The organism is Burkholderia pyrrocinia (assembly GCF_022809715.1).
Classification (GTDB): Bacteria; Pseudomonadota; Gammaproteobacteria; order Burkholderiales; family Burkholderiaceae; genus Burkholderia; species Burkholderia pyrrocinia_C.
The window spans coordinates 856301-913971 of the sequence record NZ_CP094460.1 but is presented as its reverse complement, the minus strand read 5'-3'; the positions used below and the strand labels follow the sequence as shown (position 1 = coordinate 913971).

Below are 57671 nucleotides of genomic sequence, written 5' to 3'. Positions count from 1 at the left end.
GCTGCGGTGCTGTGCACTCTGCTGCGGCGCGGCATGCATCGTGTGCGGCCCGTTGGTGGACGGGCGATGCGGCAACGACGTCATGCGTTGCCCGGTCGGCGCGCTGCCCGGTCGTGTGGTGACATGACGGTCGCGGCGAGCGGCATGTGTCTGCATGCCGTGCCGCGACTCTTTATCCGATCGCGAAGTGGAATGGCTTGATTGTGTTGGCCCCGTCGCATGAGGACCATGATGACAAACTTTCGTCGGTCGGATTGTTAACCAACTTTAAACGCGGGAAGCAGCGGAATGCGATGCGGTGCGCGAGGCGCGCGCCGCATCGTGCAGCGAGGTGAGGCGAGGGCACGTTGCTCGCGCATGCGGGATGTGTCAGCCGGCCTTGCGCGTGCCGATGTCGCGCAGGTTGACCGGGACGATCGGACGGAAGCGCTCGCGCTTCTGTTCGTCATCGAAGTGCTGGAGCGCGGGCTTGATCAGGTCGCTGCGCGACACGATGCCCGTGATGCGCAGCGATTGCTCGTCGTCGACGACCGGCAGGCGTTCGAGGCCGAGCATCGCGAGACGCGATGCGACGACGCGGCACGTCTCGTGCGCAAGCGCGACGGCGGGCACGCGGTCTGCGAACGCGGCCGAGATCGGCGTGTCGGCCGCGGCGTGTGCGCGCTGCGCGTCGAGTGTTGCGCGATCGACGAGGCCGAGCAGGCGGCCGTTCTGCACGACCGGGTACGCACGGTGCGTCTGCTTCGCGCCGAAGTACTGCGTGTCGACGGCATCGAGCGTCGCCGCGCCGTCGATCGCGACGAGCCGGTCGGCGGACGTCATCACTTCGCCGACGTCATGCCGCTCGAGCGGATCGACGCCGTATTCGCGGTAGATATGATAGCCGCGGCGCGCGATCTTTTCCGTCATGATCGAGCGCTTCATCACGACGGTCGCGAAGCCGTGCGCGACGAGCGTCGCCGCGAGCAGCGGCAGCAGCGCGTTGGCGTCGTGCGTGAGGCCGAACGCGAACACGATCGCGGTCAGCGGCGCGCCGAGCGTTGCGCCGAGCGTCGCGGCCATGCACACGAGCGGCCACAGCGCCGGATCGCCGCCCGGCAGCACCGGCGACAGCACGGTGCCGAGGCCGGCGCCGAGCATCAGCAGCGGGGCGAGCACACCGCCCGACGTACCCGAGCCGAGTGCGATCACCCACATCACGGCCTTCACGATCAGCAGCGCGAGCGCGATCTTCAACGCGATGTGCTGGTGCAGCAGATCACCGATCACGTCGTAGCCGACGCCGAGCGCGCGCGGTTCGAGCCAGCCGCCGATGCCGATCACGATCGCGCCGAGCGCGGGCCACCACATCCAGTGCACGGGCAGCTTCGCGAAGGTGTCCTCGACGTGGTACAGCGCAGCCGACAGGCCGCAGGCGAGCATGCCCGACAACAGGCCCGCGACGATGCACGACAGCAGCGCGATGGGCGTCGGCGCGGCCGTGGCGAGCGGAAACAGCGGATCGACGCCGAACAACAGCGCGCGTGCGAAACCGGCCACCGCGCACGCGAGTGCAACCGGCAGGAAACTGCGCGGACGCCATTCGAACAGCAGCAGTTCGACCGCGAGCAGCACCGCGGCGACCGGCGTGCCGAACACGGCCGTCATCCCTGCGGCCGCACCGGCGACGAGCAGCGTCTTGCGCTCGGCCGCGGTCACGTGTACGCACTGCGCGATCAGCGAGCCGAGCGCGCCGCCCGTCATGATGATCGGGCCTTCGGCGCCGAACGGGCCGCCGCTGCCGATCACGACGCCGGACGACAGCGGCTTGAGAATCGCGACCTTAGGCGACATGCGGCTCTTGCCGAACAGGATCGCCTCGATCGCTTCCGGAATGCCGTGGCCGCGAATCTTTTCCGAACCGAAGCGCGCCATCATCCCGACGATCAACCCGCCGATCACCGGCACGACGATCACCCATGCGCCGAGCGTATGGTTCGCCGGAGAGCGGTCGGCGAACGAGAGCTGCTGGAAGAAGAACAGGTTCGTGAACAGGTGGATCAGGCTCAACAGCACGAACGCGGCGAGCGTGCTGAGCAGGCCGATCCCGGCGGCAAGCAACGCGATCCTGGGCAGGCGTTCGTTGGTCGAGAAATCGCGTTTGTGCGGTGCGTTCATCGGAGTGGTAAAAGCAAGGGGTCAGTAATCGATCTGGGGAACCTGGAACGTGCCCTTGAGCGACTTCAGCTCGGCGCGATGCATCGCCGCGAGGCGGGTGAGCAGCGTCTCGCCGGCTTGTTCGAGATGGACCTCGACCTGCCGGCGGTCGGCTTCGCTCGTCTTGCGCTTCACGAGCCCGAGCGCTTCGCAGCGCGTCACCAGCGCGACGACGCCGTGATGCTGCGCCTGCAGGCGTTCCGCGAGCTCGCCGATGGTTGCCCATTCGCGATGCGGATAACCCTTGATGTGCAGCAGCAGCAGGTATTGCAGCGGCGTCACGCCTTCGCTTTGCGCGGCGCGTTCGGAGAAGCGCTCGAAGCGGCGCATCTGGTAGCGGAACTCGGACAGTTGCTGGAAATCGCTTTTGTTCAGCGCGCGTCTGGTATCGTTCATCGAGGTCGGTCGGGCAGTCGGTTTCGGAAGCGATAAATATATCACAATATGATATAAATGGCCGAATTAATGCGGAATGACTGCATTCCGCGTTGCGTCGGCGCGTTGCGCTTGCGTTAAGCGGCCTCGAGCATCTGCGTCTGCTGGTAAAGGCCCGTGACGAGATCCGTCTGCGTAATGATCCCGACGAGCTGGCGTGACGCGTCGACGACCGGAATATGGTGATGGCCCGAATGCGTGAACAGCGGCACGAGCGCGGTGATCGGCATCGTTTCCTGCACGAACGCAACGTCGCGCGTCATCACCGCCGCGACGCTCGCGGGCTGGCCGCCGAACGATTGCGGCAGCCGTGCGGACAGGCGTTGCCACAGCGGGGTCGGGCGGCGCAGCTGGCGCGTGAGGTCGGCGCGCGTGACGATGCCGGCCAGGCGGCCTTCGCCGTCGACGACCGGCAGCGCCTTCACGCGGTGGCGGTCGAGCAGCGTGAGCGCGGCCGTCACCGACGTCGACGGCGCGACCTCGATCGCATTCTTCGTCATCAGGTCGGCGCACTTGAGCTGGCCGAACGTGCGTGTATAGGCCTGCATCTCGGTTTCGCGCAGCAGCGTTTCGAGATCATCCGGATCGACGTCGAGCCATTCGCCGCGACGCTTCAGCACCGCGTCGAGGTCGCCGCGCGTGAAGCCGCCGCGCGCCGGCGCGGCGCCTGCCCGTGGTTTCGCTTCGGCGCGCGCGCCGCCATGCGGGTAGCGGTGCCCGGTCAGCGCGTGATACGCGAGCGCGGCCGACAGCAGGATCGCCGATTGCAGTGCGATCGGCTCCAGCACGAAACTGAATCCGAGCGAATGGATCGCCGGGCCGCCGACCACGGCCGTGAGCGCGACGGCGCCCGACGGCGGGTGCACGCAGCGCAGCGCGAACATGCCGCCGATCGCGCATGCGATCGCGACCGCGGCGGCCGTAATCGGATCGGCGATCCATAACGCGCACGCGACCCCGACCGTCGCCGCGACGAGATTGCCGCCGATGATCGACCACGGCTGCGCGAGCGGACTCGCCGGCACCGCGAACAACAGCACGGCCGATGCCCCCATCGGCGCGACGAGCAGCGGCACGAGGCCCGGCACGCCGGGCAGCCACCGCATCGTGACGCCGACCGTCGCGATGCCGACGAGCGCGCCCGTGCATGAACGCAGTCGCTCGCGCCAGCCGAGCGACATCGGATGGGGAATGAAACTGTGCAGCCATTGACGCAACGTGCGGTGCGACGAAGAGGAGCCTGACGACATGGACGGGTAAGCGGTAAAAATGACAGCGCGGGTATGTGCGGCGACAAGGGCGGAATTATATCGTGTTGTGATACAAATTGTCGCGCTGCATCAAGCCGTTGCGCGCGCACGACGTACGCGCCTTGCATAAACCTTTCATCGGACGAAAGCTTGGGTGGTTGGCAATAGCGCAAATTTGTCTGCGGCGGCGTACAATTCCGCCCACTGAATCCCCGACATACCAGAACCACGTACGCGATGCCCGCTCTCCCGCCTTTCCCCCGGCACGGTGCTCATCGATTCGGCGTGGTTCGCGGCCGCGCTCCGTTCCCCACCTGACGCGAGCGCCACCGACGCCTCCCCACTGACTCTCCCCAAGCCAAATCAATGGACATGCTCGAAAACATGCGCCTGTTCGTGCGCGTTGTCGAAGCCGGCAGTTTTACGGCGGTCGCGAAGGAAATCGACGCGACTACCGCGCAGGTCTCCCGCGCGGTATCGAACCTCGAAGCGCACGTACAGACGCGCCTGCTGCATCGCACGACGCGCCATCTCGGCCTTACCGAAAGCGGCGAACGCTATTTCGAGCGCGCGAAATCGATCCTCGCGGAAATCGACTACGCGAACGCGGAGGCGCGCAACGCACTGCTGCGGCCGAGCGGCAAGATGCGCATTCATGCGATGACGGGGCTCGGGCAGAGTCATGTCGTGTCGTCGATCGTCCGCTACCAGGAGGACAACCCCGACGTGTCGGTCGAGCTGACGCTCGCGCAGCGGATGCCGAATCTCGTCGAGGAAGGCTACGACGTGTCGATCGTGACGGCGTCGCAGTTGCCCGATTCGGGTTACGTCGCGCAGACCTGCGGCACGAGCTGCAGCGTGCTCGTCGCGTCGCGCGAATACCTCGCGCGGCACGGCACGCCGCAGTCGCCCGACGATTTGCCGAACCACGTGTGCCTGCGCCTCGATACGCCTGCATCGCCGGCCGGCGAATGGCGGCTCGAGCGCAATGACGAAGAAGTGGCCGTCTACGAACTGCAGCCGGCACCGTTCCAGGTCAACGTGCCGGACGCGCTGTGCGTCGCGGTGCGCGCCGGGCGCGGGATCGCGTGCGTCGCACTGTATACGGTGCTCGACGACATCCGCGCCGGGCGGCTGATCCGCGTGCTGCCCGAGTACCGGCTGCAGACGGTGAGCGTGTACGCCGTCTACGCGACGCGCCGTTATCTCGATGCGAAGATCCGCACGTTCCTCGATCACCTGCGCACGACGCTCACGCCCGCGCTGGAGAACGACCTGCGCGAACTCGACCGTCTGACGGTCGAGCAGATGCCGGGCGGCCGCAAGCGCGCTTGACGGTGTGGGCGGGCGCGGCCGCGCATCAGGTGCAACCGAGCATGGAAATCGTATCGATATCGGTCTAACCTCGAAAGACCATCGATCGATACAAAATCTGGATGATTGAACTGCACCAGCTTCGCTGCTTCGTCGCGGTGGCCGAGGAGCTTCATTTCGGCCGCGCGGCCAGGCGGCTCTTCATGACGCAGCCGCCGCTCAGCCGGCAGATCCAGTTGCTCGAGCACGCGCTCGGCATCGCGCTGCTCGAACGCAGCAGCCGGCAGGTGAGCCTGACCGCGGCCGGCGAGCGTTTCCTGCGCGATGCGCGGCACATCCTCGAATTCTCCGCGCGGGCCGAGCAGGCCGCGCAGCGCGTCGCGCACGGCGGGGCCGGCCGCATCACGCTCGGCTTCACGGCCGTCAGCGCGTACCGGATGATCCCGATGCTGCTGGCGCACGCCGCGCACGCGCTGCCGGACGTCGACGTCGAATTGCGCGAGATGGTGTCGACCGTGCAGATCGACGCGCTCGCGTCGCGGATGCTCGACGCGGGTTTCGTGCGCCAGCGCGCCGCGCGCCAGCCGCTCGAATACCGGCTCGTGCGGCGCGAACCGATGCTGGTCGCGGTCGCGCAAGGCGCGCCGCTCGCCGCGTGCGAGCGCATCGGCCCCGACGATCTCGACCGGCAGCCGTTCATCGCGTATTCGCCGAACGAGGGGAAGTATTTCCACGACATGATCTCCGGCCTGTTCGCGAACGCCGGGCGGCTGCCGAACTACCTGCATTACGTCGGGCAGACGCATACGATCCTCGGCCTCGTGCGGGCTGGGCTCGGCGCGGCGCTCGTACCGGCGTCGGCGCGCGAGCTGCATGTGGACGGCGTGGTGTTCCGGCCGCTCGCTGACGTCGACGCCGCAGCGGAGCTGTATCTCGCGTGGCGGGCGGACAACGACAACCCGGCGCTGCCCGTGTTCAACGCGATGGTCGAGCGGTTTCTCGCGCAGGAGCAGGGCGGCGCGGCGGCGTAGCACGTTCGGGCCGTGTCACAGGTTTTCAATCCGGAAGCTTGCGGCGCCGCGATGGCAAGCAATCCAGCGCCGCAACAACCTCGCCAATCCGAACCTGATCCTGGCGGGCCAGCATCTCGTGATTCCGGTCCGGTAGCTGTGGCGTGACGTGGACGAAGGTCTGTGAAAGGAAGCAAAAACGCGCGGCCCGGCGGAGGCGATCCGCCGGGCCGCGCGCATATTGGCGTCAGTGAGTGATCGACAGGAACAGGTACGCGGCGAACAGCGACAGGTGCACGACGCCGTGCAGCACCGTCGTGCGCCCCTGGCTGAGCGTCAGCGTGCTGACCAGCAAGGTGAGCGCCAGCAGCACGGTTTCCATCGCGCCGATGCCGAGCGTGAGCGGCTGGCCGATCCAGATGAATACGGCCGCGACGGTCGGGATCGTCAACCCGATGCTCGCGAGCGCCGAGCCGAGCGCGAGGTTCATGCTGGTCTGCAGGCGGTTCGCGCGCGCGGCGGTGACGGCCGCGAGCCCTTCCGGCAGCAGCACGAGCGCGGCGATCACGATGCCGACCGCGGCTTCCGGCGCGCCGAGCTTCAGCACCGCGTGCTCGACGGCCGGCGACAGCAGCTTCGCGAGCAGCACGACCGCGACGAGGCTCGCGAACAGCAGCAGCATGCTGATCGCCGCGGTTCGGTTGCTCGGCGGCGCCGCGTGCACCGATTCGTTCGCGCTGTCGTGCTCGGTGAGGAAGTAGTCGCGGTGACGCACGGTCTGCACGAACACGAATGCGCCGTACAGCACGAGCGACGACACGCCGGCGAACGCGAGCTGCGATTTCGAAAAGAACGGGCCCGGTGCGGCGTTCAGGTAATTCGGCATCACGAGCGACAGCACCGACAGCGAAGCCAGCACCGCGAGCGCCTTGCTCGCGCCGCGCCCCTGGAAGTCCTGTTCGCCGTGCTTCCACGCGCCGACCAGCAGGCAGATGCCGACGATGCCGTTGCAGATGATCATCACGGCGGCGAACACGGTGTCGCGCGCGAGGCCCGATTTCTCCGGGCCCGCGCCGAGCATCACCGACACGATCAGCGCGACTTCGATGACGGTCACGGCGACCGCGAGCACGAGCGTGCCGAACGGTTCGCCGACGCGGTGCGCGACGACTTCCGCATGGTGGACGGCGGCGAACACGGCGCCGGCCAGTGCGGCGGCGAACAGCGCGATGACGAGGCCTTCGGCCGGCACGGCGCGCGACAGCGCGAGTACCAGCCATGCGGCAAGCGGGGCCCAGAGGGTCCAGCGCGGGAGCTGGTTGGACGAGAGCGGCATGGAGGGTTTCCTTATGCGAGTGGCGGCGCGCGACGCGCCGTCACGGGGTGACGAAGCCCGGCCGTACTATCCGCCGAACGAGGACGATGAAACCGAAGGGTGGCCGCGCGTAATGGCGCTGCCTTGAGTTCGCCGCCGTGAGGCGGCGAGGGGCGCGGGCGGGCTGGAGCCCGTCGCTGGGTGAAACGGTTCGATGAGGCTGGCCGCCGATGGCAGGGCGAACAATCGTGAAGACACGCCGGCCGGAGGCTCGGTTCCGGCCCCGGAAGGGTGGCGGACGATGGACATCGGTGGCGGCGTGACACGCGGTTTCCCCCTGAAATCCGTCGAGTTGTCGAATTTTATCAGGCGTTTGGGGGCCGCAATCTCATATTCGAATGCTTTCATTGACCTTTCGGTTTACAAAAAGTGCCCCAATTCTTCAATTTTTTGTCTTTGCAGTTTCCGTAACGGTCTCTTGCACGACAAATTCGGGCTCGCCCTGACATAAATCTACCGACCGGTCGGTTTATAATCGCTCGCACTTCCACTTCATGACGGATCGCAAGCGATGGCTGTTTCCTCTGCACATTCGGTGAACTCGGGCGCGCTGGCGCCGTCGGCCATCGTCGGCGTGATCGGCGCCGGCGCGATGGGCGCGGGCATTGCACAGGTCGCGGCGGCGGCCGGCCATTCGGTGCTGCTGTACGACCTGAACGAAGCGGCCTGCGACAACGCGCTGGCCGGCATCCGCGCGCAGTTCGCGCGGCTCGCGGAGAAGGGGCGGCTCGAACCGGCACAGGCCGACGCGGCCGGCAACCGGATCCGCGCGGTGCGCGCGCTGGCCGATCTGGCGGGCGCCGCGCTGATCGTCGAGGCGGCGGCCGAACGGCTCGACGTGAAGCGCGACATTTTCGCGACGCTCGAACGCCATGTCGACGACGCGTGCCTGCTGGCGACCAACACGTCGTCGATCTCGATCACGTCGATCGCGGCCGGGCTGCGCGTGCCGCAGCGCGTCGCCGGCCTGCATTTCTTCAACCCGGCGCCGCTGATGGCGCTCGTCGAGGTGGTCAGCGGGCTGGCGACCGCGCCCGACGTTGCGCAGGTCCTGTATGCGACCGCGGCCGCGTGGGGCAAACAACCCGTGATGGCGAAATCGACGCCGGGCTTCATCGTGAACCGCGTCGCGCGGCCGTATTACGCGGAGGCGCTGCGCGTGCTGAACGAGCAGGGCGGCGCGCCGGCGTCGATCGACGCGGTGATGCGCGAGGCCGGCGGCTTCCGGATGGGGCCGTTCGAGCTGATGGACCTGATCGGCCACGACGTGAACCTCGCGGTGACCGAGTCGGTGTTCCGCGCGTATTTCAACGACCCGCGCTACACGCCGTCGCTGATCCAGCAGGAGCTCGTGAACGCGGGTTTCCTCGGGCGCAAGTCGGGGCGCGGCTTCTATTCGTATACGGACGGCGCGACGCCGCCCGCGCCCGATCTCGAGCCGCCGCGCGATGCACCGTCGGATGTCATGCTGTACGCGCAGGATGGCCCGGCTGCCGCGCTGCACACACGCTTCGCCGAACGCGTCGCGCTCGCACGGCCAGCCGGCGCGCATCCGGACGACCTGCTCGCGATGGCCGGCCGCGCGTCGATCGCGCTGACCGACGGCCGCACGGCCACCGCGCGCGCCGCGCAAACGGGCGTGGCCGATCTCGTGCTCGTCGACCTCGCGCGCGATTACGCGCAGGCCGGGCTCGTTGCGCTGACACGTGCGCTCCAGTGCAGCGATGCCGCCTATGCGGACGCGGTCGGTCTGTTCCAGCAGGCGGGCTTTCGCGTCGTCGGCGTGGCCGACGTGCCGGGGATGATCGCGATGCGCACCGTCGCGATGCTCGCGAACGAGGCGGCCGACACGGTGAACCAGGGCGTGTGCTCGCCCGCCGATCTCGATCTCGCGATGGAGAAGGGCGTGAACTACCCATGCGGCCCGCTCGCGTGGGCCGATGCGATCGGCATCGGGCGTGTGTTTCGCGTGCTGTCGAACCTGGCGGCGAGCTACGGCGAGGACCGCTATCGCGTGTCGCCGCGCATCGCCGCGCTGCATGCGGCCGGCCGCACGTTCCGGTCGTAGCCGCCGGCCCCGGCCACTCCGATTACCCCGAACACGATAACGACATCACTCCATTGGAGGAGCACCCCGATGACCCACCCGACGCATCCCGCCGCCGCCCTCGAACCGATCGAGACCGCCAGCCGCGACGAACTGCAGGCGCTGCAGCTCGAGCGCCTCAAGTGGTCGCTGCGCCACGCGTACGACAACGTCCCGCACTATCGGCGCACGTTCGATGCGGCGGGCGTGCATCCGGACGACCTGAAGACGCTCGCCGATCTCGCGAAATTCCCGTTCTCGACGAAGAACGACTTGCGCGACAACTATCCGTTCGGGCTCTTCGCGGTGCCGCGCGAGCAGGTCGTGCGCGTGCATGCGTCGAGCGGCACGACGGGCAAGCCGACCGTGGTCGGCTACACCGCGCGCGACATCGACACATGGGCGAACGTGACCGCGCGTTCGATCCGCGCGGCCGGCGGCCGCCCGGGCGACACGCTGCACAACGCGTTCGGCTATGGCCTCTTCACGGGCGGCCTCGGGATTCATTACGGCGCGGAGCGGCTCGGCTGCATGGTCGTGCCGATGTCGGGCGGGCAGACCGAGAAGCAGGTGCAGCTGATCCGCGATTTCGAGCCGAAGATCATCCTCGTCACGCCGTCGTACATGCTGAACCTGATCGACGAGATGGTGCGGCAGGGGATGGACCCGGCCGAGTCGTCGCTGAAGATCGGCATCTTCGGCGCCGAGCCGTGGACGCAGGCGTTGCGCGAGGAAGTGGAGACGCGCGTGGGCATCGACGCGCTCGACATCTACGGGCTGTCGGAAGTGATGGGCCCGGGCGTCGCGTGCGAATGCGTCGAGTCGAAGGACGGCCCGGTGATCTGGGAAGACCATTTCTACCCGGAGATCATCGATCCCGTCACGGGCGAAGTGCTGCCCGACGGCAGTCAGGGCGAGCTCGTGTTCACGTCGCTGACGAAGGAAGCGATGCCGGTGATCCGCTACCGCACGCGCGACCTCACAGCGCTGCTGCCGCCGACCGCGCGCGCGATGCGCCGTCTCGCGAAAATCACCGGCCGTTCCGACGACATGCTGATCGTGCGCGGCGTGAACGTGTTCCCGAGCCAGATCGAGGAGATCGTCGTCGCGCTGCCGGCGCTGTCGGGCCAGTTCCAGATCACGCTGTCGCGCGACGGTCACATGGACCGGCTCGACATCGCGGTCGAACTGCGCTCCGAGGTTGCGGCGTCCGTTACCGAAAGCGATCGCGCCGTGCTCGCGCGCGAGTTGCAGCACCGGATCAAGACGATGGTCGGCGTGTCGTCCGGCGTGACGGTGCTCGCGGCGGGCGGCATTCCGGCGACCTCGACCGGCAAGGCCCGGCGCGTGATCGACCGCCGCCAGGCCGCCTGATTCCGATGTTTGCCGTTCTACCCGAGGAAACCTGTTCGATGGATGAATTGAAGACCCTGGCCGTCGCGGTCGATGCGCGCGGCATCGCGACCGTGGCGCTGCAGCGCGGCGACGTGCTCAACGCGTTCGACGAGACGATGATCGCCGAGCTGACCGACGCATTCACGGCGCTCGGCCGGCGCGACGACGTGCGCGCGATCGTGCTGCGCTCGGATGGCCGCGCATTCTGCGCGGGCGCCGACCTGCAGTGGATGCAGCGCGCGAGCGCGAACGATGCGGCAGCGAACCTGCGCGACGCGCAGCGGTTCGCCGCGATGATGCGCGCGATCCGGCAGTGCCCGAAGCCGACGGTGGCACGCGTGCAGGGCCACGCGTTCGGCGGCGGCGTGGGCCTGTGCGCGGCCTGCGACATCGTGATCGCGAGCGACCATGCGCGCTTTTCGGTGAGCGAGGCGCGTTTCGGAATCCTGCCGGCCGTGATCGGCCCGTATCTGGTCGAGGCGGTCGGCCAGCGCCAGGCGCGTCGGCTCGCGCTGACCGCGACGCAGCTCGCCGCCGGCGAAGCCGTCGCGATCGGCCTGATCCACCAGGCCGTGCCGCTCGACGCGCTCGACGAAGCGCTCGAACGGACGCTCGCGGAACTGGGCCGCAACGGCCCGAACGCGCTGATGGAAATCAAGCGCTTCTTCGACGCGATCGGCGAGTATCCGCCGTCGGACGAGCGCGCGGCGTTCACCGCGCAGACGATCTCCCGCGTGCGGGCGACGCCGGAGGCGAAGGAGGGTTTCGCCGCGTTCTTCGCGAAGCGGCCGCCGGCGTGGGAAGCGGGCGCCGAGTAAGGGCAAAGCACGACGATCGGCGGCTAAGCGCGCCCGGCCGCATTTTGCGTCTCGGGCGCGGGCGCTTGCTCTACAATGCGTGACCCCCGGCACGCTGCCGGCCCAGCCCCGACCGATTCTTCGCCCGATGATCGTCAACCGCCTTATCTCCGAGATCCTGTTCGGCTTCACCGGCCTGATCGGCATCATCAATCCGATCGGCATCGCGTTCCTGTTTCTCGAGCGGACCGAGGCGCTCACCGAGCACGAGCGCGACCTGCTCGCGAGGAAGGTGGCGTTCAACGCATTCATCGTGCTGATGGTCGCGTTCTTCGCCGGCACGCCCGTGCTGCATTTCTTCGGGATCTCGATGGAGGCGCTGCGGATCGGCGGCGGCCTGGCGGTCGCGGTGGCGGGCTGGCAGATGCTGAACGAGCCCGACGTGCCGGGCGGCGGCGACACGCCGGTCAAGCCGATCGATGCGAACGCGATCATGACGCGCGCGTTCTTCCCGCTGACCGTGCCGCTGACGGTCGGCCCCGGCTCGATCTCGACCGCGATCGCGCTGAATGCGAACCGCACGCACAAGCTGTCGGAGTTCATGCTGTCGAGCATCGTATCGATTGCCGTGTCCGTGCTCGTCGCCGTGGTGATCTGGCAAACCTACAGCCGCGCCGCGCTGCTGTCGCGCTACCTCGGCACCGAAGGCACCAAGGTCGCGATGCGCGTGTCGGCGTTCCTGCTGCTGTGCATCGGCGTGCAGATCATGTTGACCGGCTTCTCCGCGTTCCTGCAGCCGATCGCCGACCAGGTCAAGTAACCCGCCCGTCCTTTTCCGCGTTGCGACCGTGCACCCGATGCGCGCAGCGTGCCGGCGTGCGCGTCATACGCGTTTGCGCGGCGCGGGATAACATGCGACGTCTGGCGGATGCGCGGCGCACCGTTCGCGCCCTGCGCGCCGAACGGTGGCGCGCATCCGGCCGCAAGCTCAACTTCAATGACGAGGCGTGCGATGGAATACGTGAAATTCGGATCGACCGGGCTGGAAGTATCGAAACTGGTGCTGGGCTGCATGACGTTCGGCGAGCCGTCGCGCGGCACGCATCCGTGGACGCTGCCGGAAGCGGAAAGCCGCCCGATCATCCAGCGGGCGGTCGAAGCCGGCATCAACTTCTTCGATACCGCGAACATGTATTCGGACGGCACGTCGGAGGAGATCGTCGGCCGCGCGCTGCGCGATTTCACGAAGCGTGACGACATCGTGATCGCGACCAAGGTGTTCTACCGGATGCGGCCGGGGCCGAACGGCGCGGGCCTGTCGCGCAAGGCGATCATGACCGACATCGACCAGAGCCTGAAGCGGCTCGGCACCGATTACGTCGACCTCTACCAGATTCATCGCTGGGATTACGGCACGCCGATCGAGGAGACGCTCGAGGCGCTGCACGACGTCGTGAAGGCCGGCAAGGCGCGCTATATCGGTGCGTCGTCGATGTTCGCGTGGCAGTTCGCGAAGGCGCTGTACACGTCGAAGCAGAACGGCTGGACCCGCTTCGTCAGCATGCAGAACCACCTGAACCTGCTGTATCGCGAGGAAGAGCGGGAAATGCTGCCGCTGTGCGAAGCCGAGGGCATCGCGGTGATTCCGTGGAGCCCGCTCGCGCGTGGCCGCCTGACGCGCAACTGGGACGAATCGTCGGAACGGCAGCAGAAGGACGACGTCGGCCAGCGGCTGTACGACGCGACGGCCGATGCGGACAAGGCGGTCGTCGACGCTGTCGCCGCGATTGCCGCCGCGCGCAACGTGCCGCGCGCGCAGGTCGCGCTCGCATGGGTCGCGCAAAAGCGCGGCGTCACCGCGCCGATCGTCGGCATCTCGAAGCCGCAGCAGCTGGACGATGCGCTCGGCGCGCTCGAGTTGAAACTGACCGACGACGAGATCGCCAAGCTCGAAGGCCCGTACGTGCCGCACGCGATCGCCGGGTTCAACTGAGCGCGGTATCTCGACGGGCGGCGCCGCGCGCCGGGATCAGCGCGCGGCGTCGAGCATCGGGTAGGTGAACAGGCCGAAGTGGACGACGTTCAGCCCCGCATGCGCGAGCGCGGAGGCGAGCAGTCCGCCGCGCCGCCACGCGAGGCCGTAGCCGACGCCGGCCGCCGTGCCGAGCACGATCCATTGCCAGCCGCCGGCCGCGTGCGCGGCGCCGAACAGTACTGCGCCGATCGCGAGCGCGGCCCACGGGCCCCATGCGAACGCGCGGAGCGCGCGCGTCAGCCCGCCTTGCACGTAGCCGCGGAACAGCGCTTCCTCGGCGAGCGTCACGAGCAGCAGGTTGTTCACGAGCCACAGCCAGCCCGACGCCGGCCATTTGGGCGCCCAGCCGACCATCCCGAACGCGAGCGCGCCGGCCAGACATGCGGCGGCCGTCGCGACGGCCGCCACTGCGCCCGTGCGCAGCGCGCGCGACAGCGCGACATCGGGTGCGACCCACGGCAGCACCCACAGCAGCCACAGGCCGACCAGCGGCTTGTCGAGATTCAGGTACATCGTGAACGGCACGGCGTCCGGCGTGAAGCGCGTCGGGGCGATCACGAGCGGATTGTGGAAACCGGGGATCAGGTGCAGGCTCAGCGCGATCGCGAGCGCGGCAAATACCGCGTGCGCGGCGATCCGCACCGCGAGCGGGCGCGCGGGTGACACGCCCCACGCGGCCGCGGCCAGCAGCGCTAGCGGCGCCAGCGCGACCGGTTCGAGCTTGCCGAACGCCAGCGCGCCGGCATAGCCGAGCACGGCCAGAATGAGGCTCAGGCCGTGCTGCGGGCGATGCCACACGAGTGCGGCGGCCGCGAACAGGGCGAGCCAGATCGTGGCGCACGGAAGGAGCGAAAGGGACATGACAGGAAACGCATAGGTCGGACAAGACGCCGCGCATCATACAGCAGGCGCGGCGACATGCCGCCGGGCCGGCGCCGGCCGGTCGGCCGTCAGCGACCGGCGACCTCGGTGACGCCGTCGCGGGTCGGGATGTCGACGCTGTTGCGCACGCGCATCCGCCGCCGGTACCAGAATGTCCACATCAGCAGACAGCCGAACACGGTGTAGCCCATGATCGGCGACACGACCAGCACGCGCTCGACGGGCCAGGTCACGACCATCCAGCAGCGCAGCAGCATCTCCAGCGTCATGAAGGTGCCCCATACGAGGGTCATCCGGCGGAGCATCTGCCGCAGCCCCGGCTGTGCTGCCCAGACCGATTCGAAGTGCGCGGCGCCGCCGGCCATTTCCCGCGCCACGGTGGCGCGGGCCAGATAGAAGATCAGCGGACGTTCGCGGAACAGGGACAGCAGGAACACGATGCCGATCGTGCCCGACGCGAGCGACTCGCGCATCAGCAGCGTGCGCGGGCTGCCGCCGAACGCCATTCCGGCGATCGACAGCGCGATGCCGAGCAGCACGACGGCCGCCACCGCGTCGACGCGGCGCGAGCGGACGAATTCGACGATCGACCAGATGATCGGCGGAACCGCCGACGCGTAAAGCGCGCCGGTTTCGCCGAAATACGGATGCGCGACCCGGTACGCGACCCAGGGCAGCAGCAGGTTGACGAAGAGTTCGAGAATCAGGCCGGCTCGCGGTTTCACGGTACGCAATTCCACGCAGGTTGGGGCGAACGCGCGACGGGCGTGGTTGCCCGCGGTTGCCCTGAAAAGGGTTCGGTCCAGTATATCGAAGAATCGCGCCGGGCTGCGGTGTTGCAACGGCCGTTCGCCGCCGGCGCGTTGGTCACGCATCACGCATTGGGGCTGCCGGCAGCGTGATCGTGACCGTGGTGCCGTGCCGCACGACGCTATGCACGTGGATCTCGCCTGCGTGCCGTTCGACGACCGCCTTGACGAACGCCATGCCGAGCCCGACGCCGCCGGTTTCCGGTTGTCCTGCGGTGCGAAAGCGCCGGTAGCGCTCGAACAGCCGCGTCTGGTCCGTGCTGCTGATCCCGCATCCGCTGTCGCGAATCGTGCAGCGCACGGTCTTGCCGTCGGCGCTCGGCTCGACCCGGCATTCGACGCTCGTCAGCGATGCGCTGTACTTGATCGCGTTGTCCAGCAGGTTGATCAGCGCGCGCGACAGCAGGGCCGGGTCGCCGAGCACGATCGCGTCGTCGCGGCGCGGCACGTCGTCCATCGAAATGAGCTTCTGGTGCGCGTGCGGCCAGACCGCGTCGCGCGCCTCGTTCATCAGGTCGGCGAGGTTGACCGGCACGCGCTCGTATTCGCTGGCCTCCGCACGCGACAGCTGAGCGAAACCGTCGGCCATCGCCAGCGTGTGCCGCACGAGTTTGCCGATTCTCGCGAACTGCCGCTTCTTCTGCGCGTCGTCCGCATGCTGTTCCTGCGTGGCGATCAGGATGATCAGCGACGTCAGCGGCGCGCGCATGTCGTGCGAGAACAGCGTCAGCATGTCGTTGCGCTGGCGCTCGAGCATGTCGCGGCGTACGTAAGCGTTGCGCAAGGTCTCCAGCGCTTGATGAATGCGGGTGATCTCGGGCGCGATTCCGCGCGGCATCGCGACGTGAGCCGTATCGCCGTTGCTGAGCGCGATGATCCGGCGGCCGAGCGTATCGAGCGGCTTCGACAGCAGCCGCTGCGTGCCGCGCGCGAGCGAGAACAGGATCGCGATGCTGAGCGCCGTCGCGAACGCCGACATCGCAACCTTGATCCGGGCCGTGTTCCGGTCCGAAATGACACGACGCCGGGCAACGTCGATGACACGGTCGCGCAGCAGTTCGCACGGCCGGAAGTACGGGACGATCGTCCTGGAAAAATCGGTGGCGCTCATCGTGTAGGCGCCAGTCTGGCCGTTCGCGACGATCGTGTCGACAAGCGGGAGAAGATGAGTGTCGAACGCCGTGTTGAGCTGTGCATACTCGCGCGCCACGTCGACATCGTCGAGCTGCGCGCCGATCGCGCCGTCGACCAATGCGCGCAATTGCTCGATGCGTCCGCGCATCCGCATGATGTCCGCGAACTGCGCGCGGTCGAGCGGCTGCCGCGCGAACATCGGGGCAATGAGCAGCGAACCCGTGCGCCCCGCGTATTCCCGGAGGTCGCTCAGCAACCGCGCCAGCAGGATCGCGCCCGACGTGTGCGGGTCGCGCATTGCCGTATCGGTCATCGCGCCGTCGATCAGTAACGAAACCGTGTCGACGGCCCGGAACAGGTGCGCCTGCGCGTGCTGGATATCGTGAACGGTCCGTGACGCGAGCGGCCGTGCGTCGAGCGCGTCGACTTCCGCGCGTGCGTCGGCGAGCGTGACCCGGATCGCGTCGAGCGCGTGCAGCAGGTTGCCGCGCTTGCGATCGTCGAGTGCGCTCGCCTGCCCGATGCCGGCGCGAAAGTGTTCGAGCGCCTCGTCGGATCGCGCACGCGCGGCGAGCAGGTTGCGCACTTCCGTCGCTTCGTCGTGCTGCAGGCGTACCAGCAGGTCGTTCGTCGGGCCGCGCTCGGCCGAGATCATGTTGGCCGCGACCATCGCGCCGTGGATTAATTCGAAGCCTTGCAGGTCGGCGTTTTCCTGCCGGTATTGCCGGAAACTTCCCCAGACGATCGTGCCGCACAGCAAGGCCAGCAGCGTGGTGACGAGCGCGAAGCCGATATGCGTCTTCTGCTGGATCGTCAGCGATCGACCGTTGTTTGCGTATTCCCGATTAAATGACATATTCATGACGCGTCATGTTTGCAAGCTATCCCGGGTAGGCCCGGGTTCTCGGCCTGTCGGCGCCGTTGCGCCGTGAGGTTCAACAGGTATTTCGCCGTCACGCGGCGGCAACGATCCTGACCGGGATGCCGGATCGCGCGTTGCACAGGATCGCCTTGCGCCACCTTCCTGTCGACACCGGATGAATCGTGCTTGACTCGGGGGAAACCCTGATCTCTGGTTCGACGGGTGGGGTGTTGCGGCTAATGGTTTGGATTGCGAATGTTTTGAATCGCCGTGTATGGCCGGAGAACGGCTTGAAATCGCTTCGGATGACGACAGCAGGGAAGAGGGCGCTGGAGGGGAATCGTTCGGCAAACGTTTGCGTCGCCCATGTCCGGGGCGACTCTTGCGGGAGGAACAACGGCACGCGTGCCGCGGCACGAATCGTTGCCGCAGCCGCGGCCGCGTGCGCCGTCAGGCGACGGCAGGCTGGACGATGATCTTCACGTTCCGGTCCTTGTGGTTGACCAGTTCTTCGAAGCCTTGCGTGACGATGTCGCCGAGCGCGATGCGTCCGGTGATGAGCGGCTGCACGTCGATGCGGCCGTCCGCGATGAAGCGGATCACGTCCGCGAATTCGCCGTTGTATGCGAGCGAGCCGATCACTTCCTTCTCGGTCGACACGATGTCGAAGAAGTTGAACGACGTCGGCTCCTCGAAGATGCCGACCATCACCGACTTGCCGGCCTTGCGGATCACGTCGATCGCCAGCTTCGCGGTGGCCGTGTGCCCGATGCACTCGAACGACACGTCGGCGCCGTAGCCGCCCGTCAGCGCCTTGACTTCCGCGATCGCGTCGGACGTCTTCGGATCGATGACGACGCTCGCGCCGACTTCCAGCGCCTTCTGCTTGCGCGCGGCCGACATTTCGAGCGCGATCACGCGCCCGGCGCCGGCGGCCTTCGCGCACATGATCGTGCACAGGCCGATCGTGCCCGCGCCGACCACGACGACGGTCTGCCCGACGATGTTGCCGGCCTTCTTCACCGCGTGCAGCCCGACCGCGAGCGGTTCGATCAGCGCGCCGGCTTCGGTCGGGAAGTTGTCGGGCAGCTTGTACAGCAGCTCGGCCGGCACGTTCACGTATTCGGCGAACGCGCCGTTGTTCATCAGCCCGGTGAACGCGAGGTTTTCGCAGATGTTGTACAGCCCGTGCCTGCAATACCAGCAGGTGCCGCAATGCTGGCACGCGTCGGCCGTCACGCGGTCGCCGACCGCGAAGCCCGTCACGCCCGCGCCGAGTTCGGCGATCTCGCCGCTGAACTCGTGGCCGAGGATGCACTGGCCCTTCAGGCCCGTCAGCGGATGCGGCGCATCGACCGGGATGAACACGGGGCCCGCGACGTATTCGTGCAGATCGGAGCCGCAGATGCCGCACCAGTGCACGCGAATCGTGACCCAGCCGGCCGGCGGGCGCTCCGGAACGGGAACCTCTTCGACGCGGATGTCGTGGCGGCCGCGCCAGACGGCGGCTTTCATGCTGCGGGCGGTAGTCGGTGCCGGTGTACTCACGTTGCTGTCTCCGTCAGGTTGTCGTCGGGCGTGAGGCGTCGCTGCCGGTGCGCCCGTCGCGCGATTGCGCGATCGAACGGTATGCAGGAACGGGGCCAGCGTGAATCGGTGCGGTGCGGGGTGGTCGGGCAGGGGCGGAAGTGTGCGACGCACTATTGCGCTATACGCTTCTCAGGAAGCGATATGACGAGAGTCCGTGCGTGAATTTGCTGCGGTTGCGCAGTCGCGGGCCGGGTGAGACGCCGGGACGTTCGTCTCAGCGAAATGAGACGAATCGCGAGACGAACGGCATTGGTGCGATTCGAAGCGCGCTCAGGCGACGACTTCGTCCACCGCGACCGGCGCGAGCGGCGTGAATCCGGCGGCGCGGTACAGCGGCTGACCGGCCTCGGTCGACACGAGCCACACACGCCGCGCGCCACGTTGGCGCGCGTGCGCGACGATCGCGGCGAGCAACTGCATTGCGAGGCCACGGCGCCGGTATGCGTCCGCCGTCCCGACCCGGTCGACGACGATATCGCGCGCCGACGCGAAGCCGTAGCGCGCGGTGGCCGCGATTTGCCCGTCCAGCCGTTGCGTGAACAGGAACGCGGCCGGATTCGGCCGGAACGGCGGAAATGGGGCGCTCGCATTGAACGCGTCGATGTCGCCCGACGTGCGACAGGCGAGTGCTTTCGCGAGGGCGTCGTCGCCGGACAGCACGCCGATATCGGCGGCCATGAAATGCTCGTCCGACAGCCGGCGCGTCCTGCCTTGCAGCGCGGGCGGCAGCGGTGCGGCGCCATAGCGCGTGATCCATGCGCCGACGGCGAACGGGCCGTCGCTGCACACGGGCGCGCCCTCGATCATGAAATGCTCGAAAGGCCGGCCCATGCCGCCATCGAACTGTACGACGTGGCCGTCCGGGCTGTCGTGCAGCGGCGCGTCGCGCCGGTCGCGCGCGGCGCAGTACCCGGCGATGAAGGTGCGCACGGCGGCCTTGCGGTGGAGGAAGGTCGACCAGACCGAGTCGAGCGGAAGCGTGGCGTCAGCGGGGGAGGCAGTCGGCATGCGTATGTACGCGGCGGCGTCGGGGCGAAGCCGACAGCTTAGATCAGGATGCCGTCGCTGTCGCGCCGGCCCATTACAGCGATCGGCGAAACGCATCGTTGCGCAACTTTTCCTTTACTTGAAGTGAACTTCAATTTGTATCATGTGCGCCAGTCCGATCGCGGCCGCCGTCGCCGGCGCGGCGATCGGACTAGCGCCGGTGCCGTTCAACCTGCACGTCAATCCTTCAAGCATGCCGAACACCATGGAAAGCCCGATCTGCGAAGAAGATGTGTCGTGCGAAGCGCCGGCATCTGGCGAACACGATGCGATGCCACTGCACGGCGGCGGCGTCGGGCATCCGCTCGTGACGATCGGCCCCGCGCCGGTTCGGGGGCATGCCGCAGCCGCGATGTCGCCGTTGCGCCCGCAACTGTTCGTCACGGTGCTGGAGGCCGGCGATGACGGGTTGCTGATTCGCTGGGTCGAGAGCGGCCGTTGCCATTACGGCGAGCAGCGCTGGCGCCTGCGTGTCGCATTGCAGCCGGGCCGCTGTGCGATCTCGGGGCGGCCGATCGAGCCCGGCGAGCCGGTGTTCCGGCCGGTGCGGCGGCCCGTGCCCGCGAATGGCGACGAGATGATCTGTCCGGCGTCGGTGCCGTGCGCGGCCGGTGCGGCGCGGGCGGACGTTGTGCCCGAGGACGACGCTTCACGGGACCCGGCCGACGTTCTCGACTGAACGCCGGCCGGCCACTACACCGCGCTACTTCTTCAGATCGTGCCGGTACTGGATGAACCCGGCATTGTTCGCGAGCCTGTCGTACAGCGCGCGCGCGGTCGTGTTGGTTTCATGCGTGAGCCAGTACACGCGGCTCGCGCCGGCTTCGCGGGCGCGTTCGTACACGGCCTCGATCAGCGCGCCGCCCGCGCCTTGCCCGCGTGCGTCGGGCGCCGTGTACAGGTCCTGCAGGTAGCAGTACGGCCCTTCGGTCCAGCACGAGCGGTGGTAGATCGAATGCACAATCCCGACCAGCGCGCCCGATGCGTCGAATGCACCGAGCACGAACATCGGCTCGGCGGGATCCATCAGGCGCGCCCACGTCGTCGCGAACACGGCATCGCTCAGCGCGGTGTCGTAGAACTTCTGATAACCCTGCCACAGCGGGCGCCACGCAGCTTCGTCGGCGGCGACGAGCGGGCGCACCGTGACGCGCGTCGCGTCGTTCGCGCGGGCGGCCGCGTCGCGCGCGTTCGCCTGCGCGTGGCGGATCGCGGTGAGCGACCGGCGCTGCTCGCCCTGTGCGTCGAAGTTCTCCGGCGCGAGCCACGCGTCGAACGCGGCGCGTACAGCCGGCCATTCGCCGTCGACGATCGAATACCACGCGGTGTCGCGACTGCGGCCCTTGTAGACGATCGCCTGCCGGAACGTGCCTTCGTAGCGGAAGCCGAGCCGCGCGGCCGCCTTACGCGACGGCGCGTTCAGGTCGTCGCACTTCCATTCGTAGCGCCGGTAGCCGAGCGTGTCGAACGCATACTTCATCAGCAGGTACTGCGCTTCGGTCGACACGGGCGTGCGCTTGAGCAGCGGCGAGAACGTGACGGAGCCGACCTCGATCACGCCGTTGGCCGGATCGATGCGCATCAGCGCGAGCGTGCCGACCGCACGGCCCGTGGCAACGTCGATCACCGTGTAGTGCAGCGGATCGGCGCTTGCCTGCGCGCCGCGCGCGTAGTCGCGGTAGCCCGACTCGTCGGCGTACGGCCCGTGCGCGAGATAGGTCCAGTCGCTGCCGTCGGGCGCCTGCGCGTAGGCCGCATACAGGTCGGCCGCGTGACGCTCGGCGTCGAGCGGCTCGAGCCGGCAGTAGCGGCCCTCGAGCACGATGCGCTCGGGGCGTGGGCGCGCGGACCAGTCGGGAACGGGGTGGCCGATGGGTTGCTGGAAGGCGTTGGTGAGCGTGGACAAGGTCGATCTCGCTTCGGTTGGCGGCCGGCGACATGCCGGCATGCAGACGATCGTAGTCGCGGTGAGGTACCATGAAAAGCGCCACAGATCGGCAAATTTATGGTGCCACGCCACGGGCGCCACTAGCCGTGCGCCGTGCTCCGACACTTTCACGCTGCGATGTTCCGATGACGACTGTCTTGCCTTCCGGCGACTCTCCGTTGCTGCCGCTCGACGCGCCGCTGGCGCGCACGCCCGGCGCGCCTTCGCTGCAGCGCCAGTTGCTGCGCCGCGTGCGCGACGCGATTCTCGGCGGCGCGATGCCCGCCGGCACGCGGCTGCCCGGCACACGCGCGCTGGCCGAGACGCTCGGCGTGTCGCGCAACACGACGGCCGCCGTCTACGAGCAGCTCGTCGCCGAAGGCTTCCTGCAGTCCGACCGCCGCGGCACGCGCGTGGTCGGGCTGTCGCGGCCGGGGCCGCCGCGCCGGCGTGCCGCGCCGCCGGCCGTCGCGCAGCGGCTCGGCCGGATTCGCCCGAGCCTCGTCGGCCGCGGCGAATCGGAGGGCTTCCGGCCGGGCGTGCCCGCGCTGTCGCATTTCCCGGTGGATGCGTGGCGGCACGCGATCGACCGCGCGCTGCGCCGTGCCGCCCGCGACTTGCTCGCCTATGGCGATCCGCTCGGCGAACGCGCGCTGCGCGAATCGATCGCGCGTCACCTGGCCGTGACGCGCGGCGTGCGCTGCGATCCCGAGCAGATCGTGATCACCGAAGGCGCGCAGGGTGCGATTGCGCTGTGCGCGCAGTTGCTGACGAACCCGGGCGAGACGGTGTGGGTCGAGGAGCCCGGCTATCGCGGCGCGCGCACCGCGATGCAGGCGGCCGACCTCGATGTCGTGCCGATGCCGGTCGACGCCGAAGGGCTGCGCGCGGAAGAGGACGACTGGTGCGAGCGGACGCCGCGCCTCGTCTATACGACGCCGTCGAACCAGTTTCCGACCGGCGCCGTGCTGTCGATCTCGCGCCGGCTCGCGCTGATCGATGCCGCGCGCCGGCATCGCGCGTGGATCATCGAGGACGACTACGACAGCGAATTCCGCCACACCGGCGAGCCGATCGGCGCGATGCACGGGCTCGCGCCCGATTCGCCGGTGGTCTACCTCGGCTCGTTCAGCAAGACGATGTTTCCGGCGCTGCGGATCGGCTTTCTGGTGCTGCCCGAGGCGTTGCTGACCGCCGTGCGGTCGGTGTTGCCGGAGATGCTGCGCGGCGGGACGCGCCACGTGCAGCTCGCGCTGGCGGATTTCATCGAGACAGGCGAGTACGGCCGGCATCTGGGGCGGATGCGTCGGTTGTATCGCGACCGGCGGCGGTTGCTGCTCGCCGCGCTCGACGGCAGCCTGAGCGTGCCGCACCAGGTCGAGGGCGGGCCGTGCGGATTGCATCTCGCGCTGCGGCTGCCCGCGCGTTACCGCGACCGCGCGATCGTCGACGCGGCGCGCGCGCATGGCATCGGCCCGTTTCCGCTGTCGGGGTTTTCGATTCATGCGGAGTCGGCGGCCAACGGGCTCGTGCTCGGTTTCGGCAATACGTCGGCCGATGCGTTCGAGCCGATGTTGCGGACGTTGTCGGCGATCGCGGAGCGGGTCGGCGGGGATTGAGCGGTCGCCGGACTTGTGCGGATTGACGAATCGCGTGCTTTGTTCGAAACGAACGCCGTCGCGGCTCCGCGGCCGCTGAATCACCCGGCATGCGGGTTTCGATTCGTATGTTTCATCGGGCCGCGTGGAGTATAAATGGATGCGTGTACCGGTGCTTGTCGGGTGCCTGCGCGTCTCGCGCAAGTCGGCGCCGCGACTGCCGGGGGAGGTGCACCGTGGTTCGCCAGACGCTTGCTCGCGCCGTGCTTCGCACCGCGTTGATCGGCGGCGTGTTTGCCGGTTTCTTGCTACCGCCGCCAGCGGCCATGGCGGGGACCCTCGCACCGCCCGTCAAACCTGCCATGAAGGAAAGGCCGGCCGCCGCGCCTTACGCGATGCCGGTCGATTTTCCGGCGATCGTCGATCGCTACGGCCCGGCGGTCGTGACCATCATGACCGCCGCGCCCGACCAGCAGGCCGGCGGACCGTCCTTCGCGATGCTCGATCCCGACGATCCGCTCGCCGCGTTCTTCCGGCGCGGCGCGCCGGCGCCCGCGCAGGGCTCGCAGGCGCCGCCGCCCGACACGGCGCTGCGTGCGGTATCGGGCAGCGGCTCGGGCTTCATCGTCAGCGCCGACGGCCTGATCCTGACGTCCGCGCACGTGGTCGACGATGCGACCGACGTGACGGTGCGGCTCACCGACCGCCGCGAATTCAAGGCGACGGTGCTGGCCGTCGATCCGCAAAGCGATGTCGCCGTGTTGCGTGTCAGCGGAACGAAGCTGCCGTTCGTGCGTGTCGGCGATTCGGCGAAGGTGCGTGCGGGCGAACCGGTGATGACGATCGGCGCGCCGGACGGATCGGGCAATACGGTCACGGCCGGCATCGTCAGCGCGACGTCGCACCGGCTGCCGGACGGCAGCGCGTTTCCGTTCTTCGAAACCGATATCGCGCCAAATCCCGACAACTCGGGCGGCCCCGTGTTCAATCGCGCGGGCGACGTGATCGGTATTGCGGTGCAGGTCTATACGGGCGCTGACCGCTACGCGAGCATGACGTTCGCGATCCCGATCGCGTTCGCGGCAAAGGTGCGTGCGCAGCTACAGACGCAGATGCAGGCGCAACAGGCGCAGGCTCAGGCTCAGGCGCAGGGCGCGCCGTCAGTCAACGCGTTCGGCGTCGACGTGCAGGATGTCGGCATCGGGCTGGCCGCGGCGTTCGGGCTGCCGCGTCCGGCGGGCGCGCTCGTCAACGGCGTCGCGCCCGGCTCGCCGGCCGCCGCGGCCGGCGTGAAGCCCGGCGACGTGATCGTGAAGCTGGGCGACAAGCCGATCGGCCGCTCGGCCGAACTGAACGACCTGGCCGCCGCGCTGTCACCCGGCGAGAAGGTGTCGCTGCGGGTGATTCGCAAGCGCGCGCCGGTGATGCTGACGATCACGGGCGCCGACGACGCGGCCGGCAGCGCGGGCACGACAGTCGGCATGGTTGCGCCGAAGGCCGCTGCACGGCCGGGGCCGGGGGCGGGCGAAGGCGGCGATCGCCTGGGGCTGACGATGCATGCGCTGAGCGACGACGAGCGCCGCTCGACGGGGCTCGCTGTCGGGATGATGGTGGACGCGGTGCACGGCCCGGCAGCGAGGGCGGGCATCCAGCCGGGCGATGTCGTGCTCGAGATCAACGACACGCTGCTCGAGACGCCGGACGACGTGCAGTCGCTCGAAGCGAACGGCACCGTGATCGCGCTGCTGATCCAGCGTAATAACGCGAGGAAGTTCGTGTCGGTGCGGGTGCGGTAGGGTGTTGACGTGGCCGGTGTCGTGCGCCTGTCATCGTCCAGTATCGCTGGCAGACGGCCGGGCATTCAGGAGCCGTTCCGCGTGAAAGCGGCGTTCTTTATCGTAGTTGTACGCTGGCGCAGGGTCCGGTAGCGGTGCCGAGCGGGCACTCATGCGCCCACGACTCGTTCGGGGGCTTTTTTGGGGGGCTTCGTGGAATTCAGTGGGTGTCGCTTGCCGACCCGTTTGAGCCATCGGATCAAAGTCGTCGGCCGTCCGCTGCCCCACCTACTTAAGACAGCGGAGATCCAGTTTCACAGTTGAGCGACTTCCGACCCGAAAAATCGAAGAACCTTGGTTGTTCGTCCATTGATGACCGGAAGTTGCTCACGATTACACCAGCCGATCAATTCTTGGACATTTGCGCGCCCGAATTCGGCGAGTTTGTATTGTGGATTGAAAATTAAATTGGCCATTCGTTGCTCGACGCTATCAGTCCCAAACACAAGATATGTCAGAGAGTCACGAACCTTTTTAGCGTCATTGATCGCCACAAACGTGGACTTCCAAGTTGACATTCCACCCTCGAAGAATCTAAATCTATCATGGAACGAGTGCAGGGTACACAGGGCGTCGAACAGTTGTTCTGGCAGCGTATTCTCGATTGAATCATGTGATTCAAATACTTCCATGAGTCGAGGATAGGTCTCGTGTACTACTGTACGCTCGAAGTACTCCCAAGGCGTCTCACTCCATTCTTGCACGAGATCATTGATTATCCGTATTTGGTCCGAGATAGAACGAAGTGGCGCCTGCCGCCATGCATCGCCTTGGGCTTTGCGTTCACGAACGAAGCTGATGAATGAATCTATTTCAAGGCGCAAAGGGATAAGGCTATCGTCGGCTTTCCTATACCCAGTAGCTTCGTACGCGTAGCGGACAATATTGAATGCAGATAGGCTCTCTTGGTATGTCTTGCGAAACTCTTCGAGATACATCCCTTGGCTTGTTAACTTGGGTCTGTCGCGAGTGATGTTCGCCGGTGAGAAGTCGCCGAACTGGTTAAGAACCTGTTGCCCTAGCTGTTCCGCGGCTGCTTGGTGCTGCTGAAATTTATTGAAGAACTGCTTGTAGCCCTTTAAATCAACGTCACCCAATACCCTCGCTTCCTCCCAATACTCGGAAAAAATGTAAGAGAGGTCTGCGAATCGATCATCGTCTCGACCAATGCCCACGACGATCTCTTGATTGGTCAGAATGGCCGATCCTGTGAGGTTCGCTGAGCCGACGAAGGCAATCTCGTCTCCAAAGATATATAGCTTCGGATGAAAGCTATGGCCGGTGAAGTACCGCATCTGCACGCGAGGATTTGTCATCAGACGTTCCAACGCGTGCGGGTTGGTCGGAAAACCCAACCTAACGATCAGTCGAACGCTGCAACCTGAGGCAACCAATTCTTCAACGACGGAGGCTTCGGTAAAGAACGCCACAGCAATGTAAACGTTGCATGCCGAACGCGCTGAATCGAACAGTGCATTTCGGACAAAGTCCCTTTGGTGATTGCGATTTGCATATAATCCAGGCATTTTTTTCTCTGAAAGTTCGAGCTTCACAGGTCGCGAAAATTGGTCACGCGATCGACGCTCGCGGTAGCGCTGGTGCTCTTGCCAAACATCGCGCAGCAGGCAATTCTAGCTCAGGCATGTGTCGTATCCGGTAGGATGTGTGATCGTTATCCAATGACAGCGATACGTGCAGCACGTTATCGGACGTCCACCGTATCGCAAACTATTCACTTACGTTCTCGCGATTATCGCAATAATCCGAGTATACGTTGTATATCGAGTCTCCCGCCCGGAGCGCTTTGATGTTTGATGACGCATCATAATCCATGCGGAAACCTCCCCCGAACGCGGCGTGCAGATCACAAGAATTCGCGGGACTCGTGCCGCCACGTTAAGTACCGACACAACCCCTCAAGGTCTGGGAACAGTGTACTCTGATTTATACCGACCCGATCCAACGAAGCTAGAATGGAATCGACGTACCTTGATGGAATTACAAATTCACTGAGTTGCTTGATCGCCAAGCTTTGCCGTTCAAGCGGAACGAAGCATTGAGATCGCTTCGAGTATCGATGGACGGTGAAGCACCCGTGCTGCGCAACGATTCGATCGTTACTCAGCCGAGGTTCAATCAATTTAGTCGCGTCTATATCGAATGGATCAAAGTCAGGCGTCTCGGGCACAAAGCGGTCTTTGGCGTCGAGAAGATACACGTAGCGGTCCCCGCGACGCTTGCCCTTTGAATTCCCTGCGCACGCGAACCAAAGCGCTGCGAGAGGATTTGTTGTCCAATCAAGTAGTCGCGTCTTCATCCCGAAGTGTTGCGCGAGTACAAGCAGATCGATAGTACGGGTGACGTGGGCGGGAATGCGCGTTACTCCGACACGTTGCATCTGTTCGATAAGCGCTCGTTCCTCGTCGGTTGTATTCTCGTGGGGATTGGCTCGCGCAATGGATGGCAGCAAGTTGCCTCGTACAGATTGCCCTCGGTATACGACCGGACCGTACGCGGCGCCTATGGTGTCCGTATAGGAAATGAGATCGTGTATCGACTTGATAGTCATCGATGAAATCTCTTCAGGTGGATCATTCTCCATGGCCGCCCTTTCAGATGAAAACAGCAAGATAATAGCCCTGAACGAATCGCCCTGCGGCAATCAATTTCCGGACACCGGCGGATTGCATGGGATGCGGCTTGCCATGCAGAGGAATACATCGCGCGCGATCTCGTTGCGTCGTGTAAAAACAACGGGGTCAGCGACTACTAACCGGCCCCCGATAGGATTCGAAGCAACAACCCTCTGATCCCAACCACACGCACTACTTGCCTTATGGGCTCTTGGTCGCTCATAAGCCGCCGCTCGCTGACAGTGCCTGAGAGACCGTTCCTGGCCGGCAAGCGACCGCTCGCCGGCCAAGACGCGATCAAACCTCGGTCTGCTCCGCCATCTCGAGGGCATCGTCGACCTCGATTCCCAGGTAGCGAACCGTGCTTTCCAGCTTTGTGTGTCCGAGCAGCAACTGCACCGCCCGAAGGTTCTTTGTCCGCCGGTAGATCAGCGAAGCTTTCGTGCGGCGCATCGTGTGGGTACCGTATGCGGTATCGTCGAGGCCAATCGATGCGACCCAGCCGTGTACCAGCCGGGCATATTGCCGCGTCGACAGGTGCGGTGACGTATGAATCCGGCTCGGGAACAGAAAATCCGCCGCCTTCAGTCCCCGGGTTTCGACCCACGCTTCGAGGCTCTCACGAGTCTGTTCCGTGATCTCAAATTGCACCGGCCGCTGGGTCTTCTGCTGCATGACTGTCGCTCTCGACGCCACTTGGCTTCCGTGACGGACATCCTGGACCCGTAACCGCGTGAGGTCGCACGCCCGCAGCTTGCTATCAATCGCGAGATTGAACATCGCGAGCTCACGAATGTTCGACGCCATCTGAAGTCTCGTCCGGATCGCCCAGATTTCCCGAAGCTTTAACGGTGGCTTCTGCCCGGTGAGCTTGCCCTTGTTCCACGGCACGCGGTGGACAACCACGACATTCTCGGATTCCATGACAATCTCCTTTCAAGCGAAGGGAGATTAAGTGTGCGCCGCGTCGGGCGGTCGCAACCCGACCCGCCGCGGTCATTCGATTTACAGGACTCCAGCGACGGCTTCCAGTTGGCTAGCGGTCCTTCTGACGCCGACAAATAACATCAGTTATCTACCCCAAAATTCGGCCCAATTTCACGGGTTCGATCTATCATCTCTAGCATTGCCTTCGAGAGAGAGACGTCGTGAGAATCAGCCGTGTCGTAATTCGCAACTTTCGAGCCTTCCAGCACCTCGATATATCCTTGGACAACAATATCAGTTGCGTCATCGGGGAGAACAACACCGGCAAGTCTGCATTTCTCCATGCGATTCGGCTTTGCATAGACGCAAATCTCCCATCGACGTATCGTAGTTTGTCGATGCGCGATATATCAACCGCCATTGATATTGGCAAGCCTGCCGAGGTATTAATTGGCCTCGAAATAACTGACTATGCGGGGAAGGTTAACGAGGAAGCTCTCGCTGGAGCGTGGAGTGTTGAATCGAACCGAGCTCGTCTGATTTATCGTTTTCGGCCTCGGCCGAGCATCCGCGAACGACTGGCGGCCGCGGACCCAACCCTCGGAAAGCTTGTACTTTCTGACTATCAGTGGGAACTGCAAGGGGGAGGTGACGCCGAGATAAACCTCGCAAAAATTGATTGGGACGAAGATGTTGGGTTCGGGATCCGGTTCTCTGACCTCCAGGCCTTCCAGGTTGTATTTCTCCCGGCACTCCGTGATGTGGAGAGCGATCTCCGGCAACCTCGGTCGTCGCCCTTCGTGAAACTCATTGAGGCGTCTGCTATCACGGATGCAGAGAAGCAGAAGCTTGTCACTGCACTGGAAAAGGCGAACGGTACAATATCGTCGTCGGACACTATCACGAAGCTCGCCCGCGCCGTTGATAAGTCGTTCAATGAGGTCGCCGGCCCTGCGTTCGAAATGACCATTGATGTCGGCTTGGCAGAGCCTACATTTCAGTCAGTGGTGCGGGCGCTCCGGCTTCTGCTCTCCAATGACGCAGTCACTGATGCAGATCCAAGCTCGAATGGCCTTGGCGTTAACAATGTTCTCTACATCGCCATCCTCATCGAGTACTTTAAGCGACGACTCCAGCAAGAAAACTCAGCAGGGCAACTCATACTGTTCGAAGAACCGGAAGCCCATCTGCACCCTCAATTGCAACTCTCCCTCTACGCCGCGCTGGAAGGGCTGCCATTCCAGACTATTCTGACCACACACAGCACTCACATCACGGCACAGGCTGGGTTAAACAAATTCGTCGCGTTAACGAATGTTGGCACTGGATGCTCACACTCTTCGGTACCGTCTGCCTGCGACAACCTCTCCGACGATGATGTTGCTGACTTAGAACGCTATTTGGATGCAACCAAATCGGGCCTGCTTTTCGCAAGAAAGGTGATCTTGGTCGAGGGGCCCGCTGAACTGCTCTTGATTCCCGCCCTAGTGAACCAGGTACTGGGGCGCGACCTAGACCGTGAAGGCATTACCGTAATTCCCATCTACGGGGTTCACTTCGACGTCTACGCAAAGCTCTTCTCAAAGTATGGGCTACCGAAGAAATGTGCAATCATCGCCGATGGTGACCTAACGCCTTCAGACGCCGCCGAGTCGGGGCTCAGTGAAGAGGAGGCGCCGTTTAACGCGCCGGACCTCTCTAGACTCGAAAGCAAGTACGTAAAGGTGTTCGCGAATGCCACAACGTTTGAGCGTGCCGTTACGATGTATGGAAATATCGAGATGTTCGCACGGACGGCTTCATCGCTCGGTGCAGTCGCGGTGGCGGCACAACTGCGACGCTGGCGCGAGGAATGGAAAACGCTCGAACCTGGAAGTGACGGTGCGAAAGAGCTTGCCGAAAGATGCAGGGGCAAGGTCCTCAGCACGGCGAAGCGGTATGGGAAGGCTCGCTTCGCGCAAGTTGCAGCGCGAAACATCGCGACAGCAACATCCATTCCCCCGTATATCCGGGAAGCTGTTGAATGGTTGTCTCAACCATGAGACTCACGAACGAACAGCGTGACGCTGTCGAGTGCGATAGCTCGGTGTTCCTCACCGCGTGTCCGGGTTCCGGAAAGACGAGTGTAATTACCGCCAAGCTGGGGCGCTGTCTCGAGGAAGTGGAGTCCACTCCACGGAGCGTTGCCTGCATCACGTACACAAATGCGGCAGTTCACGAGATTGAATCGCGTGTGAGAAGATCGTTGGGCGTCCGCGACGAATGGGCTCTGGACATTTCTACTATCCACGCGTTCTGCCTTAACAACATTTTTCGACCATACTCACACCGACTCCCTCACTTTCAGCACGGATTCAAGGTCATCGGGCAAGATAGCGAAGAGTTCGAAAGTCTTGTCCAGGAGACGCGATCCGCGTTTGGTAAACGTGCTACTGGGCGCGATACGGATGAATTCGGCCAACTCCGAATCACCGCTGAAAAATTTACTGTCGGTCCTCCCATCGTGTCTGGGACCATCAGCCCCGCAGAAGCTAGCCATTTTTGGCGGTTAATGTATGAGCGTCGACAGGTCGACTTCGCGAGTCTGTTGTATCACTCTCTGACTCTCTGCCTAACTTATCCGGAAATCTGTAACCACCTTTCGGCCCGCTTTGCCTGGATCCTGGTGGACGAGTTTCAAGACACAACGGACCTCCAGGTTGCCATCTTCGAAGAGGTTCACAGGCGAGGGAACACCAAGTTCTTTTTGGTGGGAGACCTTTACCAGTCCATTTTTGGTTTTGCGGGCGCCGCACCGGATCTGGCGGAAAGCTTTGCTGAGCGCATCGGCGCGCTTCGCGACTTCGCACTGTCGGGAAACTTCCGGTCTGCTCCCGCAATCATTGACGATGCCAATGCGATTTTCCCCAGGGTCCCAGCGATGACGGCGGAGGGCCGACATAAAGGACTTGCTCTCCAGACGGATTTAGTAATCGCTAGTAACCCAACCCATGCCGTGACCGATTTTTTCTTACCGCGAATTGCGGAATTGGGTATCCCACCTGGTGAGTCGGTGGTTCTGGCCAACTCCTGGTTCAAGTTGATGCCAATCGCGAAAGAGCTTCGAATCCGGGGCATACCTGTTCTCGGACCGGGCGCTCGACCCTACAGGCGACAGAGGTTATTCGCAACGGTCGCAGAGAGAATCTGCGGCCACCTGTGCGAGCCAGATTTTGAAGCACTGGTGGGCGTCGAACGGTCCCTCTACGACATGATATTAGAGGTCGCAAATCGGGCACCTCACCGACTCTTCACATATGACGGCCGAAGGCTAATCTACCAAATTTTGTCTGATGCCGCCAATGCTCGAGATCGTTCTACTGGTGGAATGGAGTTCTTGTATTTACTTGCTGCACGCGTATCAGCACACCTTGTGGCCGAAGGTTACATCTGCACACACGAGGTCGAGGCGCTTCGCGAGTCGGTGGAGGAAATGGAACGCGATGTCCGCAAAAACAATATTGATCCAGAATCTCTCTCTATTGAGGAAATGGGAATTCTCGCGCGACCAAAGCGCGCAGTAAAGCTCTTGACGTTCCACGCCGCAAAAGGCCGAGAGTTCAGTGCAGTTGCGATGGTTGATCTGAACGAAGGGAGCATTCCCTTCTATCAACTCAGGACCGAAGAGGAGTTTGCTGAAGCTCAGCGACTGTTCTATGTAGGGCTGACTCGAGCTCAAAAATACCTGATGTACGCCCCAGACATGCGCGATTACAGGAACCGTCCAAGTCGGTTTGTTGGGGCCGGCTTTTTAGGCAAACAATGAAACGTTGACCGTGTTGTTAGTAAACTCGGCGCGCTCGGCGGATACTCCTGCTGTGACCACGGAGCGGGAGCTCTCGAGGCCGATCCATAACGACGGGCATCAGCATGATTGCCCTACTAGTCCACACCGACGACGAATCCCGATGACTGATTTGAGTCGCGGTTCGGACGCTCGACTTATGCACGCTAACGTCCGTTCCTGGCCGGCAACTGCCGGTGGTGACCGGCGGAAACCGACCCGGAGCCGCCCCCACGGCTATCCCGGAAGCGGTCACTCAAAGTCCAATGCGATGTCTACGGTGGCCTTGTACCAGGCTAGGAAATTTTCGAACTCGCCGGCGCATTCCCACCCTGCCGACGCGAAGTCGTGAACGATCTGCACTCGTTCGCCCTTGCCCGCCTCCCAACAGGCTATGTCATCGCTACCCGTATCTCGGAAGAAAGGGACCAACTGCCGATCGGGATATCGCTTAGCCAGCCCTTCTAGCCGAACGCGGAGCCATTTTCCCTCAAGTAGCTGCCACGGCTCTAGATTGAGGATATTCAGTTCAACTGCCCGGGCAAAGTGGCGCGGATAAGCAAACCATGTTGGTCGCTCAGTTTCATTAAGTAAATCGGGCATCACGGATCCACTCTCGGTAGTCGTTGAGAATAGCGTCGGTCGCTGTTGTTATTGTTCCCAATACAAGACGCGAGGGCTGCTGACCGCTCCCGGCCTATCCAAGGCGATTGCGTCGTCAAGCCTGCGAGGCCTTGGCGAACCTGTACTGCTCATTCCACCATCGCACGAGCTCTCCGTGCTGCTGATGCGTAACCCATGACACGTTCTCCTCTGCGTCTGCGGTTCCACCGAAAATCAGTGGTTTTACTAGCCATTTGACCTTTCCAGCGAGTCGCGGATCAGGCTCCAGGTCATACGGAACCGGAAGATTGAAAGATGCAAGGTAACGCGTATCCAGCGGAACGCTGGGGATGGTGAAAGTCGCCCCGGCCTCATCCTGGACGATGAAATCTTGCCAACCTCGGAGCCCCAAGACTGAGAAGCCGGGAAGCGCCGTGTCGAATCCGCAGGCGCTCGCCGTGGCCAATGCCTCATCGTCTGCAAATAGGACGATGTAATCGTCTCCGTGCCAGCCTTCAACCATATCGTTCTACGCCTCATACTGTTAGAAACAGGATGCCAACCTCGAGCATATCTGAAGTATGAGCGTCGCCTTTGAGGCTTGGTCGTCGCGTGGCAGCTCCTGGCCGCACGCGGAAATTCGCCGATCAGCCTGATTGAAGGTTGGCTACGCAGTCGTTGATTGCCCGCGCGAACTGCGGATTGGACAAATCGATACCGACACGCGCGAGCGAAAGCAACAATTGCTCGACGCCTTCAACAACCCCGACGATGCGCCCATTCTCTACGGGATCGCTAAAGCTAGGTAGTGCGTCCGGCAAATTGGATTCGATACTTGCGATTCCGTCCTCAACCCTGAGGTCGATTCCACACGGCAGCAAAAACACCCGATCGTTATCCATTCTTCCGATCTCGGCGTGGTCGACAGCCGCATTGTCAACGATCCGACCAGCGATGTCGAACGCCCGCTTCTGGCCGACCTCAGACGGTCTTTCTCACGCCCCCCAGAAATCCGCGAAGAACTTTTTTCCATTGCGCACCCCCACGCGGCGCGTGCGCGGAGGACATTCGCTTGCAACCGAACCTGCCGATCGATTCCGCTGCGGCGTCGCCGCGACACGCGACGCTGATCCTGCTGTGCGCGTTCTCGGTGCTGCCGCTGAGCTTGTTCCTGCCGTCGCTGCCGGCGATCGCGCGCGACCTGCGCGCCGACTATGCGCTCGTCGCGCTGTCGCTCGGCGGGTACGCGGCGGTGGCGGCATCGCTCGAGTTCGTGATGGGGCCGCTGTCGGACCGGTTCGGGCGAAGGCCGATCGTGCTGGCGAGCGTCGGCGTGTTCGCGCTCGGCTCGCTCGGCTGCGCGATGGCGACCGATATCCGCGTGTTTCTCGCGTGCCGGCTGATGCAGGCGGCGATCACGTCGGTCTATCCGGTGTCGATGGCGACGATCCGCGACACCGGCGGCGGCAGCCGTGCGGCGAGCCGGATCGGCTATGCGGCGATGGCGGCCGCGTTCGCGCCGATGCTTGGCCCGACGCTCGGCGGCGTGCTCGATCAAACGGTGGGCTGGCGCGCGAGCTTCTGGTTGCTCGGCGCGGCCGGCGTCGTGCTGTTCGGCTGGTGCGCGTTCGATCTCGTCGAAACGCACACGAACCGGTCGTCGAGTCTCGGGCGGCAGCTTCGCGCGTATCCGGCGCTGCTCCGCGCCCGCCGTTTCTGGGCCTATGCGCTCTGCATGGCGTTTTCGACGGGCTCGTTCTACGCGTTCCTGGCCGGCGCGCCGCTCGCCGCAAAAACGCTGTTCGGCATCGCGCCGGCGGAGATCGGTTTCTACATGGGGACGATCACCGCCGGTTTCGTGTGCGGCAGCTTTCTGGCCGCGCGTTTCGCACGCCGCTACGCGCTGGCGACGACGATCCTGTGCGGTCGTGTCGTCGCGTGCGCGGGGCCGCTGATCGGCCTCGCGCTGGTATTTGGCGGCGTGACGCATGCGATCGCGTGGTTCGGGCCGTGCGTGCTGGTCGGCATCGGCAACGGGCTGACCAATCCCGGCGCGCATGCCGGTGCGGTGTCGGTGCGGCCGGAGCTGGCGGGCAGCGCGTCGGGGCTGGCCGGCGCGATGACGATCGCCGGCGGCGCCGCGCTGTCTTCGTTGACGGGCGCGGTGCTGACCGCCGGCAACGCGGGTTATGCGCCGCTCGCGATGATGCTGCTGTCGGCGGCGATCGCGCTCGCGGCCGCCGTCTGCGTGCGCGTGTTCGACGCGCGGGACGCCGGGCAGTGAACACGGATGCGGCCCGCTACCGCGCCGCGCGCGATTGGCGGACAATTCATCGAACGCCGGGAGACGACGAACCATCCGCGAGCCGTATTCCCCGACGCGCGAAGGGCGACTGGGCGACTGGGCGACTGGGCGAGGATGCGATGATCGACTTTTCTGATTTCCAGCGGGAAATTGCCGACGCCGCGAGGGCGACGTTCAAGGCGCTGCGGGCGTTGCACCCGGACGAGCATTTCTACGCGTTCGCGCTTTATACGGACAGCGGCGCGATGACGGTGGTGCCGGCGGCCAATTCGGTCGAAGGGCTGAGCCGGGTCCGCGCGCAACAGGCGGTCGCGGACGACGATCCGGATCCGTGGTACGTGTGGGGCTGTCCCGAATGGGCGTACGCGGCGGCGGAAGCGTCGCCGTTCAACGCGATCTGCGGCAAGCTGGCCGACGAGGTGCTGAGCCCGACGTTTGTCCGGTCGAGGTTCGCGGAGTTCTCCCGGCAACTCCACACCGACATGATCGAGGCGTTGCGGCTGCTCGATCGCGACGGCCTGTTCGGCACGGGCGAAGCAAGGGACGCCATCACGCTGTTCGTGTCGATCAGCGACGACGACGCAGCCGAGGCGCTGGAAAACGAATCGGCGAAAGCGCTGAATCCGCCGGCCGTCGCCGACACATTCCTGCGCCGCTACGACTGAGCAACCGGAATGCCGTTGCGGCCGGCCAGAGCCGCAACGCACAACGCACAACGCACAACGCACGTCGGGCGCTGCATCGGCCCGCGTGCGTGCCTCTTCGATCCGTTACGGCTTCGCGCCCACGACGAACTCGAACGTCGCGACGCCGTCGACGCCGCCCGTCACGCGGTCGCCCGGCTGCAGTGCGCCGACGCCGGCCGGCGTGCCGGTGAAGATCAGGTCGCCGGCCTTCAGCTCGACCGAGCGCGACACGTACGCGATGACGTCGGGCACGGCCCAGATCATGTCGGCGAGATCGCCTTGCTGGCGCGTTTCGCCGTTGACCGCGAGCCAGATGCGGCCGGCGGCCGGGTGGCCGGTGGCCGTCGCCGCGCGCAGCGCGGTCACGGGGCCCGACGCGTCGAAACCCTTCGCCCAGTCCCACGGACGGCTCAGCTTCTTCGCTTCGGCCTGCAGGTCGCGGCGCGTGAGGTCGACGCCGACACCGTAGCCCCACACGTGCGACAGCGCGTCGGCCGGGTCGATCGACCGGCCGCTCTTGCCGATCGCGACGACCAGCTCGATTTCGTGATGGAGATCGCTCGTCAGCGGCGGATACGGGACGGTGCCGCTTGCCGGGACGATCGCGTCGGCCGGCTTCGTGAAGAAGAACGGCGGCTCGCGGTCGGGATCGGCGCCCATTTCGCGGGCGTGGTCGGCGTAGTTGCGGCCGACGCAGAACACGCGGCGCACCGGAAAGCGCGCGGACGACTGTTCGACTTCGACGGAAGGACGCTCGGAAGCGTCGATGACATAGGCGGACATCGGATGGCCTCGTTCGGTGGGTAGACGGATGCCGGCGCCCGTGCGGCGCACGGGCCGGCATGCGTGCAACGATACCCGACGCGCGTGCGGCCGGATGCGACACAACTGCGTTTTACCGGGACAAAACTACGCGTCGGCGGATGCCGGTGCGTCGTCGCCGTTCGGCAACGCGGCGTTCGCGTCGCGGTACGCCTTCGGTGACACGCCGACCCGCGCGCGGAAGCGCCGCGCGAAATATCCTTCGTCGCGAAAGCCGACCGAGCGCGCGATGTCCGCGATGCGCCGGCTCGTGTGGGCCAGCAGCGATTGCGCGAGCGCGATCCGGCGCTCGGTCACGAGATCGGTGAACGTGCTGCCGGTTTCCTTGCGGACCAGGTGCGCGAGGTAGTTCGGCGACAGGAACGCGGCCTCGGCGGTCGCGGCGAGCGTCAGGTCCTCGCGGGTCAGGTTCGCACGCACGTGCCGCAGCACGCGCGCGAGCGCGTCGCGCCGGCCCGCGCGCTGGGCGCCGCGCTGCGCGAGCTTGTCGAGCGCGCCCGCGTACTGCGTGCAGACGAGCCCGATCAGCTGCAGCAGGTAGCCGCGCAGCAGCGTGGTCGAGCCGAAGGTGCGCACGCGATCGGTATCGAGCATGCACAGCGCGAGGCGGCGTGCTTCGTCGTACGTGTCGCCGGTCAGGATGAAATCGAGATGCTCCTGGAAGCGGAACGGCGTCAGCTCGGGAAAACGGTGCGCGGGCACGTCCTCGAGATCGAGCGGATCGACGTCGAGATCGGCGCGCAGGAACGCCTGGCTGAAGTTGATCACGATGAAGTGCGCGCCTTCCGGATGCGGGATCAGGTGCTCGCGGTGCGGCAGCACGAACGCGAGCGCGCCGCGCGGAAACGGCCGCGTGACGCCGCCGATCCGCTGCTCGGTGTCGCCGCCGAGGTTGAACTGGATCTGGAAATACGCGTGCCGGTGCGGCTCGGTGATCGCCTGGCGCGACGCCTGGTCGCGGATGTAGAAATCGAGCCGGTCGCTGCGTTCGGGCATCCCGTACAGGCGCGGCGGGGCGGTGGATGGCATGAAGGATTCTGCGGTTCGTGACGCGGTTGAGCCGCGATGGTACAGCGAACCGGGCGCGGCGGGGATAGGCGGGGATGGGCCGGGCCGCGCGATCAACCCGCAACCAGCGGCGCGACCCGGCGGCGCAGCTCGGGCACGACGTCGGCGTCGAACCACGGATGGTGCTTGAACCACGCCTGGTTGCGCGGCGACGGATGCGGCAGCGGCAGCACGCCGGGGCCGTAGTCGCGCCATGCGTGCACGGTGTCGGTCAGCGTCGCCTTGCGCGTGTCGCGCAGGAAATGCCGCTGCGCGTACTGGCCGATCAGCAGCGTCAGCCGGACCGAAGGCAACTCGGCAACCAGCCGGTCGATCCACAGTTGCGCGCATTCGGGGCGCGGCGGGTTGTCGCCGCTCGCGCCGCGGCCCGGGTAGCAGAAACCCATCGGCACGATCGCGAAGCGCGTCTCGTCGTAGAAGGTATCGGCATCGACGTCGAGCCAGCCGCGCAGCCGCTTGCCGCTCGCGTCGTCCCACGGGATGCCGCTTGCATGGACGCGCGCACCCGGCGCCTGCCCGACGATCAGGATCCGCGCGTCGCGATGCGCGCGCACGACCGGGCGTGGGCCGAGCGGCAACTCGGCTTCGCATGCGCGGCACGCGCGGATTTCGGTGAGCAGCACGTCGAGCGGCGCGCGTGTTCGTTTCGGCATCGGTTCGGATCGGGGACGGAGTGGCAATGCGGTGCGTCCGTGCGACGCATGCCGGAAGCCGCCGGGTGGCCCGGATCGGCTTGGCGCGGCTCCTGAGCGCGCGCCAACTGCGTCACGCGGCGCGCATCACGCTTGCGACGGGCCCGCTGCGCCGCGTTCGGCGACCGCAGCATCATACAACGCGGTCTGCGCGATCGCCGCGGCGATCCCCGCGTCGTCGTGCGAACCGTCGAGCATGCCCCAGCGCCGGTATTGGGCCAGGAACCACCGGCCGTCGAGCGGATCGGGCCGGTTCACGGCGCCGCCGTCGTGGAAGCGGATCGGTAGCGGCGGCTCCGCGAACGGCCCCGCGCCGTAGTCGCCGAGCAGGCGCGGCGCGATCAGCCGCGCCGGCACGCCGATCGCGTCGGGCGACGCGAGCCAGTCGGCCGCCTCGCGGCGGTGCGCGGCGCTGTCGAGCCACGCGCAGGCATCGACGAGCGTGCGGATCAGCGCGCGTGCGGTGGCCGGATACAGCGAGACGAAGTCGCGGCGGGCCGCGAGCACCTTCTCCGGATGTTCGGGCCAGATCTCGCTCGTGACGGCGACGGTGCGGCCGGCCTGGCACGCTTCGGCGACCGCATGCCACGGCTCGCCCGCGCAGAAGCCGTCGAGCTCGCCGCCCGCGAGCGCGGCGACCATCTCGGGCGGCGGGATCACGACGCTGCGCACGTCGCGCAGCGGATCGACGCCGTGCGATGCGAGCCAGTGGTTCAGCCACATCGCGTGCGTGCCGGTCGGGAAGGTCTGCGCGAGCAGCGGCTTGCGGCCGAGCGTCGCGAGTGCGTCGCGCACGCTGCCGCTCTCGCGGTACGCGTCGGCGAGGCCACGCGAGAACGAGATGGCCTGGCCGTTGCGGTTCAGCACCATCAGCGCGGCCATGTCCGCCTGCGGGCCGCCGATGCCGAGCTGCAGCCCGCAGACGAGCCCGTACAGCGCGTGCGCGGCGTCGAGCTCGCCGCTCAGCAGCTTGTCGCGCACGGCGGCCCACGACGGCTGGCGGTTCAGTTCGAGCGTCAGGCCGTGCGGTGCACCGAGGTTCAGGCGCTGCGCGACGATCAGCGGGGCCGCGTCGCTGAGCGCGACGAACCCGAGGCGAAGATGCGCGCGTTCCGGCGCGGCGGGAGGCGAAGTATTCATGGCGGTCATGGCTGGGGTGACGCATCGAGCAACTGCCGCGCGATGTCGACGATGCGCAGGCCCTGATCCATCGCGCGCTTGCGCAGCGCTGCATACGCATCGTGCTCGGACAGCCTGCGCTGGTCCATCAGCACGCGTTTCGCGCGGTCGATCAGCTTGCGCTCCGCGAGTTCGCGCTCGACGTCGGCGAGCCGGCGGCGCAGCGCATCGTCGTGCGAGAAGCGCGCGAGCGCGACTTCGAGAATCGGCGCGAGGCGCTCGGCCGACAATCCTTCGACGAGATACGCGCTGACGCCGGCGCCGACCGCCGCGCGGATCAGCGCCTGGTCGCCGTCGTGGCTGAACATCAGCACGGGGCGCGGCGCGGTCGCGTTCATCACCGCGAGCTGCTCGAGCGTGTCGCGCGACGGCGAATCGGTATCGATGATCACGACGTCGGGGCGCTGTTCCTCGACGGCCGCCGGCAGGCGCGCGGGCGTCGCGACGTCGTTCAGCATCTCGTAGCCGAGGCGCGCGAGCGCGTCGCCGAGTTCGCCGATCGGCTTGTCGGTGTCGGTGACGAGCAGCACGCGCAGGCGGGTGGGCAGGGCGGACGAACTCATGAGGCGAGCGGCAGCGGCAGAAGGTCGGCGCGGCGCGCGAACGGCATGTGACGGCCGAGTCGTGACGCGGTTCCGATACCGCGCGTGCGCGACCGGCGGCCGGCGCGAACGCGGCCAATGGATTCGGAAGAGGCGGGCGGCCGGCGCCGCGTGATGCAGCGCATGCTACGCGGCCCGGACCAGCGCCGCGTCGCGTGCGGCATCCTCATGCCGCACGGCCGCCTCGCCGATCGCGCCGCCGACGAGGATCACGGCCGGACTGCCGAGCCGCGCTTCGTCGATGCCGCGCGCGAGAGTGCCGAGCGTGCCGGTCCAGCGGCGCTCGTCGGGCGTGCCGGCCCATTGCACGGCCGCGGCCGGCGTCGATGCCGGCAGCGCGGCGAGCAGCCCCGCCGCAATGCTGTCGACGCGGCTCATCCCCATGTAGATCGCGAGCGTGGTGCCGGCCGCCGCGAGTCGCGACCAGTCGGGTTCGCCGTGGTCCTGGCGGTGCGCGGTGACGAAGGTGACGCCCTGGCAGTGCTCGCGGTGCGTGAGCGAGATGCCGAGGCTCGCGGCGACCGCGAATCCCGACGAGATGCCGTTGACGATCTCGACCGGAATCGCGGCGGCGCGCAGCGTCGCGAGTTCTTCGCCGGCGCGCCCGAACAGCAGCGCGTCGCCGCCCTTCACGCGCACCACGTGCGCGCCGCGCAGCGCGTAGCGGCGCATCAGCCGCTCGATGAATGCCTGCGGCGTGGAGCGGCAGCCGCCGCGCTTGCCGACGCGGATCACGCGCGCCTGTGGGGCGAGTTCGGCGATGCCGGGCGCGACGAGATCGTCGAGCAGCAGCACGTCGGCGGCGGCCAGTGCTTTCACGGCCTTCAGCGTGAGGAGATCGAGGTCGCCGGGGCCGGCGCCCAGCAAGGTGACTTTGCCTGTCGTCATGTCGTGTTCCTGTGCCGCGTGCGTGCGGCCGTCGATAGCGCGTTTTCTGCGGGGCGGCGGCGGGCGGTAGAAACAGTCCGGCATCCGGCCGTGCCGCGCACGGGAGGGACGCCGTTGTCCTGACGGGCCCGCCGTGAATGACGGGCATGGTTTTGCGGGAACTGCCCACCGGCGCCGTTGCCGGTGTGATGCATGGAGTTCAGCAATATCCGGGCCAACCGGCGCGATGCGCGGCGGGAGCGCGGCGCGACGGCCGTGTGACGGCCGCGCGCGTGCGCGCGGCAGCGGCGCGCAGGCAGATGCAATGCCGCGTCGGCGTGCATCGTGCCCCGTCAGCGCGCACCGCAATGTCGCACGGCGACAGTGCTGCAGCGCACCACATCTGTGCCTCGCTGCATCGCGGCGTATCGTGCGCCGCGTGCCGGAGCGCGGCGCATGCTGGCCGGCGAGCCTTGTGCAGCGGGGATGCCGGCGCGATTCGGGCCGACATGGCACGGCGTTTGCGTAGGCTGGTTCGGACGCGTCAATGGCGATTCGTCCGCAGTACCGAATACATACGCGCCCGGCAACGGGCTTCATGGGCAACGGCGTCCTACGCATCGGGTCTCGACGAGACCGGGTGCGCAGGACGCCGTTTTTCGTTTGGCGGATGACATGACCGACAAAGCTACCCGTATCGATCTCTTCAGCCTCCGCACCGCGCCGATGCGCGCGTTCCACCTGACGTGGATGGCGTTTTTCGTGTGCTTCTTCGCGTGGTTCGCATGCGCGCCGCTGATGCCGCTCATCGCACGCGAATTTCATCTGACGGCGGCGCAGGTCGCCAACATCAACATCGCCGCGGTGGCCGCGACGATCGCCGTGCGGCTGCTCGTCGGCCCGCTGTGCGACCGCTTCGGCCCGCGCCGCATCTATGCCGGCCTGCTGCTGCTCGGCGCGATTCCCGTGTTCGCCGTGCCGTTCGCGCATGACTACCTGACGTTCCTGATCTGCCGGCTCGGCATCGGCGCGATCGGCGCGGGCTTCGTGATCACGCAGTACCACACGTCGGTGATGTTCGCGCCGAACGTGGTCGGCACCGCGAACGCGACGACGGCCGGCTGGGGCAATGCGGGCGCGGGTGCGACGCAGGCGCTGATGCCGCTGCTGGTCGCCGCCGGCCTGATGCTCGGTTTCGGCGAAAGCTCGTCGTGGCGCATCGCGCTGGTCGTGCCGGGCGTCGCGATGCTCGTGATGGCCTGGGCGTACTGGCGCTTCACGCAGGATTGCCCGCAAGGCGACTTCGTCGCGCTGCGCAAGGAAGGCGTGACGATCGACAGCGGCAAGAAGGGCGGCTGGGCGAGCTTCGCTGCCGCGTGCGGCAACTATCGCGTGTGGATGCTGTTCGTCACGTACGGTGCGTGCTTCGGCGTCGAGGTGTTCATCCACAACATCGCCGCGCTGTACTACGTCGATCACTTCAGCCTGTCGCTGAAGGACGCGGGTTTCGCGGTCGGCATGTTCGGGCTGCTCGCGCTGTTCGCCCGCGCGCTCGGCGGCTGGCTGTCCGACAAGATCGCCGCGCGCCGCAGCCTCGACGTGCGCGCGACGCTGCTGTGCGCGCTGATCGTCGGCGAAGGGCTCGGGCTGATCTGGTTCTCGCATGCGCAAGGCGTCGGTATCGCGCTCTTCGCGATGCTGACCTTCGGCCTGTTCACGCACATGGCCTGCGGCGCGACCTACGCGCTGGTGCCGTTCATCGACCGCAAGGCGCTCGGCGGCGTCGCGGGGATCGTCGGCGCGGGCGGCAACGTCGGCGCGGTCGCCGCGAGCTTCCTGCTGAAGGGCGTCGGCGACGTGCAGCACACGCTGAGCCTGCTGGGCCTGGCCGTCACCGCGACCGCGCTGTGCGCGATGGCCGTGCGCTTCAGCGAAGAACACAAGGCACGCGAGGCCGAGCTGCGCGACCGCGCGCTGGCCGCGGGCAGCGTCGCGAACTGATCGACCGAAGGAAACGTCATCATGAAACTCATCGTCATCGGCCACGGCATGGTCGGCCACAAGCTGCTCGAATGCGTCGCGGCGGAAGCGGGCACGACGGGCGCGCTGCAGGTCACCGTGCTCGGCGAGGAGCCGCGCCCGGCCTACGATCGCGTGCACCTGTCCGAATTCTTCGCGGGCAAGTCGGCGGACGACCTGTCGCTCGTCGAACCCGGTTTCTTCGAGCGTCATCCGCAATTCGACCTGCGCCTGAACGCGCGCGTCGCATCGATCGACCGCGCTGCGCATACGGTCACGCTCGCGTCGGGCGAAACGCTCGCGTACGACAAGCTGGTGCTCGCGACGGGCTCGCGCCCGTTCGTGCCGCCGATGCCGGGGCATGATCGCGCGGGCTGCTTCGTGTACCGGACGATCGAGGATCTCGAAGCGATGCAGGCGTGCGGCACACACGCGAAGCGCGGCGTCGTGGTCGGCGGCGGGCTGCTCGGCCTCGAATGCGCGAAGGCGCTGCGCGACATGGGGCTCGACACGCACGTCGTCGAATTTGCGCCGCGCCTGATGGCCGTGCAGGTCGACGACGGCGGCGGCCGGATGCTGCGCGCGAAGATCGAGGCGCTCGGCGTGACCGTGCATACGGGCAGGAACACGCTCGAGATCGTCGACGGCGAGGAAGGCACGCACCGGATGGCGTTCGCCGACGGCACGCACCTCGATGCCGACATGATCGTGTTTTCGGCCGGCATCCGCGCGCGCGACGAGCTGGCGCGGGCATGCGGGCTCGACATCGGCCCGCGCGGCGGCGTCGCGATCGACGACGCATGCCGCACCAGCGACGCCGACATCTACGCGATCGGCGAATGCGCGGCGTGGAACGGCATGGTGTACGGCCTCGTTGCCCCCGGCTACGACATGGCGCGCGTGGTCGCGAAGCAGCTGGGCAGCGACGCGAACGACGCACCCGCGTTCGCCGGCGCCGACATGAGCACGAAGCTGAAGCTGATGGGCGTCGACGTCGCGAGCATCGGCGACGCGCACGGCACGACGGCCGGCAGCCGCACCTACCAGTACGCGGACGAGCGCCGGCAGGTCTACAAGAAGCTCGTGGTGTCCGACTGCGGCAAGTTTCTGCACGGTGCGGTGATGGTCGGCGACGCGGCCGAATACGGCACGCTGCTGCAGATGATGCTGAACCGCATCGAGCTGCCCGAATCGCCCGAATTCCTGATCCTGCCGTCGTCGGACGGCGCGGCGAAGCCGGCGATCGGCGTCGACGCGCTGCCGGACGGCGCCCAGATCTGCTCGTGCAACAACGTGTCGAAGTCGCAGATCTGCACGGCGGTCGCCGACGGCGCGACCAGCCTCGGCGCGCTGAAGTCGTGCACGGGCGCCGGCACGTCGTGCGGCGGCTGCGTGCCGCTCGTCACGCAGATCATGAAGGCCGAGATGAAGAAGCAGGGCCTCGCGGTCAACAACCATCTGTGCGAGCACTTCCCGCATTCGCGCCAGGAGCTGTTCCACCTGGTCCGCGTCGAAGGCATCACGACGTTCGACGAACTGCTCGCGAAGCACGGCCGCGGGCTCGGCTGCGACGTGTGCAAGCCGGCCGTCGCGGGCATTCTCGCGTCGTGCTTCAACGAGTTCGTGCTGAAGAAGGAACATGCGGGGCTGCAGGATTCGAACGACTACTACCTCGCGAACATCCAGCGCGACGGCACGTACTCGGTCGTGCCGCGCATGCCGGGCGGCGAGGTCACGCCGGAAGGGCTGATCGCGGTCGGCCAGGTCGCGCAGAAGTACGGGCTCTATACGAAGATCACCGGCGGCCAGCGCGTCGACCTGTTCGGTGCGCGCGTCGAGCAGCTGCCGTCGATCTGGGAAGAGCTGATCGCGGCCGGCTTCGAATCGGGGCATGCGTACGGCAAGGCGCTGCGCACCGTGAAGTCGTGCGTCGGCTCGACGTGGTGCCGCTACGGCGTCGACGATTCGGTCGGCCTCGCGATCGACCTCGAGAATCGCTACAAGGGCCTGCGCGCGCCGCACAAGATCAAGTTCGGCGTGTCGGGCTGCACGCGCGAGTGCGCGGAAGCGCAGGGCAAGGACGTCGGCATCATCGCGACCGAGAAGGGCTGGAACCTGTACGTGTGCGGCAACGGCGGGATGAAGCCGCGCCACGCGGAACTGCTCGCGTCCGACCTCGATCGCGCCACGCTGATGCGCTACATCGACCGCTTCCTGATGTTCTACGTGCGCACGGCCGACCGCCTGCAACGCACGAGCGTATGGCGCGACAACCTCGAAGGCGGGCTCGACTACCTGGCCGACGTGGTCGTGCACGACAAGCTCGGGATCGCGGCCGAACTCGAAGCCGACATGCAGCACGTGGTCGACACCTACGAGTGCGAATGGAAGAAGGCCGTCACCGATCCCGACACGCGCAAGCGCTTCCGCCACTTCGTGAACAGCGATGCGCCGGACGCGAACATCGCGTTCGTCGAGACGCGCGGCCAGATTCGCCCCGCGACGCCCGACGAGCGCGTGCGCGGCAAGCCCGTGACGATTCCCGTCGTCGCCGAAAGCGCGACGCAGGCCGTGACCGAATCCGCAACCGTCTGACCCTGACCGACACCAGCGTCTTTTCCAAGGAGCCCATCATGAACGATCGTCTTCCGCTGTCCTGGACCCGCGTGTGCCCGCTCGACGACATCGTGCCGAACACCGGCGTGTGCGCACTCGTCAACGGCGAGCAGGTCGCGGTGTTTCACGTCGCGCACGCCGACGGCGGCGTGTTCGCGATCGACAACGTCGATCCCGTGTCGCAGGCGGCCGTGATGTCGCGCGGGCTGATCGGCAGCCTCGGCGAGCGCGTCGTCGTCGCGTCGCCGCTGTACAAGCAGCATTTCGACCTGCGCACCGGCGAATGTCTCGAAGCGCCCGAGCAGTCGGTGAGCGCGTATCCGTCGCGGGTCGAGGACGGATACGTGTGGATCGCGGCCTGACCGCCCCGGAGCGCGCATGACCGCCACCCCCGTCAAGAGCGTGTGCCCGTACTGCGGCGTCGGCTGCGGGATGGTGCTGCACGTCGAGGATGGCGAGGTCGTCAAGGTGTCCGGCGACTCCGACCATCCGACCAACTTCGGGCGGCTGTGCACGAAGGGTTCGTCGGCGCACGTCGCGCTGCGCCGCTCCGGGCGGCTCGACCGCGCGTTCGTGCGCCGCGCGCGCGAGGACGACCTCGTGCCGCTGCCGGCACGCGACGCGATCGCCGAGACCGCGCGCCGCCTGCGCGCGGTGCTCGATGCGCATGGCCCCGACGCGCTGTCGTTCTATGTGTCGGGGCAGATGTCGATCGAGGCGCAATACCTCGTCAACAAGCTCGCGAAGGGTTTCGTCGGCACCAACAACATCGAGTCGAACTCGCGCCTCTGCATGGCGAGCGCGAGCACCGGCTACAAGCAGTCGCTCGGCGCGGACGGCCCGCCCGGGTCGTACCAGGATTTCGATCGCGCGAACCTGTTCTTCGTGATCGGCGCGAACATGGCCGACTGCCATCCGATCCTGTTCCTGCGGATGATGGATCGCGTGAAGGCTGGCGCGAAGCTGATCGTCGTCGATCCGCGCCGCACCGGCACGGCCGACAAGGCCGACCTGTTCCTGCAGATCCGGCCGGGCACCGATCTCGCGCTGACGAACGGGTTGCTGCACCTGCTGCATGCGAATGGCCGCACCGACGCCGCGTTCATCGACGCATACACCGAAGGCTGGGACGCGATGCCCGCGTTCCTCGCCGACTACAGGCCCGAGCGCGTCGCGGAAATCACCGGGCTCGCGGAAGCCGACCTGCGCACGGCCGCGCAATGGATCGGCGACGCGCAGGAGTGGATGAGCTGCTGGACGATGGGGCTCAACCAGAGCACGCACGGCGTGTGGAACACCAACGCGATCTGCAACCTGCACCTCGCGACCGGCCGCATCTGCCGCCCCGGCAGCGGGCCGTTCTCGCTGACGGGCCAGCCGAACGCGATGGGCGGCCGCGAGATGGGCTACATGGGCGCCGGGCTGCCGGGCCAGCGCTCGGTGCTGTCCGACGACGACCGGCGCTTCGTCGAGAACCTGTGGCGCGTGCCGGCCGGCACGCTGCGCAAGGAAACCGGCCAGGGCACCGTCGACCTGTTCGCGCGGATGGCGGCCGGCGACATCAAGGCGTGCTGGATCGTCTGCACGAATCCGGTCGCGACCGTGCCGAACCGGCAGAACGTGATCGCCGGGCTGCAGGCCGCGGAGCTCGTGATCGCGCAGGACGCGTTCCTCGATACCGAGACCAACCGCTACGCGGACATCCTGCTGCCCGGTGCGCTGTGGGCCGAGGGCGACGGCGTGATGATCAACTCCGAACGCAACATGACGCTGATGCGCGCCGCGGTCGCGCCGCCCGGCGACGCGCTGCCCGACTGGCGCATCGTCGCGGAAGTCGCGCGCGCGATGGGCTTCGGCGACGCGTTCGACTATGCGTCGGCGGCCGACGTGTTCGACGAGATCGTCCGTTTCTCGAATCCGGCGACGGGCTACGACCTGCGCGGCGCGAGCCACGCGGCGCTGCGCGACGGCCCGGTGCAGTGGCCGGTCGCGCCGGGCACCGCGCGCGAGCGGCACCCGATCCGCTATCTGAACGACGGCGTGAGCCAGACGCTGCGCACGGCGGCTGACGGGAGCGCTGCGCCGCATCTCGCGTTCCCGACGCCGTCGGGCAAGGCGCGCTTTTTCGCGCGGCCGCACGTCGATCCGGCCGAGCTGCCCGACGACACGTTCCCGATCGTGCTGAACACCGGGCGGCTGCAGCATCAATGGCACACGATGACGAAGACGGGCAAGGTCGCGATGCTGAACAAGCTGAACCCGCGCCCGTTCGTCGAGCTTCATCCGGACGATGCGAGCGCGCTCGGCATCGCCGCGAAGGACAGCGTCGAGATCCGCTCGGCGCGCGGCCGCGCGGTGCTGCCGGCCGTCGTGACCGAGCGCGTGCGGCGCGGCAACTGCTTCGCGCCGATGCACTGGAACGACGTGTACGGCGACGACCTGTGCATCAACGCGGTGACGAACGACGCAATCGATGCCGAATCGCAGCAACCCGAACTGAAATATTGCGCGGTCGCGCTGCGGCGCGTCGAGACCGACGCGTTCGCGTCCGCCGACGACGAGACGGCGCAACCCGATGCATGCGCCGCCGACGCACGGCCCGCTTCGGCGATGGTGCAGGCCACTGCTTCACAGGAATCCGACATGGCAGACATCGACACTTTCGCGGCCGCGCTCGGCGTGACCGACTTCGCGCCGCCGCCGTTGAGCGACACCGAGCGGCTGTACGTGGCCGGCCTCGTCAGTGGATTGAAGGCGAGCGCCGGCCGGCGCGAGGGCGGCGTGCCGGTGCTGCCGGCCGGCGCGCCGCTCACGCCGCCGGTGCGGTTCTGGCTCGACGGGATGCTCGCGGGCCTGTTCAGCCGTTCGCTGCCGGCGAGTTCGCTGGTTGCCGTTGCATCGGCATTGCCGGCCGATGCCGCCGCGCCCGGCGGCGTGCGGATCGTGCGCACGCGCCCGAAGGTCGTGCTGTTGTGGGCGTCGCAGACCGGCAACATCGAATCGCTGACCGAGGATTACGCGACGCAGCTGATGAACGCCGGCTTCGAGATTCGCACCGCGTGCATGTCCGACTATCCGGTCGCATCGCTCGCGGGCGCGCAATACGTGCTGCTGATGACGAGCACGTTCGGCGACGGCGATGCGCCCGACAACGGCAGCGAATTCTGGGACGCGCTGCAGGCCGGCAGCGCCGCGCGCCTCGACGGCGTGCACTTCGCGGTGCTCGCGTTCGGCGATCGCAACTACGACCAGTTCTGCGGCCACGGCCGCCGGCTCGATGCGCGGCTCGCGGAACTCGGCGCGGCGCGCCTGTGCGCGCGCGTCGATTGCGACGTTGAATTCCAGAACGATGCGGACCAGTGGCTCGAACGCGTCGTCGCGCGGATCAAGGAGGCCGATGCAGCGCTGCACGCGGTGCCGTCCGGCGGCATGAGCCCGTCGGGGCTGCTGCCGTCGAAGGCGCATCCGGCGCCGTCGAAGCTCGTCGCGAACCTGCGGCTGAACCGTCCGGGCGCCGCGAAGGACACGCGTTATGTGTCGCTGTCGACCGAAGGCGCGAACCTCGAATACGAAACCGGCGACGCGCTCGGCGTGTGGCCGACCAACTGCCCTGAGCTGGTCGACGAGTTGCTGTCCGTCACCGCGCTGAAGGCCGACGCGCCCGTGTCGGTGGCGGGCGTCGGCGACATGCGGCTCGGCGATGCGCTCGCGCGCCACTTCGACATCACGCGCCCGCATCCGGACACGCTCGCGTTCATCGCGTCGCGCAGCGCGAACGGCGCGCTGAAGTCGCTGCTCGGCGACGATCGCAAGGGCGACCTGAAGCAATGGTTGTGGGGGCAACAGCTTGCGGACGTGCTGCACGAGTTTCCGGTCGAGCTGTCGGGCACCGAGCTGGTCGGGATGCTGAAGCGGCTGCAGCCGCGCCTGTATTCGATCGCATCGAGCCCGAGCGCGCACCAGGGCGAGATTCACCTGACCGTGTCGGCCGTGCGTTATCACAACGGCCGGCGCGCGCGCAAAGGCGTCGCGTCGACGTTCCTCGCCGATCGCGCGGACGACGGCCGAGTGCCCGTGTTCGTACAGAAGTCCGCGCATTTCCGGCCGCCGGTGAACGGCGACGTGCCGATCGTGATGGTCGGCCCGGGCACCGGCGTCGCGCCGTTCCGCGGCTTTCTGCACGAGCGGCAGGCGCGCGGCGCGCGCGGCCGCAACTGGCTGTTCTTCGGCGAGCAGCACGCGCAGACCGACTTCTACTACGGCGACGAGCTGGGCGCGATGCACGACAGCGGCTTCCTGACGCGGCTCGATCTCGCGTTCTCGCGCGATCAGGCAGACAAGATCTACGTGCAGGACCGGATGCGCGAGCAGGGCGCCGAACTGTTCGCATGGCTGGAGGAAGGCGCGCACTTCTACGTGTGCGGCGACGCGTCGCGGATGGCGAAGGACGTCGATACGGCGCTGAAGGCGGTCGTCGCCGAGCACGGCGGAATGTCGGACGACGACGCGAACGACTACGTCGCGCGGCTCGCGAAGGCGCGGCGCTATATGCGGGACGTGTATTGAACGCAGGCGGGGCGGCTTGACGCGGCCGTGCCGGCTGGCTGTCCCGGCAGGGTGGCCGGTCAGCCGGCGGCGATCCGGGCTGTCGGGATGGCCGTTCTGCAACGCGTTTCCGCCGCCGGGCGTCGAAGCGGCGAGCCGGACCGTGACGATGGGGATCGGGCAGTGCGTCGTGCCGAGGTTGCCGGCGTCGTGGCTGCGCGAGGGGCCCGCCGGTGATTTCGTCCTCCCCCGCGCAGCCCGGCCGGGAGAAATTCCCCCAAATGCGCGGTCCGTTATTCATCAGATGAAAAAACCGCCCCGGTTCCCGGTATGATGCGCACCTTGCGTTGATCGGCCAAACGATTTTGATGCGATGTTGACGCGTCCCGCGTGCCACAAAACCCCACAATGCGGACCTGAAAGATTCTGTAATATAAATTCCGTATACTCGTAAGTTCTGATCCAGGCGCCACCTGCCTCCGTCTTCGGCCGACCGCCCACGCAGAACAACCAGATATATCGCCGCCGGGCCATCCCGCGCCGCGACTCGCTATGCACCACCACTGAACAACCTATGTCTTCCCGCCACCCTGGGTCGCCGGGCCGTGCCGCGGCGGCGATCGCCCGTGTCTCGGCGCTGGTTCGCAGCGAGCGCGTGCTGTCGCCGCTGCTCGCGTTCGGCATCGGCCTGCTGCTGATCGTCGTGTTCCAGCACCTGTCGGAATCGGTCGACTACCGGTCGGTGATCCGCCAGTTGCGCCACATGTCCGTCGGCGAATGGGGCGCGTCGCTGGCCGCGACGGCCCTCAGCTATCTCGCGCTCGTCGCCCGCGACGCGGTCGGCCTGCGTTATGTCGGCGCGAAGGTGCCGCGCGCCGCGCTGTGGATCGGCGCGATCGCCGGATCCGCGCTCGGCAACGCGACCGGCTTCGGCGCGCTGACGGGCGGCGCGGTGCGTGCGCGCGTGTACGGCGTATCGGGCGTCACGCCCGCGCAGATCGGCCGGATGACGGTGTTCACGAGCGGCACGCTGGCGCTCGCGATGGTGCTGATGACGGCGGTCGGCATGGTCTGCGTGCCGGAGGCGCTCGCCGCGATGCTGCACGTCGGGCCCGGCGTGCTCACGTGGAGCGGCGCGGCGCTGCTCGTGGTGCTGGCCGCGCTGGTCGTCATGTGCGGCAACACCGCGCGCCCGGTCGTTACGCGCTTCAAGTGGCTGTCGTTCGACGTGCCGGCACGGCGCGATCTCGTCATGCAGGTCGTCTACGCGGTGCTCGACGTCGTCGCAGCGGGCCTGACGCTGTGGGTGTTGCTGCCGGCCGCGCCGGTCGGCTTCCCGACCTTCATCACCGTGTACGCGGCCGCGCTGCTGCTCGGGATGATCGGCCATACGCCGGGCGGGATCGGCGTGTTCGAAGCCGCGATGGTGTTCACGCTCGGCCGCGAAGTGCCCGCGCACGCGATGGTCGCCGCGCTGATCGCGTATCGCGCGATCTACTTCGGCGTGCCGCTCGTGCTGTCGGCCGGCCTGCTGGCCGGTTTCGAGGGCCGCGCGCTGCGGCGCCGGCTCGTGACGCGGCAGGCCGCGCGCGTGTCGCTGCTCGCGCCGCTGTTCCTGAGCCTCGTGACGTTCGCGGTCGGCAGCATGCTGGTGATCTCGAGCGCGACGCCCGCGTTCTGGCACCGGATCGCGATCCTGCGCCACCTCGTGCCGTTGTGGGTGCTCGAAGGCTCGCAGGTGATCTGCAGCGTGCTCGGCGTCGCGCTGCTGTTCGTCGCGCGCGGGCTGCTGCGCCGCCTCGACGGCGCATGGTGGATGACCTTCGCGTTGACGCTCGCGAGCCTCGCGCTGTCGCTGGCGAAGGGCCTCGCGTTCGTCGAGGCCGGCGTGCTCGGCACGCTGCTCGTGCTGCTGCTCGTCAGCCGCCGCCGCTTCAACCGCCATTCGTCGCTGCTCGCCGAGCGCTTCACGGTGAGCTGGTTCGTGTCGGTGACGATGGTGCTGATGCTGGCCGTGTGGGTGCTGTTCTTCGCGTTCCGTGACGTGCCGTACACGCGCGAGCTGTGGTCGCATTTCTCGTTCGACGCGCGTGCGCCGCGTGCGCTGCGCGCGACGCTCGCGGCCGGCGTGTTCGTCGCGCTGTTCGCGCTGTGGCAACTGCTGCGCCCGGCGCCCGGCCGTTTCGTGAAGCCCGCGCCGCAGGATCTGTTCGACGCCGAACGGATCATCCGCGCGCAGGAATGCAGCGATGCGGGCCTCGCGCTGATGGGCGACAAGTCGTTCCTGTTCTCGGAATCGCGCCAGGCGTTCCTGATGTACGCGAAGTACGGCCGTACGTGGGCCGCGCTGCACGACCCGGTCGGGCCGCGCGAAGAATGGCCGGCGCTGATCGGCAAGTTCATCGCGCTCGCGCACGCGCACAGCGGCCGCGCGGCGTTCTACCAGGTGCGCGCGAACGCGCTGCCGCTGTATCTCGACGCGGGGCTAACGCTGATGAAGCTCGGCGAGGAAGCGCATATCGCGCTCGACCAGTTCGACCTGAAGGGCTCGAACCGCTCGCACCTGCGCTACGCGCTGCGCCGCGGCGACAAGGACGCGCTGACGGTCGAGGTGATCGCGCCGGGCGACGTGCCGGTCGCGCTGCCGGCGCTGCGCGACATCTCCGACGGCTGGCTCGACAGCCGCGATGCACGCGAGAAGAGCTTCTCGGTTGCCGCGTTCCACGACGGCTATCTCGCGACGCAGTCGGTGATGCTCGTGCGGCAGGCCGACAAGCCGATCGCGTTCGTCACGTTCATGACGACCGACCTCAACACCGAGGCGACGGTCGGTGTGATGCGCCATCTGCCGGACGCGTCGCCGTACGCGATGGAGTATCTGTTTACGCAGCTCGCGCTGCATCTGAAGGAAGCGGGCTTCCGCAAGCTGAGCCTGGGCATCGCGCCGTTCTCGGGGATGGGGGCGGCGAAGATGCCGTCGCCGTGGCACCGGCTCGGACTGATGGTCTGGCGCTTCGGCGGCCGCTTCTACAACTTCCGCGGCTTGCGCGCATTCAAGAGCAAGTTCGAACCGCACTGGGAGCCGCGTTACCTCGCGGCCTCGGGCTCGGTCGGCGTGTTCGTCACGCTTGCGGATCTGTCATTGCTGGCTGGAGGTCGGCGTTCATGATGTCGAAGAAGGGAATCGCGCGGGCGGCCGCCGCCTGCGCGGGAATGATGCTGGCCGGCGCCGTGTGCGCCGCGCAACCGGCCGCGGTGAAGGCCGAAACCGTGTCGGGCGGCCGCTACGGGCCCGTTACCGTGACCAAACCGAGCGGGCCGCTGCGCGGCTTCGTCGTGCTGTTCTCGCGTGAGGCCGGCTGGAATGCCGCCGATCAGCAGGCCGCCGATGCGCTCGCCAAGGCCGGTGCGATGACGGTCGGCGTCGATTCCGAGCGTTATGCGACGAACCTCGCCGCGAAGCAGGAGACCTGCCATCACCTCGACGGCGACGCCGAGGCGGTCAGCCACCAGCTCGAACGTCTCGCGCAGTCGTCGCGCTATTTCACGCCGATCGTCGCGGGCGTGGGCCGGGGCGGCGCGATCGCGAAGCAGATCCTGGCGATGGCGCCGGAGAACACGATCGCCGGCGTCGTATCGGTCAATCCGGCGCCGAAGCTCGATCCGCGCTTCAAGCCGTGCCCGCCCGATCCGACGATCGTGCGCCGCGCGATGCCGGGTTTCGTCGAAACGGCTGCAGCGGGCGACTCCACGAAGCTCGTGTCGCTGGTCACATCGCACCTGCGCGACAGCAGCAGCGGCGGCGACGAACTCGACGTGTCGGACCTGCCGCTCGTCGAGCTGCCGGCCAAGGGCGGCAGCGGCCGGCTCGCGATCGTGATCTCGGGCGACGGCGGCTGGCGCGATCTCGACAAGACGATCGCCGAGGCGCTGCAGCGCGATGGCGTGTCGGTGGTCGGCATCGACAGCCTGCGCTATTTCTGGAGCGAGAAGCCGCCCGCGCAGGTGAGCCGCGATCTCGCGCGCGTGATGCGCACGTACACGGCGCGCTGGCATGCGAACCGCGTCGCGCTGGTCGGCTATTCGTTCGGTGCCGACGTGATGCCGTTCGCGTACAACCGGCTGCCGGCCGACCTGCGCGACAAGGTCGCGGTGATGTCGCTGCTCGGCTTCGCGCCGTCCGCCGATTTCCAGATCCGCGTGACGGGCTGGCTCGGCATGCCCGCGAGCGACAACGCGCTGAAGGTCGCGCCGGAAATCGCGAAGGTGCCGCCGCAGCTCGTGCAGTGCTTCTATGGCGCGGAAGAGACGGACACGATGTGTCCGGCGCTCGCGAACACGGGCGCCGACGTGATCAAGACGCAGGGCGATCACCATTTCGGCCGCGACTACATCGCGCTCGAGAAGAAGATCCTCGGCGGGTTCGGCAAGCCGGCGGCGGCGCGCTGAATGCCGGTGCCCGCTTCGCGGCGGGCGTCGGCCGGATTGCTTCCGGTTCATCGTACGGGCGGCCAGCGTGCCGCCCGTTTCATTTTGAAGACTGCGTCGCCGTGTCCTGCGGTGGCGTTGCCGTTCTCGCATCGCGCTGATAGAAGCCCGGAAACCGGTCGAGCTGCCGCCGCGCGGCCGCGATGTCCGTGTCGTCGCCGAGCACCGCGCTCGAAAACCCCGTGCGCTCCATCAGCAGCAGCTGGTCGACCAGCACGTCGCCGGTCGCGCGCAGGTCGCCGGCGAAGCCGAAGCGCTTGCGCAGCAGGTACGCCTGGCTGTACGCACGGCCGTCGGTGAACGACGGGAACTGTAGGTCGATGCGCGCGGCCTGCGCGATCCGCGCGGCAAGCGGCGGCAGTTCCTCGTCGTTGCCGATCGTCAGCGTCGAATCGTCGTGTTCCTGCGTATCGCCCGCGTGTTCGGCCGGCGTCAGCAGCCGGATGCGTGCGTTCGTGCTTGGGTTGTCGCTGGCTGGCTTCATGCATGCTCCGCGTGGTGGCGCGCGTCGTTCGCGGCGGCCTTGAACGGTTCCGCGCCGATGCGGCGCACCGTGTCGATGAATCGCTCGCTGCGGCCGTTCGCATCGATCCGCGCGTCGAGATACGCGTTGACGATCGCGTCGACGACATCGACGATCTCGTCCGCCGAGAACGACGGGCCGATCACCTTGCCCGGCCGCGCGGGGCCGCTCGCGGTCGAGCCGTCCGACCCGCCGAGCGTCACCTGGTACCATTCCGCGCCGTCCTTGTCGACGCCGAGGATGCCGAGGTGGCCGCTGTGATGATGGCCGCACGAATTGATGCAGCCGCTGATGTGCAGGTCGATGTCGCCGACGTCGTGCAGCAGGTCGAGATCCTGGAAGCGCTCGGCGATCGCGTCGGCGATCGGGATCGAGCGCGCGTTCGCGAGCGCGCAGAAGTCGCCGCCCGGGCACGCGATCATGTCCGTCAGCAGCCCGACGTTCGCGCTGGCGAGCCCGATCGCGCGTGCGTTCTCCCACAGCAGGAACAGGTCGTCGACGTGTACCCACGGCAGCACGACGTTCTGCGTGTGCGTGACGCGCGCCTCGCCGGCCGAGAAGCGGTCGGCGAGATCGGCGAGCGCGTCGAGCTGGTCGGGCGACGCGTCGCCGGGCGCCTGCAGGCGGCGCTTGAACGACAGCGTGACGATGCGCAGCGCCGGATCGCGGTGCGCGGCGACATTGCGCGCGAGCCAGCGCGCGAATGCCGGATGGCGGCTCGCCTGAGCGGACATGTGCGCATTCACGTCGGGCAGGTCGAGCGTGCGAGGCTTGAGCCGCGGCGGCACGAACGATGCGGCGACGCGATCGAATTCGGCCTGCGCAATCGTCTGCGGGCCGCCGTCATGGTCGACGATCTGGCGGAACTCCTCCTCGACGTCGTCGATGTAGCGCTGCCCCTCGGTCTTGACGAGGATCTTGATCCGCGCCTTGTACTTGTTGTCGCGCCGCCCGTAGCGGTTGTACACGCGGACGATCGCCTCGATGTAGTTCATCACGTGCCGCCACGGCAGGAACGCGCGCAGCAGCGTCGCGATCATCGGCGTGCGACCCATCCCGCCGCCGACGCTCACGCGAAAGCCGAGCTCGCCCGCATCGTCGCGCACGAGCTTCAGCCCGACGTCGTGCCAGTCGGTCGCCGCGCGGTCTTCGGCGGCGCCGGTGATCGCGATTTTGAACTTGCGCGGCAGGAACGCGAATTCCGGGTGCAGCGTCGTCCACTGGCGCATCACTTCGGCGAACGGGCGCGGATCGGCGATCTCGTCAGGCGCGACGCCCGCGCGCTCGTCGCACGAAATATTACGGATGCAGTTGCCGCTCGTCTGGATGCCGTGCATGTCGACGGTCGCGAGCAGGTCCATCACGTCGGCCGCCTTCGCAAGCGGAATCCAGTTGAACTGCACGTTGGTGCGCGTCGTGAAGTGCGCGCTGCGGGTCGGCAGGCGCAGCGTGCCGAGCAATGCCTGCGCGTCGCATGCGGCGCGGTAGGTGGCGTCGTCGGGCACGTCGTAGTCGCGCGCGATCCGCGCGAGCATGCGAAGCTGCGCGCTCGACAGCTCGCCGTACGGCACGGCGACGCGCAGCATCGGCGCGTGGCGTTGCACATACCAGCCGTTCTGCAGGCGCAGCGGCCGGAACGCGTCTTCGCTCAGCGTGCCATGCTGCCAGCGTTCGAGCTGGTCGCGAAACTGGGCGG

44 protein-coding genes and 1 pseudogene (1 of these 45 cut by a window edge) are annotated in these 57671 nt (G+C 66.8%); 21 read left to right on the top strand and 24 right to left on the bottom strand.

What is annotated here, in order from left to right:
• Positions 1-369: 369 nt before the first annotated feature.
• From MRS60_RS20870 to MRS60_RS20860, 3 genes are all read right to left on the bottom strand, one after another.
• The gene (locus tag MRS60_RS20870) at positions 370-2157 is read right to left on the bottom strand and encodes a chloride channel protein (RefSeq protein ID WP_243566584.1); all 1788 of its coding nucleotides are present in this window, start codon (positions 2155-2157) and stop codon (positions 370-372) included.
• 21 nt (positions 2158-2178) lie between these two features.
• The gene (locus MRS60_RS20865) at positions 2179-2592 is read right to left on the bottom strand and encodes a MarR family winged helix-turn-helix transcriptional regulator (protein ID WP_034180240.1); all 414 of its coding nucleotides are present in this window, start codon (positions 2590-2592) and stop codon (positions 2179-2181) included.
• A 116-nt stretch (positions 2593-2708) separates the two neighbouring features.
• A complete protein-coding gene (locus tag MRS60_RS20860) occupies positions 2709-3881 on the bottom strand; it encodes an HPP family protein (RefSeq protein ID WP_243566583.1) in 1173 nt (390 codons plus the stop codon).
• 366 nt (positions 3882-4247) lie between these two features.
• Between MRS60_RS20860 and MRS60_RS20855 the strand changes: the two genes are divergently transcribed.
• A complete protein-coding gene (locus MRS60_RS20855) occupies positions 4248-5216 on the top strand; it encodes a LysR family transcriptional regulator (protein WP_034180238.1) in 969 nt (322 codons plus the stop codon).
• A 101-nt stretch (positions 5217-5317) separates the two neighbouring features.
• Positions 5318-6226, top strand: coding sequence for a LysR substrate-binding domain-containing protein (locus MRS60_RS20850; RefSeq protein ID WP_243566582.1), 909 nt, complete (start codon positions 5318-5320; stop codon positions 6224-6226).
• A 226-nt stretch (positions 6227-6452) separates the two neighbouring features.
• Here MRS60_RS20850 and MRS60_RS20845 read toward each other — a convergent pair whose 3' ends face one another.
• On the bottom strand, positions 6453-7541 hold the full coding sequence (locus MRS60_RS20845) for a calcium:proton antiporter (RefSeq protein ID WP_034180236.1): 1089 nt from the start codon (positions 7539-7541) through the stop codon (positions 6453-6455).
• 550 nt (positions 7542-8091) lie between these two features.
• Between MRS60_RS20845 and MRS60_RS20840 the strand changes: the two genes are divergently transcribed.
• From MRS60_RS20840 to MRS60_RS20820, 5 genes are all read left to right on the top strand, one after another.
• Positions 8092-9648: a 3-hydroxyacyl-CoA dehydrogenase gene (locus tag MRS60_RS20840; RefSeq protein WP_243566581.1), complete on the top strand. Its 1557-nt coding sequence runs from the start codon at positions 8092-8094 to the stop codon at positions 9646-9648.
• Between the two features lie 69 nt (positions 9649-9717).
• Positions 9718-11040, top strand: coding sequence for a phenylacetate--CoA ligase PaaK (paaK, locus tag MRS60_RS20835; protein ID WP_105392383.1), 1323 nt, complete (start codon positions 9718-9720; stop codon positions 11038-11040).
• Positions 11041-11078: 38 nt separating this feature from the next.
• Positions 11079-11879, top strand: a complete 801-nt coding sequence (locus MRS60_RS20830; RefSeq protein WP_243566580.1) for an enoyl-CoA hydratase-related protein — start codon at positions 11079-11081, stop codon at positions 11877-11879.
• A gap of 127 nt (positions 11880-12006) precedes the next feature.
• On the top strand, positions 12007-12678 hold the full coding sequence (locus MRS60_RS20825) for a MarC family protein (protein WP_034180232.1): 672 nt from the start codon (positions 12007-12009) through the stop codon (positions 12676-12678).
• 192 nt (positions 12679-12870) lie between these two features.
• Positions 12871-13851 carry an aldo/keto reductase gene (locus MRS60_RS20820; protein WP_034180231.1) on the top strand — a complete coding sequence of 327 codons (981 nt, stop codon included), beginning with the start codon at positions 12871-12873 and terminating at the stop codon, positions 13849-13851.
• 36 nt (positions 13852-13887) lie between these two features.
• Here MRS60_RS20820 and MRS60_RS20815 read toward each other — a convergent pair whose 3' ends face one another.
• The 5 genes from MRS60_RS20815 to MRS60_RS20795 form a co-directional block, all read right to left on the bottom strand.
• On the bottom strand, positions 13888-14754 hold the full coding sequence (locus MRS60_RS20815; RefSeq protein ID WP_131948885.1) for a CPBP family intramembrane glutamic endopeptidase: 867 nt from the start codon (positions 14752-14754) through the stop codon (positions 13888-13890).
• An 89-nt stretch (positions 14755-14843) separates the two neighbouring features.
• Positions 14844-15500 (bottom strand): VC0807 family protein, encoded by a 657-nt coding sequence (locus MRS60_RS20810; RefSeq protein ID WP_243566579.1) that lies wholly within the window; start codon positions 15498-15500, stop codon positions 14844-14846.
• Between the two features lie 142 nt (positions 15501-15642).
• On the bottom strand, positions 15643-17580 hold the full coding sequence (locus MRS60_RS20805) for a sensor histidine kinase (protein WP_243566578.1): 1938 nt from the start codon (positions 17578-17580) through the stop codon (positions 15643-15645).
• Between the two features lie 450 nt (positions 17581-18030).
• Positions 18031-19095, bottom strand: coding sequence for a 2,3-butanediol dehydrogenase (locus MRS60_RS20800; protein WP_034180228.1), 1065 nt, complete (start codon positions 19093-19095; stop codon positions 18031-18033).
• Between the two features lie 345 nt (positions 19096-19440).
• Positions 19441-20178, bottom strand: a complete 738-nt coding sequence (locus MRS60_RS20795) for a GNAT family N-acetyltransferase (RefSeq protein ID WP_243566577.1) — start codon at positions 20176-20178, stop codon at positions 19441-19443.
• 232 nt (positions 20179-20410) lie between these two features.
• Here MRS60_RS20795 and MRS60_RS20790 point away from each other — a divergent pair, with 232 nt between their 5' ends.
• Positions 20411-20896 carry a DUF3331 domain-containing protein gene (locus MRS60_RS20790; protein ID WP_243566861.1) on the top strand — a complete coding sequence of 162 codons (486 nt, stop codon included), beginning with the start codon at positions 20411-20413 and terminating at the stop codon, positions 20894-20896.
• Between the two features lie 24 nt (positions 20897-20920).
• Here the strand turns inward: MRS60_RS20790 and MRS60_RS20785 are convergent, their stop codons facing one another.
• On the bottom strand, positions 20921-22123 hold the full coding sequence (locus tag MRS60_RS20785) for a GNAT family N-acetyltransferase (protein ID WP_217587514.1): 1203 nt from the start codon (positions 22121-22123) through the stop codon (positions 20921-20923).
• A gap of 167 nt (positions 22124-22290) precedes the next feature.
• On the opposite strand from MRS60_RS20785, the gene MRS60_RS20780 reads away from it, so the two are divergent.
• Positions 22291-23763, top strand: a complete 1473-nt coding sequence (locus MRS60_RS20780) for a PLP-dependent aminotransferase family protein (RefSeq protein ID WP_243566576.1) — start codon at positions 22291-22293, stop codon at positions 23761-23763.
• Between the two features lie 215 nt (positions 23764-23978).
• On the top strand, positions 23979-25538 hold the full coding sequence (locus MRS60_RS20775; protein ID WP_243566860.1) for a trypsin-like peptidase domain-containing protein: 1560 nt from the start codon (positions 23979-23981) through the stop codon (positions 25536-25538).
• 293 nt (positions 25539-25831) lie between these two features.
• On the opposite strand, the gene MRS60_RS20770 is transcribed toward MRS60_RS20775, so the two are convergent.
• Positions 25832-27130, bottom strand: a complete 1299-nt coding sequence (locus tag MRS60_RS20770) for a phospholipase D family protein (RefSeq protein ID WP_243566575.1) — start codon at positions 27128-27130, stop codon at positions 25832-25834.
• 524 nt (positions 27131-27654) lie between these two features.
• On the opposite strand from MRS60_RS20770, the gene MRS60_RS20765 reads away from it, so the two are divergent.
• A complete protein-coding gene (locus tag MRS60_RS20765; protein ID WP_243566574.1) occupies positions 27655-27825 on the top strand; it encodes a hypothetical protein in 171 nt (56 codons plus the stop codon).
• A gap of 51 nt (positions 27826-27876) precedes the next feature.
• Here MRS60_RS20765 and MRS60_RS35190 read toward each other — a convergent pair.
• Positions 27877-28146, bottom strand: a pseudogene (locus MRS60_RS35190) (FRG domain-containing protein); the annotation flags it as partial.
• 361 nt (positions 28147-28507) lie between these two features.
• Positions 28508-29134, bottom strand: a complete 627-nt coding sequence (locus tag MRS60_RS20760; protein ID WP_243566573.1) for a tyrosine-type recombinase/integrase — start codon at positions 29132-29134, stop codon at positions 28508-28510.
• Positions 29135-29418: 284 nt separating this feature from the next.
• On the opposite strand from MRS60_RS20760, the gene MRS60_RS20755 reads away from it, so the two are divergent.
• Both MRS60_RS20755 and MRS60_RS20750 read left to right on the top strand, forming a co-directional pair.
• Positions 29419-31179 carry an AAA family ATPase gene (locus tag MRS60_RS20755; RefSeq protein WP_243566572.1) on the top strand — a complete coding sequence of 587 codons (1761 nt, stop codon included), beginning with the start codon at positions 29419-29421 and terminating at the stop codon, positions 31177-31179.
• Complete coding sequence (locus MRS60_RS20750; RefSeq protein ID WP_243566571.1) at positions 31176-32942, top strand: UvrD-helicase domain-containing protein; 1767 nt, start codon at positions 31176-31178, stop codon at positions 32940-32942. Before MRS60_RS20755 ends, MRS60_RS20750 begins: the two co-directional genes overlap by 4 nt.
• 270 nt (positions 32943-33212) lie before the next feature.
• Here the strand turns inward: MRS60_RS20750 and MRS60_RS20745 are convergent, their stop codons facing one another.
• From MRS60_RS20745 to MRS60_RS20735, 3 genes are all read right to left on the bottom strand, one after another.
• Complete coding sequence (locus MRS60_RS20745) at positions 33213-33563, bottom strand: hypothetical protein (RefSeq protein ID WP_217587488.1); 351 nt, start codon at positions 33561-33563, stop codon at positions 33213-33215.
• 115 nt (positions 33564-33678) lie between these two features.
• Positions 33679-34086 carry a hypothetical protein gene (locus MRS60_RS20740; protein ID WP_217587486.1) on the bottom strand — a complete coding sequence of 136 codons (408 nt, stop codon included), beginning with the start codon at positions 34084-34086 and terminating at the stop codon, positions 33679-33681.
• Positions 34087-34210: 124 nt separating this feature from the next.
• Complete coding sequence (locus tag MRS60_RS20735) at positions 34211-34465, bottom strand: hypothetical protein (RefSeq protein WP_217587484.1); 255 nt, start codon at positions 34463-34465, stop codon at positions 34211-34213.
• A 170-nt stretch (positions 34466-34635) separates the two neighbouring features.
• On the opposite strand from MRS60_RS20735, the gene MRS60_RS20730 reads away from it, so the two are divergent.
• Both MRS60_RS20730 and MRS60_RS20725 read left to right on the top strand, forming a co-directional pair.
• The gene (locus MRS60_RS20730) at positions 34636-35847 is read left to right on the top strand and encodes an MFS transporter (RefSeq protein ID WP_243566570.1); all 1212 of its coding nucleotides are present in this window, start codon (positions 34636-34638) and stop codon (positions 35845-35847) included.
• A 140-nt stretch (positions 35848-35987) separates the two neighbouring features.
• The gene (locus tag MRS60_RS20725) at positions 35988-36533 is read left to right on the top strand and encodes a DUF4303 domain-containing protein (RefSeq protein ID WP_243566569.1); all 546 of its coding nucleotides are present in this window, start codon (positions 35988-35990) and stop codon (positions 36531-36533) included.
• Positions 36534-36638: 105 nt separating this feature from the next.
• Here the strand turns inward: MRS60_RS20725 and MRS60_RS20720 are convergent, their stop codons facing one another.
• The 6 genes from MRS60_RS20720 to cobA all read right to left on the bottom strand — a co-directional run bounded on the left by MRS60_RS20720 (position 36639) and on the right by cobA (position 41805).
• A complete protein-coding gene (locus MRS60_RS20720) occupies positions 36639-37337 on the bottom strand; it encodes a fumarylacetoacetate hydrolase family protein (protein ID WP_243566568.1) in 699 nt (232 codons plus the stop codon).
• Between the two features lie 126 nt (positions 37338-37463).
• Positions 37464-38405 (bottom strand): helix-turn-helix transcriptional regulator, encoded by a 942-nt coding sequence (locus MRS60_RS20715; protein ID WP_105391956.1) that lies wholly within the window; start codon positions 38403-38405, stop codon positions 37464-37466.
• Positions 38406-38497: 92 nt separating this feature from the next.
• Positions 38498-39097 carry a uracil-DNA glycosylase family protein gene (locus MRS60_RS20710; RefSeq protein WP_243566567.1) on the bottom strand — a complete coding sequence of 200 codons (600 nt, stop codon included), beginning with the start codon at positions 39095-39097 and terminating at the stop codon, positions 38498-38500.
• 126 nt (positions 39098-39223) lie between these two features.
• Positions 39224-40276 carry a CmpA/NrtA family ABC transporter substrate-binding protein gene (locus MRS60_RS20705; RefSeq protein ID WP_131948902.1) on the bottom strand — a complete coding sequence of 351 codons (1053 nt, stop codon included), beginning with the start codon at positions 40274-40276 and terminating at the stop codon, positions 39224-39226.
• Between the two features lie 5 nt (positions 40277-40281).
• Positions 40282-40878: an ANTAR domain-containing response regulator gene (locus MRS60_RS20700; protein WP_243566566.1), complete on the bottom strand. Its 597-nt coding sequence runs from the start codon at positions 40876-40878 to the stop codon at positions 40282-40284.
• A 165-nt stretch (positions 40879-41043) separates the two neighbouring features.
• Complete coding sequence (gene cobA, locus MRS60_RS20695; RefSeq protein ID WP_243566565.1) at positions 41044-41805, bottom strand: uroporphyrinogen-III C-methyltransferase; 762 nt, start codon at positions 41803-41805, stop codon at positions 41044-41046.
• 654 nt (positions 41806-42459) lie between these two features.
• Between cobA and MRS60_RS20690 the strand changes: the two genes are divergently transcribed.
• From MRS60_RS20690 to MRS60_RS20665, 6 genes are all read left to right on the top strand, one after another.
• Positions 42460-43785, top strand: coding sequence for an MFS transporter (locus MRS60_RS20690; RefSeq protein ID WP_105391954.1), 1326 nt, complete (start codon positions 42460-42462; stop codon positions 43783-43785).
• 21 nt (positions 43786-43806) lie between these two features.
• On the top strand, positions 43807-46398 hold the full coding sequence (nirB, locus tag MRS60_RS20685; protein ID WP_243566564.1) for a nitrite reductase large subunit NirB: 2592 nt from the start codon (positions 43807-43809) through the stop codon (positions 46396-46398).
• 38 nt (positions 46399-46436) lie between these two features.
• A complete protein-coding gene (gene nirD / locus MRS60_RS20680; protein WP_034180211.1) occupies positions 46437-46781 on the top strand; it encodes a nitrite reductase small subunit NirD in 345 nt (114 codons plus the stop codon).
• Positions 46782-46797: 16 nt separating this feature from the next.
• Positions 46798-50985: a bifunctional nitrate reductase/sulfite reductase flavoprotein subunit alpha gene (locus MRS60_RS20675; protein WP_243566563.1), complete on the top strand. Its 4188-nt coding sequence runs from the start codon at positions 46798-46800 to the stop codon at positions 50983-50985.
• Positions 50986-51538: 553 nt separating this feature from the next.
• Entirely contained in the window at positions 51539-54133 is a 2595-nt protein-coding gene (gene mprF, locus MRS60_RS20670) for a bifunctional lysylphosphatidylglycerol flippase/synthetase MprF (RefSeq protein WP_105391950.1), read from the top strand.
• Positions 54130-55413, top strand: coding sequence for a virulence factor family protein (locus tag MRS60_RS20665; protein WP_243566562.1), 1284 nt, complete (start codon positions 54130-54132; stop codon positions 55411-55413). The genes mprF and MRS60_RS20665 overlap by 4 nt, the downstream gene beginning before the upstream one ends.
• Before the next feature lie 79 nt (positions 55414-55492).
• Here MRS60_RS20665 and MRS60_RS20660 read toward each other — a convergent pair whose 3' ends face one another.
• On the bottom strand, positions 55493-55936 hold the full coding sequence (locus tag MRS60_RS20660) for a DUF934 domain-containing protein (RefSeq protein WP_105391948.1): 444 nt from the start codon (positions 55934-55936) through the stop codon (positions 55493-55495).
• Positions 55933-57671 carry the 3' portion of a nitrite/sulfite reductase gene (locus MRS60_RS20655; RefSeq protein WP_243566561.1) on the bottom strand. It continues 46 nt past the right edge of the window, so only the last 1739 of its 1785 coding nucleotides appear in the window; its start codon lies off the right edge, out of view; it ends in the stop codon at positions 55933-55935. The genes MRS60_RS20660 and MRS60_RS20655 overlap by 4 nt, the downstream gene beginning before the upstream one ends.

Bases quoted from the DNA above. Each gene is read 5' to 3' on its own strand.
- MRS60_RS20870 (WP_243566584.1), bottom strand. From the start codon at position 2,157: ATGAACGCACCGCACAAACGCGATTTCTCGACCAACGAACGCCTGCCC.
- MRS60_RS20865 (WP_034180240.1), bottom strand. From the start codon at position 2,592: ATGAACGATACCAGACGCGCGCTGAACAAAAGCGATTTCCAGCAACTG.
- MRS60_RS20860 (WP_243566583.1), bottom strand. From the start codon at position 3,881: ATGTCGTCAGGCTCCTCTTCGTCGCACCGCACGTTGCGTCAATGGCTG.
- MRS60_RS20855 (WP_034180238.1), top strand. From the start codon at position 4,248: ATGGACATGCTCGAAAACATGCGCCTGTTCGTGCGCGTTGTCGAAGCC.
- MRS60_RS20850 (WP_243566582.1), top strand. From the start codon at position 5,318: ATGATTGAACTGCACCAGCTTCGCTGCTTCGTCGCGGTGGCCGAGGAG.
- MRS60_RS20845 (WP_034180236.1), bottom strand. From the start codon at position 7,541: ATGCCGCTCTCGTCCAACCAGCTCCCGCGCTGGACCCTCTGGGCCCCG.
- MRS60_RS20840 (WP_243566581.1), top strand. From the start codon at position 8,092: ATGGCTGTTTCCTCTGCACATTCGGTGAACTCGGGCGCGCTGGCGCCG.
- paaK (WP_105392383.1), top strand. From the start codon at position 9,718: ATGACCCACCCGACGCATCCCGCCGCCGCCCTCGAACCGATCGAGACC.
- MRS60_RS20830 (WP_243566580.1), top strand. From the start codon at position 11,079: ATGGATGAATTGAAGACCCTGGCCGTCGCGGTCGATGCGCGCGGCATC.
- MRS60_RS20825 (WP_034180232.1), top strand. From the start codon at position 12,007: ATGATCGTCAACCGCCTTATCTCCGAGATCCTGTTCGGCTTCACCGGC.
- MRS60_RS20820 (WP_034180231.1), top strand. From the start codon at position 12,871: ATGGAATACGTGAAATTCGGATCGACCGGGCTGGAAGTATCGAAACTG.
- MRS60_RS20815 (WP_131948885.1), bottom strand. From the start codon at position 14,754: ATGTCCCTTTCGCTCCTTCCGTGCGCCACGATCTGGCTCGCCCTGTTC.
- MRS60_RS20805 (WP_243566578.1), bottom strand. From the start codon at position 17,580: ATGAATATGTCATTTAATCGGGAATACGCAAACAACGGTCGATCGCTG.
- MRS60_RS20800 (WP_034180228.1), bottom strand. From the start codon at position 19,095: ATGAAAGCCGCCGTCTGGCGCGGCCGCCACGACATCCGCGTCGAAGAG.
- MRS60_RS20795 (WP_243566577.1), bottom strand. From the start codon at position 20,178: ATGCCGACTGCCTCCCCCGCTGACGCCACGCTTCCGCTCGACTCGGTC.
- MRS60_RS20790 (WP_243566861.1), top strand. From the start codon at position 20,411: ATGCCGAACACCATGGAAAGCCCGATCTGCGAAGAAGATGTGTCGTGC.
- MRS60_RS20780 (WP_243566576.1), top strand. From the start codon at position 22,291: ATGACGACTGTCTTGCCTTCCGGCGACTCTCCGTTGCTGCCGCTCGAC.
- MRS60_RS20765 (WP_243566574.1), top strand. From the start codon at position 27,655: ATGGACGGTGAAGCACCCGTGCTGCGCAACGATTCGATCGTTACTCAG.
- MRS60_RS20760 (WP_243566573.1), bottom strand. From the start codon at position 29,134: ATGGAATCCGAGAATGTCGTGGTTGTCCACCGCGTGCCGTGGAACAAG.
- MRS60_RS20750 (WP_243566571.1), top strand. From the start codon at position 31,176: ATGAGACTCACGAACGAACAGCGTGACGCTGTCGAGTGCGATAGCTCG.
- MRS60_RS20745 (WP_217587488.1), bottom strand. From the start codon at position 33,563: ATGCCCGATTTACTTAATGAAACTGAGCGACCAACATGGTTTGCTTAT.
- MRS60_RS20740 (WP_217587486.1), bottom strand. From the start codon at position 34,086: ATGGTTGAAGGCTGGCACGGAGACGATTACATCGTCCTATTTGCAGAC.
- MRS60_RS20735 (WP_217587484.1), bottom strand. From the start codon at position 34,465: ATGGATAACGATCGGGTGTTTTTGCTGCCGTGTGGAATCGACCTCAGG.
- MRS60_RS20725 (WP_243566569.1), top strand. From the start codon at position 35,988: ATGATCGACTTTTCTGATTTCCAGCGGGAAATTGCCGACGCCGCGAGG.
- MRS60_RS20720 (WP_243566568.1), bottom strand. From the start codon at position 37,337: ATGTCCGCCTATGTCATCGACGCTTCCGAGCGTCCTTCCGTCGAAGTC.
- MRS60_RS20715 (WP_105391956.1), bottom strand. From the start codon at position 38,405: ATGCCATCCACCGCCCCGCCGCGCCTGTACGGGATGCCCGAACGCAGC.
- MRS60_RS20710 (WP_243566567.1), bottom strand. From the start codon at position 39,097: ATGCCGAAACGAACACGCGCGCCGCTCGACGTGCTGCTCACCGAAATC.
- MRS60_RS20705 (WP_131948902.1), bottom strand. From the start codon at position 40,276: ATGAATACTTCGCCTCCCGCCGCGCCGGAACGCGCGCATCTTCGCCTC.
- MRS60_RS20700 (WP_243566566.1), bottom strand. From the start codon at position 40,878: ATGAGTTCGTCCGCCCTGCCCACCCGCCTGCGCGTGCTGCTCGTCACC.
- cobA (WP_243566565.1), bottom strand. From the start codon at position 41,805: ATGACGACAGGCAAAGTCACCTTGCTGGGCGCCGGCCCCGGCGACCTC.
- MRS60_RS20690 (WP_105391954.1), top strand. From the start codon at position 42,460: ATGACCGACAAAGCTACCCGTATCGATCTCTTCAGCCTCCGCACCGCG.
- nirB (WP_243566564.1), top strand. From the start codon at position 43,807: ATGAAACTCATCGTCATCGGCCACGGCATGGTCGGCCACAAGCTGCTC.
- nirD (WP_034180211.1), top strand. From the start codon at position 46,437: ATGAACGATCGTCTTCCGCTGTCCTGGACCCGCGTGTGCCCGCTCGAC.
- MRS60_RS20675 (WP_243566563.1), top strand. From the start codon at position 46,798: ATGACCGCCACCCCCGTCAAGAGCGTGTGCCCGTACTGCGGCGTCGGC.
- mprF (WP_105391950.1), top strand. From the start codon at position 51,539: ATGTCTTCCCGCCACCCTGGGTCGCCGGGCCGTGCCGCGGCGGCGATC.
- MRS60_RS20665 (WP_243566562.1), top strand. From the start codon at position 54,130: ATGATGTCGAAGAAGGGAATCGCGCGGGCGGCCGCCGCCTGCGCGGGA.
- MRS60_RS20660 (WP_105391948.1), bottom strand. From the start codon at position 55,936: ATGAAGCCAGCCAGCGACAACCCAAGCACGAACGCACGCATCCGGCTG.